This is a genomic window from Glutamicibacter sp. NPDC127525, assembly GCF_042672105.1.
Taxonomy (GTDB): domain Bacteria; phylum Actinomycetota; class Actinomycetes; order Actinomycetales; family Micrococcaceae; genus Glutamicibacter.
In genome coordinates this window covers 112,738-170,408 of sequence record NZ_JBHXVN010000008.1, presented here as the reverse complement: position 1 = coordinate 170,408, position 57,671 = coordinate 112,738, and the positions used below count along the sequence as shown (strand labels likewise).

Here is a 57,671-nt window from a genome sequence, read left to right as displayed (position 1 = left end):
ACCGACCTGACGATTCCGCGCGCCGAGGGCCTGGCCCCGGGCAACGGATCGCTGGTCAATGCGGTGAAACTGGCCACGAGCGTGGAACCACGCGTGGCGGGCAAACCCGAATCCTACCTGTTCGCTCGGGCCGCGGACCGACTGGATGCCCAGCGCCCGCTGGTCGTCGGCGACCGCCTGGATACCGACATCCTTGGCGGCTTCCGTGCCGGGTTCTCCACCGCGCTGGTGCTGACCGGTGTGGACACTCCGCGCACAGCACTGGGCGCACCGGTCGAGCAGCGCCCCAACTACCTCATCAATTCGATGGCTGATCTGTACCGGCCGTACCCGACCATCAAGGTACTGGGCTACGGTGTGCAGGTCGGCGACGCGGTTGCCAAGGTCGATAACGGCGCGATCGAAGTCTCGGGCAGCGACCAGGACCTGAATGCCTGGCGCGCCGCCTGCCATGCCTGGTGGCTGGCCCATCCGCGCCAGTCGGGGCACGAAGAACCGGAAATCCGGTTTACCGAACGCGGGCTCGATGCCCTGCGCAAGATCCGGGGCTAAGCATGCAGCCGCAGAATCCTCTTCCGAGCCCTGGCCCTCGCGGGCCGGATGATGCAGCAGTGGAGCAGGCGCTGTCTTCCCTGGCCGACCATGACATTACCGAGCATGCCGGAATCTATGAGCAACTGCTCGCCGGCCTGCAGCAAGAACTGAATCGTACGGAGCACGGCGCGTGAATCGCCTGGATCAAGAACTTGTCACCCGTGGGCTGGCGCGCTCGCGCACCGAAGCAGCCAAGCTGATCGATGCCCAGCGGGTGCTGCTGAACGGGCAGGCCGCCACCAAGGCCGCCAAGAAGGTTTCCGCCACCGATGAGCTGGCGCTGGTGCCCAGCGAAGGCGAAGAATACGTCTCCCGTGCCGGGCATAAGCTCGCCGGAGCCCTAGATGCTTTTACGACTATTGACCCCGCTGGCCTGCACTGCCTGGACGCCGGTGCCTCGACCGGCGGCTTCACCGACGTGCTGTTGCGCCGCGGTGCGAAATCTGTGGTCGCAGCCGATGTAGGCCATGGCCAGCTGGTCGACGAGCTGCGCGAAGACCCCCGCGTCACGGTCCACGAAGGACTGAACGTCCGCTATCTGGCCCCCGAAGATATTGGGGGACCAGTCGACCTCGTAGTAGCCGACTTGTCCTTTATTTCGCTGCGCCTGGTGATCGACGCCTTGGCCGGGGCCGCCAAGGACGGCGGCTTCCTGCTGCTGATGGTCAAGCCGCAGTTCGAGGTCGGGCGCGAACACCTGAACCGCACCGGCGTGGTCACCGATCCCGCCCTGCGCCGCAGCTCCGTTGAAGCGGTGGTCGCCAGCGCGCAAGCCGCGGGACTGCACCTGCGCGGGCTGGCACGCAGCCCGCTGCCGGGACAGGACGGCAATGTCGAATTCTTCCTTTGGCTTGCCGCAGGAGAGGATCCACAGCCTGCCGATGTTCCACGCATCGGGCAGGATGTTGACTATTCTTAGTAGTGACGTGTTTTAGCCGTGGTCGATAACCACGGTCATTTTGCACCTCGCGATGCTGAGAGGGGCCGACCGCCTTGCGCCGAATCCTGATTTTCACCCATACCGGACGCCAAGAAGCGATCACCGCGGCCATAGAAACCTGCGCCCTGCTCAACGCCGCCGGAGCTATCCCGGTGATGCGCGGCAAGGACCAGCTGGCGATGACCGAAGCGATCGGCGCGGCTGTGCCTTCGGTGCAGGTGCTCGGCGAGGATTGCCAGATCGAGGACGTCGACATGGGCGTGGTGCTCGGTGGCGATGGCTCCGTGTTGCGTGCCGCGGAATTGGTGCGGGAATCCCCGATGCCGCTGGTGGGGGTAAACCTCGGGCATGTGGGTTTCCTCGCCGAAGCTGAACGCAGCGAACTGGCCTCCACCGTGGAAGCACTGGTCAATGAGACCTACACCGTGGAAGAACGCATGACCATGGAGGTCAAGGTGTGGCTGGACAACGTCTGCCTCGCCGAGACCTGGGCCTTGAACGAGGCCGCGGTGGAAAAGGCCAACCGCGAACGCATGGTCGAGGTCGTGATCGAGGTCGACGGCAGGCCGATCTCCACCTTCGGTTGCGATGGTGTCGTGATGGCCACGCCTACCGGTTCCACCGCGTACTCCTTCTCCGCCGGCGGCCCGGTGGTCTGGCCGGACGTGGCGGCGCTGATCATGGTGCCGATCTCCGCGCACGCACTGTTCGCCAAGCCCTTGGTCATTTCCCCGGATTCGATCATGGCCGTCGAAATGCTGACCCGCACCGATGCCGGGGCCGTGCTCTGGTGCGATGGACGGCGCACCATCGAGCTGCCGCCGGGAGCCCGTGTGGAAGTAACGCGCAGCGACCGCCCGGTGTACATGGCGCGATTGAACACGACGCCGTTTTCCGAGCGCCTGGTCAACAAGTTCGAGCTGCCCATTACCGGTTGGCGCGGACCAGCGAAGGAAGAGGCGCGCCGTCCGGCCACTACGGCACTGCCGGTGATCGGACCAGGCCTGCAAAGCGTCGATCCGCATTACCGCGATGAACCGGGCATTCCCATGGTGGGACGCCCCGAGGACCAGGACTGAATAGCGGCCTCGAAGAAAAACTTTCCACACGCTCGAACATAGTTACGAAAAATAGGGTTAGAACACATATACTAAAAGCGCACGGTACGACTTGAACTCGACATTCGGGAGCAGGCATTGATTCAGGAAATCCAGATATCCAACCTTGGGGTGATCACCGAGGCCACGCTTCCGCTTGGTCCGGGACTCACGGTAGTCACGGGTGAAACCGGCGCTGGCAAGACCATGGTGATCACCGCCTTGTCCCTGCTGCTCGGGCGCCGGGCCGATGCCGGTGCGGTGCGCAACGGCGCCAAGCACGCCCTGGCTGAAGCCGTGGTGCACTTGCCGCCAGATCACCATGTGCTCGATGCCGCAGGCCAAGCAGGCGCATTCATCGAACCAGCAGGGGAGAACAGCGAACTGCTGCTTTCACGCTCTCTCTCGGCCCAAGGCCGTTCACGCACCACCATCGGCGGACGCAGCGCCCCTGTCGGCCTGCTGGCTGAGCTGGGGCACGATCTGGTGGCCGTCCATGGCCAGTCGGACCAGATTCGCCTGAAAGAGCCGGTAGCCCAACGCGATGCCCTGGACCGCTTTGCTGGCAGCTCGCTGTCGCGCACGCTAAGCAACTACCAGCGAGCCTACCGCCAGTGGCGATCGGCTTCCAAGGAGCTGGCGGGGCTCAAAACCGAATCGCGCAACCGTGTTCGCGAAGCAGAGAACTTGCGCCTGGCGCTGGACGAGATCGATTCCCTGGATCCGCAGCCGGGCGAGGACGAAGCCTTGCGCGAGCAATCCATGAAGCTGGGCAATGTCGAGTCCCTGCGCACCGCCGGCCGGCAGGCGCAAGCCGTCATCGACTCGGAGGATTTCGAGAACCCGGGCGTTACCACCCTGGCGGAGACCGCCCGCGGCGTGCTGGCCCAGGCCAGTGACGATGACACTGCGCTGGCCGCCTTCGCGGAGCGGGCAGCGGAACTGGGCATTCTCGCCTCGGAACTCTCCAGTGATCTTGCCGCCTACGTTGCCGACCTCGATGAAGAAGGCCCGGAGCGCTTGGCGCAGATTGAAGCCCGCCGTGCCGATTTGAGCAAGCTCATGCGCAAGTATGCACCGAGCATTGATCAGGTGCTCGCCTGGGCTGCCGAATCCCGTACCCGTCTGGAAGAACTCGGTGGGGATGACTCGCGCATCGAGGAGCTGGAAACAGAAGTCGTTGAATTGGAGCACAAGGTGGCCTCGCTGGCCTCGGACCTCTCCGACGCGCGCCGCAAGGCTGCCAAGAAACTCTCCGCGCAGGTTTCAGCCGAGCTCAAGGCCCTGGCGATGCCGGATGCCAAGCTCGTCATCGAGGTGAAGGAACTGGAAGAACCAGGTGCCTTCGGCCAGGACGCGATTTCCATGCTGCTGGCCCCGCATGCCGGAGCCTCGCCGCGACCGCTGGGCAAGGGTGCCAGCGGCGGCGAGCTCTCCCGCGTCATGCTGGCCATTGAAGTCGTCCTAGCGGCGGTCGACCCGGTGCCGACCTTCGTCTTTGACGAGGTGGACCAGGGCGTGGGTGGCAAAGCGGCGGTGGCCATTGGCGAGCGCCTGGCGATGCTGGCAAAGCATGTGCAGGTCATCGTCGTGACCCACCTGCCCCAGGTGGCCGCCTATGCGGATCGGCACATTCGTGTGATCAAGAATTCAGATGCCAAGTCGAAGGCGGGAGCTGGCTACACTGCCAGCGATGTCATCAGCTTGGATCAGGAAGCCCGCGTCAAGGAACTTGCGCGCATGCTCGCCGGCCAAGAGGAATCCGGCACGGCGCAGGCGCATGCTGAGGAGTTGCTTGAAGAAGCGCAGAACCTAGTGTCATCGCTCACCTCCAATAAAATGGCGAAAGCCTAAAAGTCTTGGTGAGCCCCTGAATTACGGCAATGCTAGGGCATTGGCCGGAGGTGCACTAGAGTCTTATGAGGATGCGAAATATTGGAATGGTGATAGGATGAAATCCCGTGGTGCAGCGTAATTCAACTCGTGATTCTCGGTCGTCTGAAACGACAAAGCATATCTTCGTCACCGGCGGTGTGGCCTCTTCCCTGGGTAAGGGATTGACGGCATCCAGCCTTGGACATCTACTTCGAGCTCGTGGTCTCTCAGTGACCATGCAGAAGCTCGACCCGTACCTGAACGTCGATCCAGGTACTATGAACCCCTTCCAGCACGGTGAAGTCTTCGTTACTGACGATGGCGCAGAAACCGATCTGGATATCGGACACTATGAGCGTTTCCTGGATGAGAACCTTCCGGGTACCGCCAACGTGACCACCGGACAGGTCTACTCGACCGTTCTGGAACGCGAACGTCGCGGTGAATACCTCGGCGATACCGTTCAGGTCATCCCTCACATCACCGATGAGATCAAGCGTCGTATGCGCTTGGCAGCAACCGAACCAGGGGCCGGCAAGTCGGCACCTGACGTGATCATCACGGAAATCGGTGGCACCGTCGGCGATATCGAATCCCAGCCATTCCTCGAAGCAGCACGCCAGGTCCGCCAGGACATCGGCCGCAAGAACGCATTCTTCGTACACGTTTCCCTGGTTCCATTCATCGGCCCAAGCCATGAACTGAAGACCAAGCCTACCCAGCACTCCGTTGCCGCTTTGCGTTCGATCGGTATCCAGCCAGATTCGCTGGTAATCCGCTCGGACCGTCCAATCCCGGCAGAAATGCGCGCCAAGCTCGGCCGTACCTGCGATGTGGACACCGAAGCAGTGATCAACTGCGCCGATGCTCCAAGCATCTACGACATCCCAAAGGTCATCCACTCCCAGGGCCTGGACGCTTACATCGTCCAGACCTTGGAGATGAAGTTCCGCGACGTCGACTGGGCTTCGTGGGATCGCTTGCTCGAAGTCGTGCACAACCCCGCAACCGAGCTGACCGTAGCTTTGGTGGGCAAGTACATCGATCTGCCCGACGCCTACCTGTCGGTCACCGAAGCTCTGCGTGCCGGCGGGTTCGCAAACAACGCCAAGGTCAACATCCGCTGGGTACCAGCAGATGACTGCGCTACCGAAGCAGGGGCCGCCAAGGCGCTTGAGGGTGCAGAGGCAATCTGCGTCCCCGGTGGCTTCGGCATCCGCGGTCTGGAAGGCAAGCTGGGCGCGCTGCGCTTCGCTCGCGAAAACAAGCTGCCAACCCTGGGCCTGTGCCTGGGACTGCAGTCGATGGTCATCGAATACGCCCGCAACATGGCTGGCCTCACCGATGCATCGTCCACCGAATTCGATCCTGAAACCTCGACCCCGGTCATCGCGACCATGGAAGAGCAGCTGGACATCGTTGAAGGCAAGGGCGACCTGGGCGGCACCATGCGTTTGGGCCTGTACGACGCAAAGCTGCTTGAGGGATCGGTTCTGGCTGAGACCTACGGCAAGACCGAGGTTGCGGAGCGCCATCGCCACCGCTACGAGGTCAACAACTCGTACCGCGCGCAGCTCGAAGAGGCTGGCCTGGTCTTCGCTGGCACCTCGCCAGATGGCAACCTGGTCGAGTTCGTTGAACTGCCAAGGGAAGTACACCCGTACTACGTTTCAACGCAGGCTCACCCTGAGCTCTCCAGCCGCCCGACTCGCCCGCACCCGCTGTTTGCAGGTCTGGTCGAGGCAGCTCTGGAGCTGCGCAAATAAGTAATACAGCTTGCCGGAGGTAAAACTCTGAAGGCACTGCGCGCCGGTCGTTACTGACCGGCGCGTAGCTGTTTAAGCTGGAGAATACCGACCAGCTTTTTCTACCGAAGGACGATCCTCGTGCCGCTGCATCCGATAGCCGATGAATTCTCACCACGTGAATTGCTGAACCGTGAAACCGTGTACGAGGGACGGATCTGGGACGTCATCCATGACACGGTGAAGCTCTCCGAATCCGGGGCGACCATTGAACGCGATTACATCAACCACCCCGGTGCTGTATGCGTTCTGGTCATGGATGCTGAAGAACGCATCTTGATGGTCAACCAGTACCGCCACCCGGTAGGCATGCGGCTGTGGGAAATCCCTGCCGGGCTGCTCGATGTGGCTGGAGAACCACCTTTGGAAGCTGCCAAGCGCGAATTATGGGAAGAAGCGGATCGTACCGCCGAGCACTGGTCGATCCTCACCGATGTCTTCTTGAGCCCGGGCTCCTCGGCCGAGGCAGTGCGAGTCTACCTCGCGCGCGATGCGAAACTGGTTGCCGCCGATCAGCGCCATGAGCGTACCGAGGAGGAAGCTGAAATGATCAGCACCTGGGTGCCGCTGGAGGAAGCCGTCGCAGCCGTGCTGGCAGGCAAGATCCATAATCCCACCGCGACAATCGCGATCCTTGCCGCTCATGCAGCCCGTACCAGCAAGTACTTGGACCTGCGCGATGCGAACGAGCCATTCGATGTGCACCCATACCTGCGCGAAGGATGAGCGACCACTTCGAGACCCCGCTCAAGCGCTACCTGCAGCATCTGGCGATCGAGCGCGGGCTGGCCGAGAATACACTGGCTTCCTACCGGAGGGATCTGCTTCGCTACGTTGAAGCGCTGCAGGCAGCCGGCGTAGCACAACCGCAGCAGATTACCGAGCTGGCCATCAGCGGCTACCTTCAGGAACTATCCCGCGGAGACGAGGAGCATAAGCCGTTGAGCGCCCGCTCCGTCGCTCGCCATTCGGTAGCCATCCGCCAACTGCACAAGTACTGGGAGCTCGAAGGGATTTGCGCGCCTAACCCGGCCCGCGAGATCCAGCCCCCCGCCATCGGGCAATCCCTGCCCAAAGCGATCTCCATCGATCAGGTCACCAGGATCCTCGAATCGGTGAGCATCGAAACCCCTGCCGGGCTGAGGGATCGCGCGATCCTGGAGTTCTTGTACTCCACCGGTGCGCGCATTTCCGAAGTCGTGGACCTGGACGTCGATGACCTGCACTTTGCCGAAGACGCCGTGGTGCGCTTGTTCGGCAAGGGATCCAAGGAACGCGTCGTTCCGGTCGGCGGTTATGCCCAGCGTGCGGTCAGCGATTATCTGGTGCGTGCCCGTCCCGGGCTAGCCACCAAGGGCAAGGGAACTCCAGCGTTGTTCCTGAACCAGCGCGGGGGACGGCTTTCCCGCCAATCGGTGTGGCTGTTGCTTTCGAAGGCAGCCGAGCGCGCCGGGATTACCACCGAGGTTTCTCCGCATACGCTGCGCCATTCCTTCGCCACTCATTTGCTGGAGGGCGGCGCGGATGTGCGGGTGGTCCAGGAGCTGCTGGGACATGCATCGGTCACCACCACGCAGATCTACACCAAGGTCACCGTGGATTCGCTGCGTGAGGCCTACCAGCTGGCCCACCCGAGGGTGAACTAGTGGTCGCCGGCCACCAAGTGCGTTCTGCCAAGCAGGTAGCCCTCGTGGCGCTGCTGCAGGAGCGCGAAGGACGGCTGCACGTGTTGCTCGGACGCAAGCGTCGCGGATTCGGCAAGGGCAATATCGTGTTGCCCGGCGGCAAGATCGAGCAGACAGAGATCGCGCGGCAAGCGGCCATCCGGGAATTCTCCGAGGAAACCGGACTGCTCCTCGCTCCGGAGGATCTGGAGCCTGCGGCGCAGGTCAATTTCCGGTTCCCCGCCCAGCCGGCAGCCGACATGGAATGCGCCACCTTCATTGCCCGGAAGGCATCGGGCCAGCTGCACATCACCGAGGAGCTCGAGCCGCTGTGGGCCGATCCGGCGGCCTTGCCCTTGGAGCAGATGTGGCAGGATTCCCCGTTGTGGCTGCCGCAACTCGTAGCCGGCGGGAAATTTACCGTCGAGATCGTGCTGGCGCAGGACAACACCTCGGTGCAGAGCATCAGCTTCGAGAACTGGGACTAGCCAGCGAGCTGCATCTAGTCCTGTTCGGTTTCGAAGATCAAGAGGTCGCCGGGCTGGCATTCCAATTCCCGGCAGAGGGCTTCAAGTGTGCTGAAACGTACGGCCTTGGCGCGCCCGTTCTTGAGCACCGCGAGGTTGGCCGGGGTAATGCCGATGCGTTCGGCCAACTCGCCGACGGCCATTTTGCGGCGGGCCAGCATCACGTCTATATCTACGCGGATTCCCATTAGATCACGCCGCCCAGTTCGGTACGGAGCGCATCGGCTTGGGCTTCGGTCATCGCCGCTTGTGCGAGCAACTGCCGCAGTACGAGCACGATGATGCTGATGCCGATCATCAGCACTCCGGCTCCACCAACAAGAAGCACGACTCCGGGTGCAATTTCCGTGCTGGCGGCGAAGATCGCTCCGAGGGCAAAAGTGGATAGGGCGCCGATCGTGAAGGCAATGATGATCGGCGTTACATAGCCCAGGGAAGCGGGATCGAAAACGGTGCCGCGTTTAACTCTCGTGGCTAGTTTCCACACGCTGTAGACGCAGGTTTCAATGATGAGCCCGGCGAGAAGCAAGTAGCCGAGGAAAGAGGCTTGAAAGAACTTGTCGGTGCCGTTGCTCGGCGACTCGTGGATCAAGATCATCGGGATCATGAACAGCTGCACAAAAAGCGTGCCGGCCAGGATCACGGCCAGAACTACCTTCAAACCGATAATGCTGAATTTTCCCATGGCAATAGACCTTATCGTTCTTCGGAATGTATCTATCGTTAAACGATAGGCCCATTGGCCTGGGACTGCAACCTTGGGCAACGATGGCAAGCCGATGCCGTTCCGCAGCTGGCACGGCAATGGCCACGGGCTGGCACGGCTGTGCCATACCCGCGGCCAATACCGGGAGTCGAAGTGTGTCTACAGCGAGCGCTGCTCCACGCCGTTATAAGCCGAAAGCGGGCGGATCAGCGCATTGGCTGCACGCTGCTCGAAGATGTGGCTGGTCCAGCCGGTGATGCGTGCCGCGATGAAGATCGGGGTGAACATCTCGGTGTCGAAGCCCATCAGATGATAGGTAGGGCCGGCCGGGTAGTCGAGGTTCGGCTTGATGGACTTGGCCTCGTCCATGGCTGCCTCCAGGCCGTCGTACAAGCCCAGCATCTCATGGCGGCCGTAGTGCTCGATCATGCGATCCAGCGCGGCCTTCATGGTTGGCACGCGGGAGTCGCCGTGCTTGTAGACGCGGTGGCCGAAGCCCATGACCTTCTTCTTGGCGGCCAGTGCCTCTTCCATCCACGACTTGGCGCGCTTGGCAGCATCCTCGCGGGATTCTTCCTTGTCGATGCCGATCTCGTTGAAGGTATGCATGACAGCTTCGTTGGCGCCGCCGTGCAGGGGGCCCTTCAGTGCGCCGATCGCCCCGGTGACAGCCGAGTGCAGGTCGGAGAGGGTCGAGGTGATCACGCGCGCGGTGAAGGTCGAAGCATTGAAGGAGTGCTCGGCATAGAGCACCATCGATACGCGGAACGCGTCGACAACCTCGGGGGCTGCTTCTTCGCCGAAGGCCATCCACAGGAAGTTCGAGGAGTAATCCAGATCTCCGCGCGGAGCTACCGCGTCCTGGCCGCGGCGGCGGCGCTGGTCGTAGGCAACCACCGCCGGGAAGGCCGCGAACAGCTCCTTGGCCTTGAGCAGCTCCGCCTCGGGGGAGGAGTTCTCGGCCTCGGGGTGGTTGGCGCCGATTACCGAGACGGCGGTACGGCCCACATCCATGGGATGGCAGTCAGCTGGAAGCAGGTCGATAGCGGCCTTCACCCGCGGGTCCAGCGCGCGGTTGGCCCGCTCGAAAGCACTGAACTCGGTCAGTTCGCTTTGCGTTGGCAGCTCGCCGGTCCAGAGCAGCAAGGCGACCTCTTCGAAGGACTTGTTCGCGGCCAGGTCCTGGACCGGGTAGCCGCGGTAGAGCAGCGAGTTGGTGTCTGGATTGACCTTGGAGACGGCGGTGTAGTCAACGACGACGCCTGCTAGGCCCTTCTTGATTTCCTCGGTGGCAGTCATTCTTGCTCCTCTTCATTGCCGGAGAATAATAATGCTTTGGGTCGCGCCGGCCGGCGGGTGCCGGCCGGCGCAGGGGGTAGTAGGTGCTTGCGAGCCTAGAGGTTCGCGCTGTTGGAATCAATGTCCAGGGTTGGGACCTGGAAGTTGAAGATTCCGGTGTCGAAGCGGTTGTAGGCCTCGTAGTCCACGAGCTCGTACAAACGTGACCTGGTCAACATGCTATCCACTTCACGGGCCTGGGTGCCATCCTCGCTGATGGCATCCAGTACGCGTTCAGCCGCGCCCATGGCGCTACGCAGCAAGGTGACCGGATAGATGATCAGCGCGACGCCTGCATCGGCCAGTTCCTGGCGGTTGAACAGCTCGGATTTGCCGAACTCGGTCATGTTCGCCAGTACCGGCACGTCGACCGCATTGCATACTGCCTCGAATTCGGCGACGTTCTTCATCGCCTCCGGGAAGATCGCGTCGGCACCAGCATCGACCATCGCCTTGGCGCGGTCGATCGCCGCATCCAGGCCATCGACCGCACGGATATCGGTGCGGGCCATGATCAGGAAGTTCTCATCGATGCGTGCATCAGCGGCAGCGGCGATGCGCTTGAGCATGGTGTCGGTATCCACCACATTCTTGCCATCCAGGTGCCCGCAGCGCTTCGGGTTGAACTGGTCCTCGATGTGGCAGCCGGCAAGGCCGGCGTATTCGAGTTCCTGGATGGTGCGCGCCACGTTCATCGGCTCGCCGAATCCGGTGTCGGCATCCACGATCGCCGGCAGGTCCGACATGCGCGCGATCTGCCCGGCGCGGGTTGCTACCTCGGTCAGCGAAGTCAGGCCGATATCCGGCAGGCCCAGGTCGTTGGCCAGCACGGCACCGGAGATGTAGATTCCGTCGAACTGCTTCTCGCTGATCAGCTTGGCCGAGAGCGGGTTGAAGGCTCCGGGGAACTGGCGGGCAGCGCCCGGGGTGAGCATCTCGCGCAGCGCAAGGCGCTTTTCTGCGGGGGTCCTGGTCGAGTACAGCATGCTAGAACAGGCCCTTCGGTGCGGCCGCGGCGTCGATGACGCCCGCTGCGGCGGCGATGTTCAGCTGGTCCAGTTCGCCGGCGGCCAGGTTTTCCAGGTTTTCAGCGGCCGCGATGAAGCGGTCGATCTCGGCGTCGTCCACCAGGCCGGCGGCCAGAGTGCGGAACTTGTTGATGTACTGCTCGCGGGCGAAGGGACGGGCGCCCAGCGGGTGCGCGTCGGCAACGGCGATTTCGTCGGTGATCACGGTGCCATCGTTCAGGGTGATTTCCACCGAGCCGCCGAAAGCCTTCTCGGCAATATCCAGCGAGTGGTAGCGGCGGGTCCATTCGGCATCTTCTTCGGTGGCCACCTTGTTCCACAGCTCCACGGTGTCGGCGCGGCCGGCACGCTCTGGCGAGTAGGAATCCACGTGGTGCCATGCGCCATCCTGCAGGGCCACGGTGAAGATGTAAGGGATCGAGTGATCCAGGGTCTCGCGCGATGCGGTCGGATCGTACTTCTGCGGGTCGTTCGCTCCGGAGCCGATAACGTAGTGCGTGTGGTGGCTGGTCTTGATCAGCACCGACTTGACGTTCTGCGGGTCGGTGGCCTCCGGGTGCTCGCCGTGCAGCTTGCGGGCCAAATCGATCCAGGCCTGCGCCTGGTACTCGGCCGAGTGCTCCTTGGTGTAGGTGTCCAGGATGGCGCGCTTGGCTTCGCCAGCCTCCGGCAGTGGCACCTCGTAAGCGGCATCCTTGCCGTCAAGCATCCAGGCGATCACGCCGTCTTCGCCTTCGTAGATTGGCACTGGGGAGGTCTGGCCGCGCATCGCGCGGTCGGCAGCCTCGACGGCCATCTTGCCGGCGAAGGCCGGGGCGTGGGCCTTCCAGGTGGAGATTTCACCCTTGCGCGACTGGCGGGTGGCGGTGGTGGTGTGCAGGCCCTGGCCAACGGCCTGGAAGATGGTCTCGACATCCAGTCCCAGCAGGGTGCCGATGCCGGCAGCGGCCGATGGGCCCAGGTGCGCTACGTGGTCGATCTTGTGCTTGTGCAGGCAGATGGCCTTGACCAGGTCCACCTGGATCTCGTAGCCGGTGGCGATGCCGCGGATCAGGTCCTTGCCGGAAGCTCCGGTGTGCTGGGCAACCGCCAGGATCGGCGGGATGTTGTCGCCCGGGTGGGAGTACTCGGCAGCCAGGAAGGTGTCGTGGTAGTCCAATTCGCGCACGGCCACGCCGTTAGCCCATGCGGCCCATTCCGGGGAGACCTTCTCGGAAATGCCGAAGACGCTGGCGCCCGCACCGCCGGTGGATGGGGCGTGGGCCAGTGCCTGGGCACGGGCGGCGACGATCGGGCCGCGGTTCAGCGAAGCGATCGCGACCGAAGCATTGTCGATGATGCGGTTAATGATCATGCCGGCCACTTCTGCGGTGACCTCTACCGGATCGGCAGCAACCGTGGCGATCTTATGTGCCAGCTGGTCTTCGCGAGCCAGGTTTTCCTCTGAGCGGTATACGCGTACGGGGTGGTTGATCATGGTAACTGCCTTTCTGATCCGGCCGCATGGGCCATGATGTGGGTGAAGGATTCGTGCAGGTGAACTGTGGTGGCCGCGGCCGCGACCTCTGGGTTTCCGCTGGCGATTGCCCTGGCGATGGCCGCGTGCTCGGAAGCGGAAGCCTTGAGCCTTTCGGGATTGTCCTTGGCCATGCGCCGCACCCGTTGCAGGTTCACCCGCAAGGTGCGCAGGGCGTTGGACAGGTAATTATTGCCAGCTGCTTCGTCGATGGACTCGTCCAGCAGCTGCACCAGCTGGTAGTAGGACTCCCGGGATCCGGGAAGCTCCACCTCCGTGAGAGCTGCTTCGAAGCGGCTGGCCAGCTGCGTGAAGGCCGATCGCTGCGCGGACTTGGCAGCTTCGCGTGCGCTGGCGCATTCCAATGCCAAGCGCAGTACGAACAGGTCTTCTACATGGTCTTCGCTGACCTCGGAGACGACAGCGCCGCGTCCGCGATGCTGAACCGCCAAGCCGTCGGCGACCAGCCGGCCCAAGGCCTCGCGCACCGGAGTGCGGGAAACGCCCAGGCGTTCTGACTGTTCCACTTCGGCCAGGACGGTCCCTGGAGCCAGGCGCCATTCGACAATGTCGGCGCGGAGGCTCTCGTAAACCTTGTCGCTTGCTCTCATGGCTCCAGTGTATACATGAAACCCGAAAATGTGTGAGTTGCGCCAAATTCTTTTGGTATTTTTTCGAAATCTGTATACAAAGTGGTTGCGGTGATGTGATCGTACTCATACAGTTAACGCCAAGAGGACGACCTCAACCACCACACAGGTGCCGGATGATGATGCCCCGGTGCCAGGAGGAGAGAACCATGGTGCAGGAATACCGCCAGGCCTATGGCCAAGCCACCAATGACCCCGCCGCATTCTGGCTGCAAGCTGCCCGGGATATCCATTGGGACAAGGCGCCGCGGATTGCGCTGGATGATTCGCGCAAGCCGCTGTATGGCTGGTTCCCGGATGGCATGCTGAACCTTTCGGCCAATGCGCTGGACCGCCACGTCGAAGCCGGACGCGGAGAGAGCGCCGCCTTGGTCTACGATTCGGCAATGCTGGGCACCGCCACCACCTACTCCTACTCCGAACTGCTGCGCGAAGTGGAAATCTTCGCCGGCGTGCTGGCCGGACGCGGCGTGAAGGCCGGTGACCGCGTGCTGGTCTACCTGCCGATGATCCCGCAGGCGGCCATCGCGATGCTTGCTTGCGCACGCCTGGGTGCAATCCACTCGGTGGTCTTCGGCGGCTTCGCGCCCAAGGAACTGGCGGCCCGCATCACCGACTGCGCCCCGGTCGCGATCATTACCGCCTCCGGCGGCATCGAGCCAAGCCGCCGCATCGAATACCTGCCGGCAGTGGCCGAAGCGCTGGGCCTGGCCGAGCCTGCGGTCAGGGACGTGATCGTTGCCCACCGCGATGGCTTCGAGCACGGCCTGGACGAATACCAGGCAAAGCCGGTCAACGGCCAGCAGATCAATTGGCTGGACTGGGAAGAGCAGGCGAAGACCGCCTCGCCGGCCGGGCCGGTCTCCGTGCCATCCACCCACCCGCTCTACGTGCTCTACACCTCGGGAACCACCGGTGCCCCCAAGGGCGTGGTGCGCGACACCGGCGGCTACGCCACGGCCCTGCAGTACTCCATGAACGCGGTTTACGACGTGCATCCGGGAGATACCATGTTCACCGCCTCCGACGTGGGCTGGGTGGTCGGACACTCCTACATCGTCTATGCGCCGCTGATCGCCGGGGCCACCACGGTGCTCTACGAGGGCAAGCCCATCGGGACTCCGGATGCCGGTGCGTTCGGCCGGATCATCGAGGACCACAAGGTCACCACGATGTTCACCGCGCCGACTGCGCTGCGCGCGGTGCGCAAGGCCGACCCGGAAGGCGCGATGATCGCCAGCCACGATCTGTCATCGCTGCGTGCGCTGTTCGTCGCCGGCGAGCGGCTGGATCCGGATACCTACCACTTCGCCTCGAAGCTGCTGGGCATCCCCGTGGTGGATAACTGGTGGCAGACCGAAACCGGCTGGCCGATCGCGTCCAACCCGCTGGGCCTGGAAGAGCTGCCTGCCAAGGCCGGTTCGCCGACCACCCCGGTACCGGGGTTCGACGTGCAGATCCGCGATGCGCTGGGCGAGCAGCTAGGCGCGAACCAGGAAGGCAACATCGTTGTCCGGCTGCCCCTGCCGCCCGGCGCCTTGACCACCCTGTGGGGCAACGACCAGCGCTTCATCGACACCTACCTCTCGCAGATCCAGGGGTGCTACCTCACCGGCGATTCCGGCTTCCTGGACGACGACGGCTACCTGTTCGTCATGGGGCGAACCGATGACGTGATCAACGTGTCCGGGCACCGCCTGTCCACCGGTGCCATGGAGCAGGTGCTGGCGAGCCATCCCGCCGTGGCCGAATGCGCGGTGATCGGCCTGGCCGACGCGCTCAAGGGCCAGCGGGCCAGCGGCTATGTGGTGCTCAAGTCCGGTGTGCAGATCCAGGAGGAAACGCTGAAGAAGGAAATCGTCGCGCTGGTGCGCCAGCATATCGGTGCGGTGGCCGACTTCCGCGAAGTCACCGTCGTGGCGGCGCTGCCCAAAACCCGTTCGGGCAAGATCCTGCGCAAGACCATGCGGCAGATTGCCGATGGCAAGGAATACTCGGTCCCGTCGACCATCGAGGACACCGCGGTGCTCGACGAGCTGGTGCCGCTGCTGCGTCCCGAAGCCTAGGGGAAACCAGAGCCTAGCTGCGCGAGGCTGCCCGGTATTCGTATTCCGGGCGGCCTCGTGTGCCATGCCGGGGCTGCTTGACCACGGCCTTGACCTCGGCAAGATGCTCCAGATAGCGCCGGGCGGTGACCCGGGAGATGCCCAGCTCTTCTCCGAGCTCGGTCGCTGACAGGCAGGTATCGGGCTTGCTGCGCAGATGGTCGGTGATCTGCGCCAGCGTTTCCGGAATCAGCCCCTTGGGCAGGGACGCGGAAGCGCTGGTGGTGCGCAGGGCCGAGAACGCATTATCCAGCGCGGCCTGGCTGGTATCCGGGCCGGTGGAGCTGATCTCGGAAATGAACCGCCGGTGGTTCTCCAATTTCTCGCTGAACGCCGCGAAGGTGAAGGGCTTGATCAGGTACTGGGTGATTCCGGTGGCTACCGCCGAACGCACCACAGCCAGGTCCCGCACCGCGGTAATGGCGATGATGTCGGTGGTCAGCCCGCGGCCGCGCATGCGCTTGGCGACGTCGATGCCGTGCAGGTCGGGCAGGGTCATATCCAGCAGGACCAGGTCAAAGGGATCCTGGGCATCGCGGGCCGCGGCCAGGAGCCCGAGCGCCTGCTGGCCGTTGGCGGCAATGGCGCCGGTGGCGAATCCCGGAACGCGGTTGACGTACTTGGCGTGGGAGGCGGCAGTTTGCGGCTCGTCGTCGACCACGAGCACCTTGAAGCTGTGCGAGGCGGTGCCCGGCGGGGGCGTGGCTGCAGGGGATTCGTGCACGGTACCCTCCTGGGCTAGTCGCTGATTCTCAAGGGCAAGGTGACGGTGAAGATTGCGCCGGCATCGTTATCAACACCCATTGTGCCACCTAGCCGCAGCACCGCCTGCTGCACCAGTGCCAGCCCCAGGCCGCGCGGCTGGCCGCCGGCCTTGGTGCTGGCCCCGAAGCGCAGCAGCTGATCGAGGAACTCGGGTTCGATGCCCGGACCGGAATCGGCCACCGCGATGATCAGCTCGTCATCGGCCGCGGCCACTTCCACCCACACCGTCGCGTCCTGGGTGCCCGCCGAAGCATCCAGCGCGTTATCCAGCAGGTTGCCGACGATGGTGACGATGTCGGTGGCGGCAAAGGCATTGCCCGGAATCATGCCCTGCGCGTTGATATCGAGCTTCACGCCGCGCTCATGGGCTTGGGCGGCCTTGGCCACCAGCAGGCTGGAAAGATAGACGTCGTCGATGGAATGCACGATCGCATCGGTGAGCTTCTGCGAATGCTGGCGGTCATCGACCGCGAAGGCCAGCGCCTTGTCGCTCTGGCCATTTTCGATCAGCGTGGCAATGGTGTGCAGGCGGTTGGCATGCTCATGGGTTTGCGCTCGCAGGGCGGTGGAGAAGGTCTTCAGCGATTGCACTTCGCCGGCCAGTTCCTGCACTTCGGTCAAATCGCGCAGCGTCATGACCTGGCCGGTCACCGGCTGGGAACCGAACCAGCGGGCCGGCAGCCCGCCGCGGCGGGGCAACCGCGCGTTGGTCAGGCGGGCCGGGCCCTGGGAAATGGACAGCACGGTGTGGGTGCCCAAATGGATTTCGTCCTTGCAGCTGCGTCCGGTCGCCATCAGGGTGCGCAGGGTTTCGGGGATCTGCACCTGGTCGAGGTCCAATCCGCCGGAAGGCACCTCCTCGGGGAAGCCGAGCAATCTGGAAGCTTCCTGGTTGTAGAGCACGATGCGGTGCCGCCGGTCCAGCAGGACCAGGCCCTCGCGAACCGAGTGCAGGGCCGAGAAGTAGAAGGCGTAGAGCCGGCGCAGCCCGTGCGGGCCGAAGCCGAGCGTGGCCTGGTTGACGTAGCGGGAGAAGGACCATGAGCTGAAACCCGCCAGCAGCAGGGCCAGCGCCGAAACGGTCATGATCTGCGGAAGTTCGCTGCGGTAGATCGACTCCAGGCTCTCCAGCGTGATGCCCGAAGAGACCATCCCCACCAGCTCGCCGTCGTGGTAGACCGGGGCGATGGTGCGCACCGAAAGGCCCAAGGTGCCCGCGGCCACCTCGTTGTGGGTCTGGCCGGCCAGCGCCTGGTTGATGCTGCCCGAATATCCCTTGCCCAGCTGCTCGGGGTCGGGGTGGGTGACGCGCAGGGCATCGGGGGTCATGATCGTAATGAAATCCACGCCTTGCCCGCGGGCCAGGATCTTGTCGGTGTAGGGCTGCAGCTGCTCGGTGGGGTGATCGCCGGCCAGGGCCTGGGACACGAAAGGATCGTTGGCCAGGGTGATGGAAATCGTGGCCACCGTGGCCTGCTTGTCATCCTGGATCACCTGCGCCTGGTGCTGGTAGGTGGCGACCGCCAGGCCCACGACGACGAAGATGACCACCAGCATCTGGGCGGCGAAGATGACTACCGCCAGGGACCAGCCGTCGCGGCTGAGCGGTGCGGGGGAGGCGGCCTCGCGGGTGGGGCGGGCCAGCGACAGGTCGGTGAAATGATCGGTCACTGCGCTCATCTCCTTGTGCTGCCTGGTCCTTGTACTGTTCACCGCGTGACCAATATGAACGCAATGGAGATGCGGATCACTTCGAGCCGCACCATGGATACAGAACGATTCTACGTAATGCCGGCTGTGCAAGGGTGCACGGTTCGGTTCCATGCGCTCACAAGGGTAGGACTACCATGGCTGTCACAGACCAGATGCCGCCGGCAGGCAATTCGCCGCAGGCCGGAACGAAGAAGAAAGACAAGACCCACTGGCTGTACATCATGGTGATTGCCGCCGTGGTGCTCGGCGCAGCGGTCGGCCTGCTGGCCCCGGAGGTGGGCAAGGCCCTCAAGCCCCTGGGCACCGGATTCGTCGCACTGATCAAGATGCTGATCGGTCCAGTCATCTTCTGCACCATCGTCCTGGGCGTTGGTTCCATTGCCAAGGCGGCAACCGTCGGCAAGGTCGGCGGCCTGGCGCTGCTGTACTTCATCACCATGTCCACCTTTGCGCTGGCCATCGGCCTGGTCGTCGGCAACATCATCCACCCGGGTTCGGGGCTGAAGCTCGAGCCGTACGAGTCGGGATCCGGCGGCGGGGAGAACTCCACCGTGGCCTTCCTGCTGGAAATGATTCCGGGCGACATCCCCGTGCTGCCGACCCTGGTGCTGGCCCTGCTAGTCGGCTTCGCGCTGCAGTCCATGGGCAAGTCCGGCGAGCCTGTGCTCAACGCAGTCAAGCACATCCAGGCGGTGGTCTTCCGCCTGATGATGATGATCATGTGGGCTGCCCCGATCGGTGCCTTCGGTGCCATTGCCGCAGTGGTCGGCGCTACCGGCTGGGCCGCCATAGGCTCGATGGCGATCCTCATGGGTGCCTTCTACGTCACCTGCGCGCTCTTCATCGTCGTCGTCCTCGGTTCCCTGTTGCGCCTGGTCACCGGCCTGAACATCTTCCTGCTGCTGAAGTACCTGGCTCGCGAATACCTGCTGATCTTCTCAACCTCATCCTCCGAGTCGGCACTGCCGCGCCTGATCGCCAAGATGGAGCACGCAGGGGTGTCCAAGCCCGTCGTGGGCATCACCGTGCCTACCGGCTACTCCTTCAACCTCGATGGCACCGCCATCTACCTGACCATGGCGGCACTCTTCGTCTCAACGGCCATGGGCATGCCCATGAGCCTGAGCGAGCAGATCGGCCTGCTGGTCTTCATGATCATCGCTTCCAAGGGCGCAGCCGGCGTGACCGGCGCGGGCCTGGCCACCCTGGCAGCCGGCCTGCAGTCGCACCGCCCGGAACTGCTGGACGGCATGGGCGTGATCGTGGGCATCGACAAGTTCATGTCCGAGGCCCGCGCGCTGACCAACTTCACCGGCAACGCCGTGGCAACCTTGCTGATCGGCAAGTGGACCAGGGAGATCGACATGGACCAGGCCAAGGCCGTACTAGCGGGCAGCCTTCCATTCGACGAGAGCAGCGTCGAAGGCCACTAGGACCTTGCTGGAAATCCGTTATCCGACACGTTCGGGTAACGGATTTTCTGCGTCTGGGCGCCTTTGGCAAGATAGGGCCCAGCCGGGCGCAGCAGCCAGCAGGCGGAAAGGCATCATGGGTTCAGCGGTACGAGTGTGCTTTGTCGGCGATTCCTTCGTCGCAGGAGTCGGCGATGAAACCCATCGCGGATGGGCGGGGCGGCTGGTCGCCCGGGGAATCGAACGGGGCCATGGGCTCACCGGCTACAACCTCGGTGTTCGCGGCGATACCAGCGCCATGATCCGGCAGCGATTCGAAGCTGAATGCGCCGCACGCTTTCCGCCAGGGGATTACGCGCCAGGCGTGGTGCTCTGCTTCGGGGTCAACGACGTGATCCGCTGGGACGCGAAGCCGCGGGTGGCCGCCGGAGAACGGATCCAGAACCTCGAGGCCATCCTGGATGCGGCAAAGGAACGCAATTGGCCGGTTCTCATGATCGGTCCGCCGCCGATCGCCGATGATGCATTGAACGCGGAACTGCGCGAGCTGGATGCGCAAATGCGGGCACGGTGCGCATCGAGGAATGTGCCTTATCTAAGCGTGTTCGGGGATCTCGCGGGACATGAGCTGTGGCGCCGCCAAGTGGCCGCCGATGATGGAGCGCACCCGCGCGCAGCAGGCTACGACCTGTTGGCGGGGATGGCCAGCCAGGCTTGGGACCCGTGGCTTGCGGAACTGGGCAGCTAGGCTGGAGCAATGAACGGGACACCGCACCGGCAGCAGTATCGTGCACTGGCAGACGCCGAGGAAGAACTGGTCGAACTCGCCCGGCGGACCATTGAGGCAGCAACCGACGCGCCCGATGGCGGCGACGGGGTGCACACCATGGGTGCCGCGGTGCTGGCTGCCGACGGCGCCATGCACGCGGGCGTGAATTTCTACCACTTCACCGGAGGCCCGTGTGCAGAGCTGGTGGCCTTCGGTGCGGCCCGTGCGGCCGGGGCAAGGGATCCGCAGGTGGTGGTGGCGGTGGGCAACCAGGGGCGCGGCATCAAAAGCCCGTGCGGGCGCTGCCGCCAGGTGATGGCTGATAGCTATCCGTGGCTGCGGGTCATCGTCGATACCCCGCACGGGGCGCGCAGCATCGGCATTCGCGAGCTGCTGCCGTTGTCTTTCGACTGGTTGGCCGAGCAAGCCTGAGAGCCTGATGCCCGGCTCAGCGCGAGAGGCCGGGCAAGGGCGAAGCGAGCACCACCCGGTTGCCGTCGGGATCCTGCAGCTGCACGATCCGTGCTCCGCCGCCGGGCTGCGGGCCGTGATGCCCGATGCCCGCATCCAGCAGGCGCGCGGCCTGCGCGTCGAGGTCGGCCACTTCCAGGACCAGCGTGCTGTATCCGGCACGGTCGGGCTCCGCGAAGACCTGGACTCCGAATCCCGGGGCCAGATGCCATTCGAGCAGCCCGTCCATGGGCCGCTGGTCCGGCGCCCGGTTGAAGAGCCGCGCGTACCAGTGCTCGGCTCGGGCCAAATTCGATACCGTGCAAATGCTGAGCATTCCCGTGAACATCTGCCTCGCCCCTTATGCCGCCGGATGCCGGCGCGTGTGGAACCATTCGACCACCGGAATGCGCCAGGATCAAGAACTTATCCCAATAGCCAGCGGATGATCGGGCTGGGCACCAGGGCGCTGCCCAGCCGGGGACTCCACGGCAGGATCACCCTCCAGTGCCTGGCCGGTGGATTGGGCCAGATCGCAGGGGTGGTCGAGCAGGTCGCGTACCGTCCAAGCGGTGCATGGCGCGGGAATCCTGGCTCATGATGATTCCGGTTTTCGGCCCAGAAGCACACAGGTCAGTGGCCGGCCGCGGTGAGCAGGCACTGCAGGCGCGGGCCGAACTGGACCTCATGATCCAGAGCCATCAGCTCGTCGATCGACGCGTGCAGCTGTTGCGCAGCGAGAATCGACTGGATGTACTGCCAATAAGCATGCAGCTCCTCGGCCCGTGTCCACCCCGGTGCCGGTTCATCCGGGCCCACCACAACCAACGCGGTTTCGCGGATTCCGGCCGGCGTCACCTGCGCCCATTCTTCGCTGCTGGACCATCCGCGGTCGTCGAGCACCACGATGAATAGCCCGTCGTCCAGTTGGGCCTGGAGGAGCACACGGACCCTTGCCTGCTTGCTGCCTGGCTCGGCTTCCACCCAGCTGGCGAGCTTTTCAATGGTGCGCATCGCGCCCTTCCCGTAAATGCCAGATTGCGTTCAGCTCGCATACAACATTAGAGCTAAGGTTCAAGGTAAAGGCTCGCCGTGGAAGAACCCAAAAAACCAAGATCTTTTGCTTCGACCGATAACCTTGAAAAGAGCTTACAGCTCGAAGAATCAGGTTTATCGAACGGGAAGTGTGGTTTACCCATCGTGAGCGAGGAACAGGGAAACAAGCACCGCGGAGCGGGGATGCTCAAGGAGCCTCGCCCAGTGGGTCCTACTGGCAAGCCATTGACAGATTTCCCCGTGCCAGCACCGTTGCCATCGCACGGCCCGGCACGCGTGATCGCCATGGTGAACCAGAAGGGCGGCGTTGGCAAGACCACCTCCACCATCAATCTCGCCGCCGCGCTCGCCGAGTACGGCCGCAAGGTGCTGCTGGTGGACTTCGACCCGCAGGGCGCGCTGTCTGCCGGCTTCGGAACCAACCCGCATGAAATGGACATCACCGTCTACAACGTGCTGATGGACCGCAAGGTGAAGATCACCGACGCCATCGTGAAGACCGACGTCGAGAACATCGATCTGCTGCCAGCCAACATCGATTTGTCCGCAGCCGAGGTGCAGCTGGTCAACGAGGTCGCCCGCGAGCAGGTGTTGGAACGTGCGCTGCGCAATGTCATCGACGACTACGATGTGGTGCTCATCGACTGCCAGCCATCGCTGGGCCTGCTGACCATCAACGCGCTCACCGCCGCCCATGGCGTGATCATCCCGCTGACCGCAGAGTTCTTTGCGCTGCGTGCGGTGGCATTGCTGATGGAAACCATCGACAAGGTCAAGGACCGGCTGAACCAGGTGCTGGAGTTGGACGGCGTGGTGGCCACCATGTACGACGCCCGCACCCTGCACAGCCGCGAGGTCATCACCCGGCTGGATGAGGCCTTCGGCGACAAGCTCTTCGAGACCGTCATCAAGCGCACCATCAAGTTCGCCGACGCGAACGTGGCCGCCGAACCGATTACTTCCTACGCCGCCAACCACCCGGGCGCTGAGGCCTACCGCAACCTCGCCCGCGAACTGATTTGGCGTGGTGGTGCCCCGTAATGAGCGCCACGCTCAGCGAAGAAGCCGCCACCGATTCCACCACGCCAGCAGGAGCTGAGCAGGAATCGGCTGGCGGTTTTCGCCTTGCCCTGCAGAATTTCAACGGGCCCTTCGATGTGCTGCTGCACCTGATTACCAAACGCGAGCTGGATATTACCGAGGTCGCGTTGGCAGAGGTCACCGACGAATTCATCGCCTACCTGCGCGAGCTGCAAGCCACCAGTGCCGCCGAGGGGAGCGACGGGATGAAGGTGCTCGATGAAACCACCGAATTCCTCGTGGTCGCCTCCACGCTGCTGGATTTGAAGGCGGCCCGCTTGCTGCCGCGCGGCGAAATGGCCGATGAGGAGGACTTCGAGCTGCTCGAAGCCCGCGACCTGCTTTTCGCGCGGCTGCTGCAGTACAAGGCCTTCAAGCAGGCCGCCGAGTTCTTGGGCGAACGCTACGGAATCGAGGGAGCGCGCCATCCCCGCGAAGTCTCGCTGGAACCGCAGTTCGCTGCCCTGCTGCCGGAACTGGTGTTCAGCATCGGGCCCGACGCCTTGGCCGCGATGGCGGCCAAGGCGCTGGCGCCGAAGCCGGAACCGGAAACAGAGGTCGGCATCGGGCACCTGCACGGGGCGAACGTCACCATTGCCGAGGAAGCCGATGCGATCACCGCCCTGCTCGAAGCCCGCGGCACGCTGGCATTCACCGAGCTGGTGGCAGACGCGGATGCGCAGCTGGTGGTGGTCGTGCGTTTTCTGGCATTGTTGGAGATGTTCAGGCAGAAAGCCATTAGCTTTGCGCAGGAAGATCCGCTCGGCCCGCTGCTGATCTCGCTGGTCCAGGAGTCCAGTTTCGATGCGCAGGCCGTGCAAGACGACTACGAGGGGAGTGGTGGTGAGGTGGATCATGAGTGAGATTGCACCCATTGACCAGCTGCCAGGAGGCCTGGAATCGGGCCTTGAAGCGGTGCTGATGGTCGCCGATATCCCCGTATCTTCGGCGCGTTTGGCCGAAATCTTCGAAGTCCCCACCGCCAGGGTTGCCGCCGCTTTGGAGACCCTTGCTACCGAGTATGATAGTAAGGATCGCCCGCGCGGATTTGAACTGCGTCGCGTCGCCTCCGGGTGGCGCTTCTATTCGCGGGCCGATTACGCCGATTTCGTCTCCAGTTATGTGCTCGACGGGCAGACAGCACGCCTGTCACAGGCCGCCCTAGAAACCCTGGCTGTCATCGCTTACCGACAGCCGGTCTCGCGTGGACGTATTTCGGCGATTCGAGGTGTCAACGTCGATTCAGTGGTGCGCACGCTGCTCACCCGCGGATTGATCACGGAGTATCCGGAAGTTGGGGATGGCGGAGCGACGCTGTACCAAACCACCGAATACTTCCTGGAACGACTGGGACTGGGCTCGCTTGATGAGTTGCCTGCGCTGTCCCCGTATCTTCCCGGGGTGGCCGACCTCGAATCGCTCGATTCGGCAACCTACGACGACTAGGTAGCTGCCAGCCGGCAGCTACAACGGACCAACCACGCGTGAAGCCCCAAGACTGGCGGGCTTGCGCAGCGAACACGTAACAGCAAGGGACACAGGCAAGCATGAGCAGGGGACCATCCTCAGGCCGCAACGATCGCGGCAACAATTCAAACTTCGGCGGCAAGCCAGCAGGCGGCCGCGGCACTACCGGCGGCAAGGCCTACGGCAAGCCAGGCGGTGCAGGCCGCACCGGTGGCAAGTCCTTCGGCGAGAAGCCATTCGGCGAGAAGCCGTATGGCAAGTCCGCCCCGGGCAAGCCAGGGGAAAAGTCGAATTCGGCCAAGCGCAACACCGCAGCACCGCGCAAGAACTCCGAGCGTGCTTTCGGCAAGGAACGCTTCGGCAACTCCGTGCCGACCAACTATGCGCGCCCGACCCAGCGCGCCCGCGCCCAGGCTCGTGCCGAAAGCCAGGCAGCTCGCGAGATCAACGGCGAGCAGCAGGACGGCATCCGCCTGCAGAAGGCCATGGCCAACGCCGGGGTGGCCTCGCGCCGCGTCTGCGAGGAGATGATCCTCGAAGGCCGCGTCGAGGTCAACGGCAACCTGGTCGTCGAGCTGGGTTCGCGCGTGGATCCAGCCAAGGACCGCATCCACGTCGATGGCATGCGCATCCAGATGAACCAGGCAAACCGCTACTTCGTCTTCAACAAGCCGAAGCACGTGATGTGCACCATGGATGACCCGGAGGGCCGCCGCACCATCGCCGACTACTTCAAGAACGAGCACCACTCGCTGCGCTTGTTCCACGTTGGCCGCCTGGACTACAAGACCGAAGGCGTCTTGATCCTGACCAACGACGGCGAGCTGGCCAACCGCCTGCAGCACCCGAAGTACGAAGTCCCCAAGACCTACCTGGTGCAGATCCCCGGCCCGCTGCCGCGTGCGGTAAGCAACCAGCTGCGCGAGGGAATCAAGCTCGAAGATGGCTGGATCAAGGTCGATGACCTGAAGATCATCGCCACCACCCCGAAGCACGTGATGGTCGAGGTGACCCTGCACTCGGGCCGCAACCGCATCGTGCGCCGCATGTTCGACGCCGTAGGCCACCCGGTCCAGCGCCTGGTGCGCGTTGCCGTGGGTCCGGTGCTGCTGGGCGACCAGAAGCAGGGCACCATCCGCTCCCTGGGCAACCAGGAAGTCGGGCACCTCATGGCCATGGTGGGGATGTAGCCCATGGCGTCTTCTCACCTTGCAGGCCCGGTGCTGGTCATCGGCACCGGCTTGCTGGGCACCTCGGTGGGATTGGGCCTGCGCGCCAAGGGCGTGCACGTCTACCTGTCGGATATTTCGCCGACCGCTGCCGGAGTAGCCCAGGACATTGGCGCCGGGGTGCTGCTGGAACACCAGCAGATCGCCCCGGAACTGGTCGTGATCGGTGCTCCACCGGATGTCACCTCCGCCCTGGTGGGCGACGCGCTGCTGGCCTATCCGAACGCGGCCGTGGTGGACATCGCCAGTGTCAAGGGCTCGATCCTGGCCGGCGTGCTGGCGGACGAGCGGCTGGGCGAGGCCGAGACTTCCCGCTATGTGGGGACGCACCCGATGGCGGGCCGGGAGAAGTCCGGACCGGCCGCGGCCCGTGGCGAATTGTTCACCTCCATGCCGTGGGTCATCTGCGCCCATGAAGGCGCGCAGGCTTCGCGGGTCAAGGCCGCCGAATCCCTGGCCATCGACCTGGGTGCGACCATGTACCGGATGAGCGTGGCCGAGCACGATGAGTCCGTCGCGCTGATCAGCCACTTCCCGCAAGCGGCCAGCTCGATGATCGCCTCGCGCCTGCTGAACGCCGAAAGCCACCAGCTGGCCTTGGCGGGCAACGGGCTGCGCGACACCACGCGCATCGCGGCCAGCGACGAGAAGCTCTGGATCCAGATCTTCTCGCACAATGCCGCCGCACTGGTGCCGATCCTGACCGGGATGAAGGAAGATCTGGACCGGCTGATCAGCACGCTGCAGAACCCGCAGGGCCCCGGCGCGCTGCTGGACCTCTCGCAGCTGATGACCGAAGGCAACGCCGGCAAGGCCCGGATTCCGGGCAAGCACGGCGCACCGCCGCAGGCGTTCGCGTTGGTCACCGTCGTGATCGATGACCGGCCGGGGCAGATCGCCCAGTTGCTGACCGAAATCGGCGACGCGCAGATCAACATCGAGGATTTGCGCATGGAGCACTCCGCGGGCCATCAGGTCGGCATGGTGGATGTTTCGGTCGTGCCCGGCCGGCGCGATGAATTGATAGATGTATTGACCAAGAACGGATGGAAGGTAGCCCAGTGAGCACCTTGAACAACGACAAGCTGGTTATTGCCATCGACGGCCCTAGCGGCTCCGGCAAGTCCTCGGTCTCCAAGGCCGTCGCCCGCAAGCTGGGCGCAGCCTACCTGGACACCGGCGCCATGTACCGTGCGATCACCTACTCGGTGCTCGCCGATGGCACCGATCTGTCCAACGCCGAGGCCATTGCCCAGGCCGTGCGCGATGCCAAGCTGTCCATCTCGGTCGATCCTGATGCTGAACTGGTTGAAATCGGCGGTGTAGACGTGACCGCGGCAATCCGCGAACCACGCATCTCCGAGCAGGTTTCCACCGTTGCCACCAACCTGGACGCGCGTGCCGAACTGGTCCGCCGCCAGCAGGAAATCATTGCGGCCAACACCCGCATCGTGGCCGAAGGCCGCGACATCACCACCGTGGTCGCCCCGGATGCCGATGCGCGCATCCTGCTGACCGCATCGGAAGAAGCCCGCCTGCGCCGCCGCGGCCTGCAGCTGGGCGGATCGCAGAACGAGTCGCAGCTGGCTACCCAGGTGCTGGCGCGCGATGCGAAGGACTCCACCGTGGTGAACTTCACCCAGGCTGCCGACGGAGTCATGACCGTAGACTCCTCGGACCTGGATTTCGAGCAGACCATCGACGCAGTGCTTGACGCAGTCGGCACTGCAACGAAAAACTAGCCTAAAGCTGGTGCCCATCCTCGGCGAGAGCCGATGAAGATTACGATCGCTGTGAAGGGAAAATCATGAGCGAGAACAACTCCACCCACGACGAGGAATACATCCCCGTTGGAGACGACGATATCGCCGAGCGCCTGGCCGAACTGAGCGAGGAAGAGGCCGCGGTTCGCGCCCAGGCCCTGCTCAGCGGACTGGAAGACTACGAACTGGACGAAGAGGACTCCGCCCTGCTTGCAGGCCTGGATAGCTTCGATGACGACGATGAAGACGTTGTCATTCCGCCGGTCCTGGCTGTTATCGGACGACCTAACGTCGGCAAGTCCACCTTGGTCAACCGCATCCTGGGCCGCCGCGAAGCGGTAGTCGAGGATACCCCGGGCGTCACCCGCGACCGCGTGTCCTATTCCGCCGAGTGGGTGGGACGCCCATTCACCATCGTCGATACCGGTGGCTGGGAGCACGATGCCAAGGGCATCCACGCCTCGGTTGCCGACCAGGCCGAAATTGCCGCCGACGTCGCTGACGCCATCCTCTTCGTGGTCGACTCCCACGTGGGCGCGACCGCAACCGACGAGGCTGTGGTGAAGATGCTGCGCAAGAAGGGCAAGCCGGTCTTCCTAGTGGCCAACAAGGTCGACGACTTCAACCAGGAAGCCGAAGCCGCCGCGCTGTGGGGACTGGGATTCGGCCAGCCATGGCCAGTCTCGGCCCTGCACGGCCGCGGCACCGCCGACCTGCTGGACGCTGTCATGGAGAAAATGCCGGCCCATTCGGCTTTCGGCGGCATGATCCCATCGGGCGGTCCGCGCCGCATTGCGCTGATCGGCCGTCCGAATGTGGGCAAGTCCTCGCTGCTGAACAAGGTGGCCGGCTCCGAGCGCGTAGTTGTCGACGATCTGGCCGGCACCACCCGCGATCCCGTGGACGAACTTGTCGAGCTGGGCGGCGAAGTCTGGCGCTTCGTGGATACCGCCGGTATCCGCCGCCGCCAGCACATGGCCGTCGGCTCGGACTACTACGCGTCGTTGCGTACCCAGACGGCGCTGGAGAAGGCCGAAGTCGCCGTCATCCTGCTGGCTGCCAATGAAACCATCTCCGAGCAGGACGTGCGCATCATCCAGCTGGCCATCGAAGCCGGCCGCGCGATGGTCATCGTCTACAACAAGTGGGATGAGGTGGATGAGGATCGCCGCTACTACCTGGACCAGGAGATCGAGCGCGACCTTGCCCATATCGAGTGGGCACCGCGCGTGAACATCTCGGCGAAGACCGGCTGGCACAAGGACAAGCTCGTTCCCGCACTGAATACCGCGCTGGAATCCTGGGACAAGCGCATTCCAACGGGCAAGCTGAACGCCTTCCTGGGCGAACTTGTCGCAGCCCACCCGCACCCGGTGCGCGGCGGCAAGCAGCCACGCATCCTGTTCGGCACCCAGGCTTCGGCCCGTCCGCCGCGCTTCGTGCTGTTCACCACCGGCTTCCTGGATCCAGGCTACCGCCGCTTCATCACCCGGCGGCTGCGCGAAACCTTCGGTTTCGAAGGAAGCCCCATCGAGGTTTCGATGCGAATCCGCGAGCGCCGCGGACGCAATCGCTAAATTTCGAATTTAGCCCTTCACTTGGTGTAGGCTAATAAAGGAGCTTTTCGCAGACGGCACCCTTGGTTCTCACGACTTGGGGATAACGGCTGCGAGGGCATCGGGCTATGGCGCAGCTTGGTAGCGCGCCTCACTGGGGGTGAGGAGGTCGCAAGTTCAAATCTTGTTAGCCCGACGATCCAATCGGAAAACCCCGTCGAGAGTTTCTCTCGGCGGGGTTTTGCCGTGCCTCCCCAGAATTCCACACCCACGGCGAAGATCCGGAAGATGGTCCAATGCAACGCAGATTCCAGCAGGTCGATGTCTTCGGCGCCACCCCGTACAAGGGCAACCCGCTAGGCGTGGTGCTCGACGGGCAGGGCCTGGATACCGAGTCGATGCAGGACTACTCGCTCTGGTCCAATCTCTCCGAGGTCACCTACGTACTGCCGGCCAGCGATGAGCGGGCCGACTACCGTTTCCGCATCTTTGCGCGCGAACGCGAATTCCCATTTGCCGGCCACCCTGCCTTGGGCACAGCGCGTGCCTGGCTGCAGGCCGGGGGAGTGCCGCAGGATCCGAAGCAGCTGGTCGTCGAGTGCGAAGCTGGTTTGGTGCCGATCAGGATCGAAGGTGAAACGCTTTCCTTTGCTTCGCCGCCGGCTGTTCGAACCGGTGCAATTGCGCCGCACGAACTGACGGAAATGATCCAGATCCTGGGCATTGAGCCCGAGCAGATTGTGGATTCGCAGTGGACGGACAACGGGCCGGGGTGGGCCGCAGTGCTGCTGGAAAACTCGCAGCAGGTTTTGGACGTCGCACCGCGGATCCCCAATAGGCCGGGACGCTGGAAAATCGGGGTCTTCGGCGCACTGCCGCAGTCGTCGGCACCGGAAAAATTCGAAGTCCGAGCTCTGGCCATCGAAAACGGCTCGCTGCGTGAGGACCCGGTCACCGGAAGCCTGAATGGAGCGGCCACGCAATGGCTGATGGCCGCCGGGCACGCCACCGCGCCACTGGTCAACCGGCAGGGTGCGAAAGTCGGACGCGATGGGCATGTGCATCTGGGCTTGGCCGACGGCCAGCTTTGGGTTGGCGGGGCCGCGAACGTCCTGATTGAGGGCATCATCGAGCTGTAGTGCGCAAAACCTTGCCTGTTGTGATGGCTTGGGCTTAGCCTTGAATGGTGGGAACGTTAATTCATGGAGTCCATTTCCTCTAGGCGGTAACCAGTGTCGAGCTTCGCTCCGCTGACGCCATCTTCATTGCACCTTTGTGGTGCCCGCCAACCACCAGCACCGCACCGGCCCTGATTACTCGGCGAACCGGTGCTAGGCAGGAAACTCCCGTGACCCAGTCCCAAAATATCCACCCGTCTTCCCAGCATGAGCCCGAAACCGAACCGGACTACGTATGCTCCCTGCAAAATATCGCCGTCAGTTTCGGCGAACGGGATGTGCTGACCGGCATCGACCTTGCAATTTCCGGTACCGACCGCATCGCAGTGCTTGGCGATAACGGTTCGGGAAAATCCACGCTGATGCGCGTGATTGCAGGGAATCTCGAACCCGACCACGGGCAGCGGAAGATGAACGCGCCCGGTGCCGTTGCCTACGCTGCGCAGAACCCGAGCTTCGCTGCGAACATGAGCGTGCAACAGGTGATCGATTCCTATCATCGGCGCTTCCGTGAACTGGAAGGCTTGATGCGCGTCATTTCGGCCAAGCTCGAAGATGCTCCAGAACCTGTCGCCGAACGTTTGATGAAGCAGCTGCAGCAGGTTACCGATCTGTACGAGGCGGCCGACGGCTATTCGCTGGCTCCGCGCCTGGATAGCGCCTTGGAGCAGCTGGGCCTAGGAGATCTGGATCGCCAGCGCCTTGTGTTCCAACTATCCGGTGGGCAGCGATCCCGGCTGTCGCTGGCCTGTGTCCTGTGTTCGGGTGCGCAATTGCTCCTGCTCGATGAACCAACGAACGACCTGGACGAGACGGCCATGAACTGGCTGGAGCGCACCCTGGATAAGCATCGCGGTGCGCTGGTGCTGATCAGCCATGACCGGATGTTCCTCAAGCGTTTTGCCCGATCCATCGTTGAGGTTGCCGACGGGTCGGTCGCGCATTACGGCAATGGCTATGACGGTTATCTGCATGCCAAGGAGCAGGAGCGCATCGCGATCCGCGTCGCCTACGAAAATTGGGTGCAGGAGCTTGAGCGTTCGCAGAACTTGGTTGATAAGTATGCTTCACGCGTCAGCGCCATTCCGCGCAAGCAGGAGAAATCCAGTTTTGGACATGGAAATTTCCGGGCCCGCGATTCCAGCCATGGGTCGACCTCCAAGATCCGCCAGGCAAAATCCCGAATCGAAGACCTCGAAACCCACCGGGCACCCGAGCCGGCTGCTGAGCTGTCGTTCTTGATGCCCGGCAGCACCCAGGACCAGGCTGGTGGCGAAACCTTGCTGCAGGTGATGAACGCCCGGCGCGGCTCGGATCCGAAACTGTCCACGCCACGCTTCGACATCAAGCTCGGCGAGCGCTGGCTAGTCACCGGCCCCAATGGTGCTGGCAAATCCACATTGCTCAAAATGCTCGCCGGAGAACTGGAATGCGCCGAGGGGAAGATCGAGCGCGCTGCCAACTTGCACTGCGGTTGGCTCCGCCAGGAAGTCGGCATTTTTCCTGGCAGCACCCTGGTTGAAGCCTTCGCCGCGGCCACCGGCCAGTATGTCCAGGACGCCGGTGCGTCCCTGGCCCAGCTGGGCCTGTTTTCGCCGCAGGATTTCCTGCGGCACCCCATGGCGCTTTCGGTAGGCCAGCGCCGCCGCCTGGAACTGGCTATTGCGGTCAGCACCAAAGCGCAGATGCTGTTCCTGGACGAGCCGACGAACCATCTCTCACCGGCCTTGGTGGAGCAGCTGGAGTCAGCGCTGGCGGAATATCCGGGCGCCGTGGTCACGGTCAGCCACGACCGGCGCTGGCAGCAGAAAATGCGCGAGCATTCGGTGGTGCATCGGCTCGGGGTGGAAGCAGGACGCGTCGAGCTGATCAGGTAGCGCTGGAGTTCTGGCTTCTCAAGTTCAGTCCGCCATCAAACAGGTGCTGCGGGTCAGTTCTCTCGGACAGGGCACGCAGCCGGGTTCCGGTCTGCCCAGGCCAGGCGAGCTCGGCAGCCGAACGGCGAACGTCCGAAGAGTAGGCGCCGTACGCGCCGGTGCCCAGAACCTGCAGGGCAGCGAACGACTGGTCCTGCTCGGCGATGCCCAACGGGTGGATCCAGGTAGCTGCCAGCACTTCTTGATGCCGCGACCCCCAGGCGGTGGCGTGGGCCGGAACCCGGGCTACGGCACCGCCCAAGGCCCGCAATTCGCCGACCAGGCTGGCCCGATGGGCCAATGACTGCGCCATGGCATCGCCCAACTGCTCATCCGCCTGATCGACCAGGACATCACGCATTTTGATGCGCTGCTGACCGGCATGCGGCGAATTCGGGGCTGGCACGATCAGCGGATAAGGCACTAGCTCGGTGCGCGAATCGTGAAGTTGGGCCAGGCCCAGGGCCTCGCGCAAGACCGGTGCTGCCTGGTCCTGGCCATCATTCGCGAGGGAGCGGATCGGGAACCATCGGCGATCCTGCGATTTGCCGCGGATTGCGCTGCCACGGCCAGCATCATCCGCCCCTATCTGTCGGCCACCAAATGGAAGCCGTGGCTGGTCGGAGATATCTCGTCCTCGCGCGACTTGGAGATTGGCGGGAAGTTCAACGCGGTGCACGGAGCCTATGGGTGTTCGCAACTTAATGAAGAGCAGATGCTGGAGTATGCCGGACCCGAGTGGGAGCATCGGTAGCAGCTGGCATCAGTGATGGGCCCCGGCGCGAGGTTATTGCGCCGGGGCTTCTGCCCATCTGCGGCTTAGGGTGGCCGGCGCAGCGTGCGTGAACTTGTGCCTGAGCTCACAGATTGTATATGATTAGTGTGCGATAAAAGATCATGCAGTTCTAATATCGAACATCATATTTATTGACTGAGGTCATCACAGGGAATTGGGGGATGAAACGGTGCAGTTTCACCACAACGGATACATTTCAGCCGATCCACGGGTGCAGCCAGCGGCTGGCGTGGGCATAAACCGTCCCATGGAGATGCCCGATGTCATGGATGTGCTGATCGTCGGTGCCGGTCCCGCAGGCATCATCACCGCCGCCCAGCTTTCCCAGTTCCCTGATGTGCACACCCGCATCATCGACCGACGGCCCGGCCGCCTGGAAATCGGCCAGGCCGACGGGATCCAGTCACGCACGGTGGAGACGTTCCAGGCTTTCGGTTTTGCCGAGCGCATCACCGCCGAGGCCTACATCATCAAGGAAACCACCTTCTGGAACCCTGATCCGCAGAACCCGGATCAGATCATCCGCACCGACCGCACCGCCGATGATCCAACCGGCGTCAGCGAATTCCCGCACCTCGTGGTCAACCAGGCGCGCGTTATCGACTATTTCGCTGATTTCGCGGCGAACTCCCCAGCTCGCACCGTCCCGGACTACGGGTGGGACTTCAAGGAACTGGTCGTTGAAGACGGCGAAGAGTACCCGGTGAAGGTCACCCTGATCGGCTGCGGCGAGAGCAATGACGGCATTGAGCGTGTAGTGCGTGCCAAGTACGTGGTCGGTTCCGATGGGGCCAGAAGCAATGTCCGCCGCTCGATCGGCGCGAAGCTCTCCGGTGACAAGGCCAATCACGCTTGGGGCGTCATGGACACCCTGGGCCTGACCAACTTCCCGGATGTGCGCACCAAGTGCGCCATCCATTCCAAGGCTGGTTCGATCCTGCTGATTCCGCGCGAAGGCGGGCAGCTCTTCCGCCTCTACGTCGACCTGGGTGAAGTTCCGGAAGGGGATAACGGCAAGGTCCGCGAGACTCCGCTGGAAGAAATCATCGAGCGCGCCAAGGCGATTTTGAATCCCTATACCCTCGAGGTCAAGGACGTCGCGTGGCACAGCGTCTACGAAGTAGGCCACCGGCTGGCTGACCGCTTCGATGATGTGCCGGTTGAAGAGATCGGTACCCGTGAGCCGCGCGTGTTCATTACCGGCGACGCCTGCCACACCCACTCGGCCAAGGCCGGCCAAGGCATGAACGTCTCCATGCAGGACGGGTTCAACCTGGCCTGGAAGATCGGCTATGTGCTCTCGGGCCAAGCTCCGGAAAGCCTGCTGCGCACCTACTCGGACGAGCGCAAGGTGATCGCCAAGGACCTGATCGACTTCGACAAGAAGTGGTCCTCCATCATGGCTGCTACTGCGAAGGAGCTTGAAGGCCAAGAAGGCGTTGCCGAGTTCTATGTACGCACGGCCGAATTCCCTGCCGGCTTCATGACCGAGTACGCGGCATCTGCGCTGGTCGCCGGCAAGGAGCACCAGGAGCTGGCCGCCGGATTCCCCGTGGGCAAGCGCTTCCGCTCTTCGGAAGTCATGCGCTTGGCCGATGCCAACCCAACGCACCTGGGCCACCACCATCGTGCCGACGGCCGCTACCGCATCTACGTCTTTGCTGATCAGCAGCCGGTGGGAGAGTCCCAGAAAATTGCCGCCTTGTCGAGTTGGCTGCTGGAGAATGAGCGCTCGCCACTGGTTCGCTTCACGCCGAAGGGTGCCGACGCCGACGCGCTGTTCGATGTCAAGGTGGTCTACCAGCAGGACTACACCACGATGAACGTGAATGACGCGCCGAAGGTGTTCCGTCCGGACACCGGCGTGTTCGGCCTGATGGATTACGAGAAGGTCTACACCGCATTGGACGGCTCGGACATCTTCGAGGAGCGCCAGATCTCCCGCGATGGCGCGATCGTGATCGTCCGTCCGGATATGTATGTTGCCAGCATCCTGCCATTGGATGCGGCCAACGAGCTGGCCCGTTTCTTCGAGCCGATCCTGCTGGAGCAGAACTAGTAGCGCCCTCGCTCCACATATCACCGATGGCACCGCGAGTATCTCGCGGTGCCATCGGTTTCCCTGCGCAGGGCGTCGCGTGGAAGTGCGGAATATTTTTCGGCGCAACGTGGTTGAACCACCAAGGGACAGGACTTCGATGAAAGGTGTCACGGTGAGCCAGGAATTCAGCTTTGACCTTCAGCAGGTGGTCGATTCGGATATGGTGTGTGCCGACGGCGTGTGCTTCGTGCCGCCTACGGACCAGAGAGCTGATCGAGCAGATAGTCACGCAACACCACAGCATGATTAGCCTGCTCATTTTTTGCTCCGTAGACCAAAGTGACCACGGGATGCTGGTCCAGTACTTCCAGAAAGCCATCGACAGCGGGGTTCTGATCTAGCTCGGCGCGATAGTGCTGCGCAAATTCGCCAAAGCGGTCGGCATCGTGATCCCAGCCTTTGCGAAGCCCGGTGCTCGGTGCCAAGGCCTTGGCCCAGTGATCCAGCTGAAGGGCAGCCTTGCTCTTCCCGCGCGGCCAGAGCCTGTCAACCAGGATCCTGTAGCCGTCCTCGACGCTGGGCGCGGTATACGCGCGTTTGAGAAGTATCTTCGTCATGATTCACCTGAAAGTTCCTGAATTCTCATTGCATCGCCTCCATCTGTGGGAAAGGATCGAAGTGCAGGGGCTGCCAAGGCATCATCGTCTCTCTTGGCATCTTGCCACACTGGCAATCCCTTGCAGCGGAAAATATGTACTTTTCTGTTATCAGTTGGGCAGTGAGTAGGCTAATCTGTAAATAGTTTGGTATTACTGACTGTGCCAACACAGAACTCAAGGTCGTCACGCACGAACTGTTAACAGAATTTTCTGGAGGACCCCATAATGTCGGAACATCGGCCGGTTGACCCGCACAACGAGTCTGCCTCTGAGACGACCAATATCGCTCTTCCTGCGGTGCACAAGGGTGCTGAACCTTCGGTCATCTACACCCTGAGTGAGGATGAGAAAAACGCAGTTAACGCCCTGCCAGCTGGTTCTGCGCTGCTGATTGCCCATTCCGGACCAAACAAGGGCGCACGCTTCTTGCTGGACACCGACGAGAGCATCGCAGGCCGCCATCCAAACGCGGATATCTTCCTGGACGATGTGACCGTTTCGCGTCGGCATGCCAAGTTCTCCCGAACGGACGCGAGGTTCACGCTCAGCGACATCGGATCGCTGAATGGTACCTACATCAACGGCGACCGTATCGACGAGATCCCGTTGAGCACTGGTGTTCAGGTTCAGATCGGCAAATTCCGCCTGAATTTCTACCAAAGCGTTCCGAACCTTTAAACTAGTAGAGTTCGAGGTTTTGTCCGCCGGCGTCTGGCACGCCGACATATCCATACATCCGAGGTGTAGACCCTTTGCCGATCTTTGACGCAGCCCGCAGCCCACGTCTCGAGGCTCAACGCCACGAGACCTTCCGGCAGGCCGCGCTGAATATCGGCGAGGTGCTCTCGGAACTCAAGGATGAGTTCCCACGTGTCACTGCGTCCAAGATCCGCTTCCTGGAAGACAAGGGACTGATCATCCCGCAACGTACCTCCGCTGGATATCGAAAGTACTCCGCGTCGGATGTGAGCCGCTTGCGTTTCATCCTTTCGGTTCAGCGCGACCAGTACCTGCCGTTGAAGGTCATCAAGGACCATCTCGACTCGGTGGATCGCGGTGAAGCGCCAGCAGCATTGCCTGGGGGAGCCCCGGTGGCGCCACAGGCGGTCAACGATGACATGGCTGAGGCCGTGGAGCGCAAAACCCGTTCGGTGTCCTTGGCTGAACTGCAGGGGCTGACCGGTGCCAGCGAGGAGCTCGTTGGCGAATTGATAAAGTTCGGCTTGATCGAACCGGTTGCTGGCCTGTTCGACGCCAACAGCATCAAGGTCACCAAATCGGCCGTTCAGCTGGCGGGCCATGGCGTTGAACCTCGCCACCTGCGGCAGTTCCGTACCGCAGCTGATCGCGAGTTCTCGCTGATTGAATCGATTGTCGGCAACGAACTGAAGAAGCCTGAAGTCTCCGCTCGTGCCCGCGCTGCGGAAGAGGCCCAGGAAATCTCGCGCCAGTGCCTGGAAATTCACGAGGCCCTGGTGCAACGTGCTATTTCCCAACTGGATCGCTAGGCTGAATTCGAACAGGCAACAACAACTCTAAGGGGCTAGCATGCTGGAACTGGAGTTTGCCGGAATCCGTATTCAATTGCCGGCGAATCAGCCGCTGTTGCTGCTCAAATACCCTGAGCGTAATCTCTACCTTCCGCTGTGGATAGGTGCGCCCGAAGCCTCGGCCATCGCAATGTCTGAACAAGGGCTCACTCCGCCTCGGCCGATGACCCATGATCTGCTGCTCAGCGTCATTGAAAGCATGGACGTGAAGCTTGAGCGGATCGAAATAGTCTCGGTAAACAATGCCGTGTTCGTCGCGGAGCTTGTCCTTTCCAACGGCAAACGCGTAGATTCCCGTTCCTCGGATGCCGTCGCCCTTGCCGTGCGCGCCCAGTGCCCGATCATGTGCGCCGAGCACGTCCTGGAAGAAGCTGGCGTGGCCATCGAGAATGAAACTGGCGGCGAAGAGGCACCCGAAGAGCAGTTGCGCGAATTCCGTGAATTCTTGGACAATATTGATCCAGAAGATTTTTCTTCGTAGATATCGCGCGTTTGGTTTCAGTGGAATATTGGCCTTGAATTGGGTAATTCCCCAAGCCTGCGCGACACGCCTTAAAGTTAAGCTTGAAGGTCTTTGACCATTAGTCGTTATCGCCGTACCGTCTTTGCATAGGGACATTTAAAAAGAGCTGTTTTTTGATGGTCATCACTCGCATCTGCGCGGTTCTCATTCGGTCCCTGGATACTCGTTTAGGAACGTGCTGACACGCAAGGAGCAATTGGATGGAGTCTCGCCAGACTGGGCCTCACTATGGGGTCGACGGTGGCAACAAGCAATCCAGCACCCAGGGACTGCTCTTCACCGATGACCTGCCTGAGCTGGATGAACATGCCGGCTACCGCGGTCCAATTGTGTGCAAGGCAGCCGGCATTACCTACCGCCAACTCGACTACTGGGCACGTACTGGCCTGGTAGAGCCGGCAGTGCGCGGAGCCAAGGGATCCGGCAGCCACCGCCTTTATTCATTCCGGGATATCCTCGTGCTCAAGGTTGTCAAGCGGCTGCTGGACACCGGAGTATCCCTGCAGCAGATCCGTTCGGCCGTTTTGCACCTGCGTGAACGCGGCGTTGAGGACCTTGCCCAGATCACGTTGATGAGCGATGGAGCTTCGGTCTACGAATGCACCAGCGCCGACGAGGTCATTGACCTTGTCCAGAAGGGCCAGGGCGTATTCGGCATCGCCGTAGGCCGTGTTTGGCGCGAGGTGGAAGGTTCCCTTGCCCAGCTGCCTTCAGAGAGCTCTGTGCAGCAGACCCTGCCAGAAGATGAATTGGCTGCCCGTCGGGCTGCCAAGGCGGCGCGCAACGTCGGCTAGGGCCGGCAGATAATTCAAGAGCTTAAGCAATTGACCGGATCTTCCTTGAAGGAAGATCCGGTCAATTGCTTAAGCTGCTATCCGTATCCGGGCCTAGGTGTTGTTCGGGCCTGCTGCGGACATGACTTCCTTGAGCAACGCGTCGAACTGCGCCAGCATCGGAGCAGTAGCCTTGGAAGGCCACTGGTGCACCGAGTACGCGGCACCTTGGATCTGCTGCCATTCCGGGTGTTCGGGAATCTCGGGCTTGACCATGGAGTCGCCGAACATCTGGCGCATTTCGCCCAATCGGAAGGTATGCTCCGCGGAGTCCTTGCGGACGCGGTTGGCGACAACACGTACCGGTCCCAGGGAAGGAGCGAATTCACGGCGGAAGAGTTCCAATGCGCGCTGGGTGCGCTCGGTGCCGGCCACGGAGAACAAGCTGGGTTCTGCCACTAGCACGAGCTGATCCGACGCGCTCCATGCCATGCGGGTCAAGCCGTTCAGCGATGGCGGGCAGTCGATGAGAACCAATTGGTAACCGCTGGTGCGGCTCAGAAGCTGGGAGAGGCGGCGTAGGTCGCGGGTCCGCAGATCTGGTCGATCGTAGATGCCGGTGAATGCGTCGCCAACGGCAACATCGAGCACTGGAATGCGGGTACGGGATTTCTTCTCTGCTGCCTTGGACTGCCAAGCGCTGGCGACAACCTGATCTTGCAGACGGGCGCGACGAGCGTTCTTGAGCATTTGCCCAATTGGCTGCTTCCCATTAGCCCGGACTCCAAGGCCAGTGCTGGCATCCGCATGGGGATCCAGGTCAATGACGAGAGTCGGAATGCCGGCGGCAAGTGCTGCTGAAGCCAATCCGAGTGTCACGGAGGTTTTTCCTACGCCACCCTTGAGGCTGCTGATGCTCACTACGTGCACGGACCAGACCACGCCTTTCACTGTTCGTTAGTTTAAACGTCCCACCGAATTTTTAGTCTCTCATCATCATAGTGTGCCGAGCCGTGTTTCTCCGACTTTGCAACGTCAGTTTTTGCCATTAGGCACCAGTTAGTGATTAAAACTTCAAAGATCCAATTATTTCATGTGGTCTGACCACAAGGCGAAATGTTTGGACGTTCTGGAGAATCCCCGTGTAGTGTGTTTCACAGAAGTGGCAAATGCTAGCTGCTTTTCGAGACCCGACACGCTGGGATGGCGGGCCTGCACCTGAGGGGAACAGTCCTGATTGTGCCGTTGAACCAGCGTGTACAGATTCGATGTAGGGACACTATGTTTGAAAAGATCTTGGTCGCCAACCGCGGTGAGATTGCGATTCGCGCTTTCCGCGCCGGCTACGAGCTGGGCGCAAAGACCGTTGCTGTCTACCCACATGAGGATCGCAATTCGATCCACCGTCAGAAGGCCGCAGAGGCCTACCAGATCGGCGAAGAGGGCCATCCGGTCCGCGCCTACCTGGATATCGACGAGATTATCCGCGTTGCCAAAGAAGCCGGCGCGGATGCAATCTACCCGGGCTACGGCTTCCTCTCGGAAAATCCTGACCTCGCACGAGCTGCCGAAGCAGCAGGCATCAAGTTCATCGGTCCAAAGGCGGACGTGCTTGAACTGGCCGGCAATAAGGTAGCGGCGCTGAAGGCTGCTCGCGAGGCAGGCATTCCGGTACTGGAATCCTCCGAGCCAAGCGATGATGTTGATTACCTGATTGCCGAGGCCGATCGCATCGGCTTCCCGATCTTCGTCAAGGCTGTAGCCGGCGGCGGCGGTCGCGGCATGCGCCGTGTCGACAAGCGCGAAGACCTGCCGGAGCTGATGGGCGCGGCAATGCGCGAAGCCGGCACCGCCTTCGGGGACCCCACCGTTTTCCTGGAACAAGCAGTGCTGCGTCCGCGCCACATCGAGGTGCAGATCCTCGCCGACGAGCAGGGCAACATTGTCCACCTGCATGAGCGCGACTGCTCGCTGCAGCGCCGCCACCAGAAGGTTGTCGAAATCGCTCCAGCACCGAATCTGGATGAATCGATTCGCCAGGCGCTGTTCCGGGACGCCGTGAAGTTCGCGCAGACTCTGGGCTACCAGAACGCAGGCACCGTCGAATTCCTCGTTGATACCGTGGGCGACCGCGCCGGGCAGCACGTATTCATTGAAATGAACCCGCGCATCCAGGTTGAGCACACGGTGACCGAAGAGGTTACCGACATCGACCTGGTGCAGGCGCAGATGCGCATCGCTGCTGGCGAGTCGCTGAAGGATCTGGAGATCAGCCAGGACACCATCCAGGTGCGTGGCTGGGCCTTGCAGTCCCGCATTACCACCGAAGATCCAGCCAATGGCTTCCGTCCGGATGTTGGAACCATTACCGTCTACCGCTCCGCCGGCGGCTCGGGTGTCCGTCTGGATGGCGGCACGATCTACACCGGCGCCGAGGTGTCCCCGCACTTCGACTCGATGCTGGTCAAGCTCACTTGCCGTGGCCGTGACTACCAGACGGCTGTGGCTCGCGCCCGCCGTGCGCTGGCCGAGTTCCGCGTGCGCGGTGTGGCCACCAACATCCCGTTCATCCAGAATGTGCTCAGTGATCCGCAGTTCCTGGCCGGTGATGTCGCTACCGACTTCATCGACTCCCGCCCGGATCTGCTCACCGGCAATGAATCCCAGGACCGCGGTACCAAGGCGCTGAACTTCCTGGCCCATGTCACGGTGAACCAGCCAAATGGCAGCCGTGTCGAGGGAATCGACCCGCGCAAGAAGCTTCCTGCTTTCCCGGGTGACAAGACCGACGAGCCAGAGCGTTCGCCATTCGATGGCCCCTCCAAGTCCGCCGTGCCGGCCGATGGCTGGCGCCAGAAGCTGCTGGATCTCGGTCCGGAAGGATTCGCCAAGGCCCTGCGCGAGTCGAAAGCGGTGGGCATCACCGATACCACCTTCCGCGATGCGCACCAGTCGCTGCTGGCCACCCGCGTCCGCACCCGCGACCTGCTCGCGGCAGCACCGGCCTACGCGCACAACGTCCCGCAGCTGTTCTCCATGGAAGTCTGGGGCGGTGCCACCTACGATGTGTCCCTGCGATTCCTGGGCGAAGATCCCTGGAAGCGCCTGGAGCTGCTGCGTGCGGAGCTGCCGAACATCCCGTTGCAGATGCTGCTGCGCGGCCGCAATACCGTGGGCTACACTCCATACCCAACCGAGGTCACCGACGCTTTCGTGAAGGAAGCCGCGTCCGCAGGCATCGACATCTTCCGCATCTTCGATGCGCTGAACGATGTTTCGCAGATGGCTCCGGCCATCAAGGCGGTACGCGACACCGGCACCGCAGTCGCCGAAGTGGCCCTGTGCTACACCGGCAACCTGCTGGATGCCAACGAGAAGCTGTACACCCTGGACTACTACCTGGAGCTGGCACAGCAGATCGTCGACGCTGGCGCGCATATCCTCGCAATCAAGGACATGGCCGGCCTGCTGCGCCCAGCGGCAGCAACCAAGCTGGTCACGGCCCTGCGCGAACGCTTCGATCTTCCGGTGCACCTGCACACCCACGACACCTCCGGCGGGCAGCTGGCGACGTTGATGGCTGCCATCGACGCCGGTGTGGACGCCGTCGACGTGGCCAGCGCGGCCATGGCGGGCACCACCTCGCAGCCATCGGCCTCTGCACTGGTCGCAGCGCTGGAGTTCACCGAGCGTGATCCCGGCCTGTCACTGGATGCCGTGGCGTCGCTGGAACCGTACTGGGAAGCAGTGCGCGCCATGTACAAGCCATTCGAATCCGGACTGCCAGCGCCAACCGGCCGTGTCTACCAGCACGAGATTCCGGGCGGCCAGCTTTCGAACCTGCGCCAGCAGGCCATTGCATTGGGCCTGGGCGAGCGTTTCGAAGCCATCGAGTCGATGTACGCCTCGGTCAATGACATGCTCGGCAATGTGGTCAAGGTGACTCCATCGTCCAAGGTCGTCGGCGACCTGGCCTTGCAGCTGGTGGGTTCCGGAGTCCCAGCCGCGGACTTCGAAGCGAACCCGCAGAACTACGACATCCCGGATTCGGTCATCCAGTTCCTCTCGGGAGAGCTGGGCAACCCTCCAGGCGGCTGGCCGGAACCGTTCCGCACCAAGGCGTTGCAGGGACGCAATGTCAAGGCCCATGTCGAGGACCTCTCGGCAGAGGACCTGGCAGCGCTGCAGGCGGATTCGGACACGATTCGCGGTACCCTGAACCGGTTGCTCTTCGCTGGCCCAACCCGTGACTTCGAGAAGTCGGTGGAGAACTACGGCGATTTGTCCGTCCTGCACACCCGCGACTACCTCTACGGCCTGGTTCCCGGCTTTGAGCATGTCATTTCGCTGGGTACCGGTGTTCGATTGCTGGTCAGGCTGGTATCGGTATCGGAAGCCGATGAGAAGGGCCTGCGCACCGTCGTGGTCAACCTCAACGGCCAGTCCCGCCAGCTCAAGGTCCGCGACGAATCGGTAGAATCCACCGTGAAGTCCGCGCCGAAGGCCGATCCGAACAACAACGGCCACGTCGCTGCACCCTTCGCGGGAGCGGTGACTGTGAACGTCAAGGTCGGCGACCTGATCGAGGCCGGCCAGTCCGTGGCCACCATCGAAGCAATGAAGATGGAAGCTGGCATCACCGCCAACGCGGGCGGCGTGGTCAGCCAGGTAACCCTGAATGGCACCAGCCAGGTACAGGGTGGCGATCTGCTGCTGGTGATCGAACCCAAGTAGCATCCGCAGTACCCAGAGCACGGGGGCTCGTGACCAAGGTTGCGGGCCCCTGCGCTCTGCCAACTAATCGTGCGAACCACAAAGCAGAAGGAGCTGTGATGCGCCCAAGCAAGATGACGCCCGGGGCTGTGCCCGCCCGGCTGAGGCAGCAGGTTGCCGAGCTGGGATCCAAGGGCCAGCCGATCACGGTACTGGTCTTCACCCTCGACACGCATCTTCCGTTCTGCGAAATCGCAGAGCACCTGGCCGAACAATTCGGCGAATTGGATTGCAAGGCCCAGGTGGCCACGGCCGGACCGCAGCGCGTGCAATCGGTGATGGACGGGAAATTCACCGGCACCAACGTGTTGGTGGTTGTGGGCGATACCAGTGCCGACTCGGAAGACCGGCTCATGGAATTGGTCGAATGGCTGCTGGCCAATGGCCGCAAGGACCTGGCTGGGAACCTGATCTACGCGGTGCTTGGCCACGAGCACCAGAATCACGCCACCCAGGCATTCAGCCGCGTGGTATTGCCGCGCAGCTACTATGCCCGAACACAGCAAAGCGGCCTCAAGTTGCCTTGGGCCGCCTCAGCTCGCGAATCGTGGGAGCTGGCTAATGCAGTGCTGGACTATGCTGTCGGCTTGGGCGCCGAGTAGATGCCTTCGATCACGGCTTCGTAGTCCTTGAGCACTACTGCACGCTTGATCTTCATCGAGGGAGTCAAATGACCGGTTTCCTCGGTGAAGTCAGCAGGCACAACGCGGAAGGACTTGATCGCCTCGGCCTTGGATACCGAGGTGTTGGCCTTGTCGATGACCGCCTGCACGGTTTCGAGCACCTTTGGATGGGTCGATAGCTCGTCCAGCGACAGGTTCTGGTCCATCTGGTGACGGGCCAGCCAACCTGGCAGGGCTTCTGGATCCAAGGTCACCAGGGCCGCAATGAACGAGCGGCCCTCGCCGATGACCACGCACTGGGAAACCAGCGCGTCGGCGCGGATCTGGTCCTCAAGCAGCGCAGGAACCACGTTCTTGCCGCTGGCGGTGACGATGATTTCCTTCTTGCGCCCGGTGATTCTCAGGAATCCGTCGGCGTCGAGTTCGCCGATATCCCCGGTGCGGAACCAGCCATCGGTGAAGGTCTCATCCTGCAGCTCTGGACGGTTGCGGTAGCCGCGCATCACGCAAATGCCCTTGGTGAGGATCTCTCCGTCCGCGGCGATGCGCACGGCGTTGCCCGGCAGCGGCTTGCCTACGGTGCCGATCTTGATCCGGTCCAGGGTGTTCACCGTGATCGGTGCGGTGGTTTCAGTCAGGCCGTAGCCTTCCAGAATGGTGACCCCGATGCCGTTGAAGAAGTGGCCGAGGCGCTCGCCCAGCGGACCTCCGCCGGAGACCGCATGGCGGATGTTGCCACCCATCGCGGTGCGCAGTTTCTGGTAGAGCAGGGCGTCGAAGAGCTTGTGCTTCAGGTTCAGCACGAGCGGTACCTTGCCCTCCTGCTTGGCGCGGGAGTATGCCACTGCAACGTCAACGCCGGCGTGGAAGATCTTGCCCTTGCCGCTATCTTCAGCCTTGAGCATGGCCGAGTTGTAGACCTTCTCGAAGACGCGTGGCACAGCGAGGATGAAGTTCGGCTTGAAGGACTGGAGGTCCTCGAGCAGGTGCTTGACATCGGGGGTGTGTCCGGTGCGGCAACCAGCGGCAATGTTGACTACCGAGATGAAGCGGGCGAAAACGTGAGCCAGCGGGAGGAACATGATGGTCGATGCGCCCGGGTAAACGGCGCCGGGCAGGGTAGCCACAGCGTTCTCCGCCAGCTCCACGAAGTTGCCGTGGGTCAGCTCGCAGCCCTTGGGGCGGCCGGTGGTGCCCGAGGTGTAGATGATCGTGGCGATGTCATCCAATGCTGTGCCCGAACGGCGGGCTTCGAGCAACTGGTCATCGACGTTCCGGCCATCTTCGGAGAGCTGTTCCAGCCCGCCATCGAACTGCCAGACGTGATCCAGTCCGTCGAGCTGTTCCTGATGGGCGGCGCGGCGGACCACGGCTTCCTGGGCGGCGGCCTCAACGACGACGGCCTTGGCACCGGAATCGGAAACGATCCAGGCAACCTGGCTAGGGGAGGAAGTTTCATAGACGGGGACGGTGACGCAGCCGGCGAACCAGATGGCGAAGTCAACCAGCGTCCACTCGTAGCGGGTCTTGGCCATCAGCGCGATGCGGTCGCCAGGTTCGATGCCATTGGCGATGAACCCCTTCGCAATAGCCCGGGCGTCGGCAGCGAACTGCGATGCCGTGACATCATTCCACGTTCCGTCGGTTCCCGGCTTTGAGAACAATGCCGGGTTGGCCGCTGAATTCGCGTGGCGTAATAGCAGATCTGTAATATTCGACTGCTGTGGCGAATGAATGCGAATTGGCGAGCTGTATTCGCGCATCTGGTCTTCAACTCCTGAAACTCTGTGTGACCCCATTAGCAATAGCGGGTAACCCGCATCACATATTTATTACTATAGAGTAACCTACCGTGTGGTGTACTCAAAGCCGTTTTCTATACTTGAGCCCCATCATCTCCCGGATCGCGTTCAGTGGGAAGACGTTTGAGCAAGTAGGCGATTCCGAGCAGGGCGGCGAGTGCCAGTCCGAAATAGATGAACACCGGAGCTGCGCGGAAAAACACCACGCACAGCAGCAACCCAAGCGGACCGCCAGCGGCGCCAACCCAGGCGAGGTTCAGCATCGGATCACCTGAACCCAGCGCGGCGGGTTCTTCTGGAACGAACTCTTCCGGGGTCTGCTCAGCAACATAGTCGCGCGGTCCGCGAACCGCGGCAGGCCCGGTGTTGAAGAGCTTCTCCAGTCTCGCCGCGCGCTCGTCGGCGCTGGGTTCGCGGGGTACCGAGGCATCAAGCTGACGGAAATTCTCGACTAGCTCATCCCACTGCGGATCATTCTGGTTTGAAGGATGGGCATCTTCCGGATTCATGCGCGCTCCTCCTTGCGCTTCTGTTCCGTGGCGGCCAGCTGCGCGAAGAAGCGAGCGGATTCGTGGAAAATCTGCTCCGCATCGTAGTCCAGGGTGGCTACGTGCTTGGAGTGCAAGAGCATGTGGTGCTCGGCCAGGGTGCCTGAGTTCAGGCCCTCGACCAGCTCGCGCACCGACTGCTCTGAGACTACGTTGTCGACGGTGGAACGGAAGAGCTGCACCGGGGCGTTCACCAGCTCCAAGCGCCGGCGGGTCTGGGCAAAGAGCGAACGGAGTTCGGCTACGGCTGCTACCGGGGTGCGCGGGTAGGCCCCTTCATCGACACCGCGCTTGGCGATGTCATTGCTGATAGGGGCAACGCTGCGCACTACATGCTTGAGCCAAGGAGTATAGGAGGACAAGGGGGAGTCCACGACCAGGCCCGGATTGACCAGCGAAACACCGGCTACATTGCGGCGGGTCGCCAGATGCAGGGCCAGGGCGCCGCCCATGGAAAGGCCGGCGGCGAATACCTGCTCGTGCGTGCGCGCGAGCCTGTCAAAAGCCGCTTCGGTAGCGTGGATCCACTGGCCATAACCTCGACCGACCATGTCCTGCCATTGCGTTCCGTGCCCGGGCAAAAGGGGAATGTCCGTGTCGAATCCGGCCTGCTCCAAGGAATCCGCCCATGGCTGCATGGAAACAGCGGAGCCGGTAAAACCGTGGATCAAAAGTACTGCACATGGACGTTTGCGCTCGTCCAGCGGAGTATTGCCTGCATCAAGTTTCATCGTGAACCCTCCGGATTTCTGCCTTCACCTTCGAGCGTAGTGCACAATTGAAGGGTGCGGAGTGCGCTTCGACCAGTAAGGTCGCGGTTTCTCTTCCCGCGTAGCTGGTCAACTAGAAGAAGGAATTTTCCCGCTGTGCTGTACGACTTCCTCAAGCGTTTCGCTGTCCGGCCGCTAATACGAATTTTCTTCCGCGTCAAGATCCAGGGCATCGGCAATGTGCCTGAAACCGGTGCGGCGATCTTGGCTTCCAACCACCTGTCGGTGAGCGACTCGGTGTTCCTCCCAGCGGCGCTGGATCGTACCGTGATTTTCCTGGCCAAGGACGAGTACTTCAACGGCAAGGGCATCAAGGGCCGGATCACCGCGTGGTTCTTCCGCAATATCAACCAGCTGCCCATGGACCGTTCAGGCGGGCAGAAATCGGCTGCTTCGCTGGCCAGTGCCAAGAACGCACTGGCGCAGGGCCAGGTGCTGGGCATCTATCCGGAAGGCACCCGTTCACCGGATGGACGGTTGTACCGGGCCAAGCTCGGCGTCGCCAAACTCGCCCTGGAAACAGGTGCACCGGTGATACCAATTGCAATGATTGGCACCGACAAGGTCCAGCCCATCGGCCAAAGCCTGCCGCATCCGGGCCGGATCGGGATCAAGATCGGCAAGCCGCTGACCTTCGAGCACCTGAACGGCAGGTCCGCGAATCCTGAAACGCTTCGCGCTTGCGCCGACGAGATCCGCAAGGCAATCAATGTCCTGTCAGGTCAGAGCTACGTCGACATCTATGCTCCACGCAAACCAAAGAAGTAGCAGGCCGCTATGCGCAGTGTTACGGCGACTTGTTACATTCATCGCGGTCCTTTGAGCTGATGCCACGTAGAATGGGCAAGGTGAGCGAAGAAAACCGAACCCCATTGCCAGGCTCCTCCGTAGCCGGCCCCGCCACCGATCCGCAACTAGATTTGTGGCGTGAATTGCCAATTGCCCAGCAGCCGACTTGGCGTGAGCACAAGGACTATCAGTCCTCCATCAACGAATTGGGTTCGCGTCCGCCACTGGTATTTGCCGGCGAAGTCGACGTACTGCGCGAACGCTTGGCCGCAGCAGCCCAGGGCAAGGCCTTCTTGCTGCAGGGCGGCGACTGCGCCGAAACCTTTGCCGATGCAACCGCCGACAAGATCTCCTCGCGAGTTCGCACCATCTTGCAGATGGCTGTGGTGCTGACCTATGGCGCATCGATGCCGGTAATCAAGATGGGACGCATGGCTGGCCAGTTCGCCAAGCCGCGCTCCTCGAATGACGAAACCCGAGATGGTGTTACTTTGCCGGCATTCCGCGGCGACATCGTCAACGGCTTCGACTTCACACCCGATTCCCGTGCCCACGATCCGAAGCGCATGGTGCAGGCCTACAACACCTCATCGGCCACGCTGAACCTGATCCGCGCGTTCACCCAGGGCGGCTTCGCAGACCTGCGCAGCGTGCACTCGTGGAACAGCGGATTCATGGCCAACCCGGCGCACTCCGCCTACGAGCAGCTGGCCGGCGAGATCGACTCGGCCATCCGCTTCATGGATGCCTGCGGTGCAGACTTCGAGGCGCTCAAGCGCACCGAGTTCTTCGCCTCCCATGAAGCACTGCTGCTGGACTACGAGCGTGCGTTGACGCGTACCGATTCGCGGACCGGCCTGCCGTACGACACCTCCGGCCACTTCCTGTGGATCGGTGAACGAACCCGTCAGCTGGACCACGCACATGTGGACTTCCTCTCGCGCGTGCGCAACCCAATCGGCGTGAAGCTGGGCCCGAACTCGGATCCGGAAGATGTCCTCGCGCTGATCGAAAAGCTCGATCCGAACCGCGAACCAGGACGCCTGACCTTCATCACCCGCATGGGTGCGAAGAACATCCGCGAGAAGCTGCCAAACCTGATCGAAAAGGTCACGGCCTCCGGCGCCCAGGTGCTGTGGGTTACGGACCCAATGCACGGCAACACGGTCACCAGCCAGAACGGCTACAAGACCCGCAACTTCGAAGATGTCATGGACGAAGTCCGCGGCTTCTTCGAAGTGCACGACGCGCTGGGCACCTTCCCAGGCGGCCTGCATGTGGAGATGACCGGCGACGATGTGGCTGAGTGCCTCGGCGGAGCGGATCCGATCCGCGAGGAAGACTTCGACTCGCTGTACGAGTCGCTGTGCGACCCGCGCCTGAACCACCGCCAGTCCCTGGAGATGGCCTTCCTGGTCTCGTCGGCACTGCAGAGCCGCAGCCGAAACCGCTAGCAGCTAGAGAATAATCCGGTTCCCGACAGCGGGAACCGGATTATTTTTATGCCTGGGGGAACGGCGCAGGCCTCAGAAGGCGTAGATGCTGATCTCGCTGCCGCGCACGGCTTGCTGGTGCAATGGAGACTGCATGCGAACGGTCTGGCTGAAACCGCCAAAGACATTGTGCGTCTTCACGGAAAAGCCGGCGGCTTCCAGTGCAGAGAGTGCTTCCTCGACGCCCATGCCGAGCACGGATGGGATCTGGACGTATTCTGGTCCTTCCGAGAGATTCACTGTCACGGTGCTGCCGTACGCAACGGTGCCCTGGGCCGGGTCCTGGACGGCGACTAGGCCTTTTTCGGTCGTCGTGGAATGGACGGATTCACCGGTTTCCAGCTTCAAGCCCATGGACTCAAGCTTTTCCTTGGCCGCATCCTTGCCAAGACCAATGACCGCAGGAACAGGAACCGGAGCATGTCCCTTGGAAACAGTGAGGGTGATGATGTTCTTCCGCGGCAATTTCTTGCCGGCGGCAGGGGAGGAACTGATAATCTCGCCCTTCGTCACCGATTCCGAGTAGGCCTCGGCTTCCTGGACATCTTCGAAACCGATTTCATCGAGCAACTTGGTGGCCTGATCCAGGGTTTTCCCGGTGAAATCCGGAACTGCAAAAAGCTGAGGGCCTTGCGAAACGATCAGATCGATTCCCTGGAACTTCATGATGTTCTCGCCGGTCCCCGGCTGCGAGTCGACCACCCTGCCGATGGCAATCTCATCGTTGTAGGTCGTGCCTACCCGAACTGGAACACCTTGGCCATCCATTTGCGCGACTGCCTGCGATTGAAGCATGCCGGTCAATGACGGGATGCGGATGACGGTTCCGGGGCCGCGGCCGAAGAACCATCCGGCACCTGCGACCAGAGCCACGATGAGGATCCACATCACGGTGATGACGAACTTCTGCGTACCCGAGCGAGGCTGACGCAACCGGTGGGTGGGTACCTGTGCTTCCTTGCGCCACTTTCTTGCAGCCTGCTTCTGCGCACGCTTTTGGCCACGTACCGACAGCGGTGCTTCGGAATCGGCGTCATTCTCGTGGGCCGGTTCCAGATCGCGGCCGCGGGTGTACACCGACGTTGCGGCTATGCCAGAATCAGCGGCAAGATCAGTGGGACGAGGCTGGGCCAGTGTGGCTTGCGCATCGCGAAGATCCAAGACTTCGGTGGCGTCAACCGCGGCAATGACGGTTGTCTGGTCAGGATCGGCGGGGGCATCATCGATAACGTAGCTGTCCTCGTGCTGAGCAGTATTCCGCTTCAGCCATAGCTGTTCACGCTCATCTTCGCGCTCGCGTTGCATCGCATCAAGACGCTGCTGCAGCGTAGTGGGCATCTGCGCCATAGTTTGCGGGGTGAGATCTTCAATCCCGCCGAGGTCCTCGGCGCCCAGGTCCAGTTGCGCATCGTTGAGCGTTGAGCGGATCTGGATGATCTCCTCCAGCAGCAGCGAAGCATCTTGCGGGCGCTTCTCTGGATCCTTCTCGGTGCACCATCGAACCAACTCATCGAGATCTTCGGCCAATCCCGGAACCAAGTCCGAGGGCATGGGCATGGGGGAGTCCAGATGATGCTTCATTAATGCAGCGGCATTGGTCTCGGTATACGGTGCTTGTCCAGTCAGCATCTGGTAGATCATGATGCCCAGTGCGTAGATGTCGCTGCGCGAATCGGCTGGTGCCCCTGAAACTAGTTCGGGGGAGACATGGGACAGCGTGGCGACGAGCGTGGCTGACTGGGTATGGGCGCTGGCAGCACGGGCCAAGCCGAAGTCGGTAACTTTCACTTCGCCGGTATCGGAGAGCAGCACATTTGCCGGTTTCATATCCCGGTGGATGATTCCCTCGCTGTGCGCGGCGCTGAGACCGTGGCAAATTTGTTCAAGGACGCTTAGCGCCTGACGCGGAGTAAAGCGGCCGCGTTCTTCAATGACCTGTTCGAGGTTCCGTCCTCGAACATACTCCATCACGAGGTACACCAGATTATCGCTCACGTTGTGATCGCGGATGGAGACCACATTCGGATGAGTGATATTCGCAGCGATGACAGCTTCGGATTCGAATCGCTCACGCACTGTATGCTCGCTGGAGAAGTTGTCGTTCAGGATCTTCACGACAACCGCTCGATGCAGGCGCTTGTCCATGCTGCGGTAGATGCGTGACATGCCACCCAGGGCAAGCAGATGGTCCAGTCGGTATCGACCATCCAGCGTCTTGCCCAGGTTGGGGTCGGTCAGGGCCGGGCTCATTTTGCGGTCGCACCTGCCTGAACGGTGCACGCGAAGCGGGCCAGAGTCACTAACGGATCCTTTCGAACATGAATACTACTTTTAATGTACCTAGCTGAGCTGACAATTTGTCGCTTAAACTCGAAATCCGCCAGTGGTGTTTACCTCTGGCGGATTTCGTATAGCGTCTCGGGTTGCGAGAATTACCTCGAGCGCAGCTTAATTAGGAAGCGCGGCGAGCTCGTGCTGCACGACGCTTCAAGGCACGACGCTCATCTTCGCTCATGCCACCCCAGACGCCTGCATCCTGGCCGGACTCAATAGCCCACTGCAGGCAGGTTTCGGTTACTTCACATCGACGGCAGACGCTCTTGGCCTCTTCGATCTGCAACAGGGCCGGACCGGTGTTTCCCACTGGGAAAAACAGTTCCGGGTCCTTTTCCAGACACGCCGCGCGGCTACGCCAATCCATGCTTATTGATGCTCCTTGAAATCTGAGAGGGTGTGAAACACCAACGACAATCAACACACAGGCAAAAAATAACTAGGAGTGAAATGAAATCCTGGTTGCCTAGCGGTTAACATCTGGCGTCTCGAAAGGTCGGAGAAGTCCATTCGGGCACTTCGTTTAACCGACCACATAAGGTTTTCATGTAACGCGGAAGTAAACAAGAGTCACGGTAGCGAAATGTTGCTGAATGCCTGAGTGCTTTCTCACATGGCATTTGGCACTAGGATCCGCTAGTTATCAGAGGTGTGGCGCGAGCAACAGCAAAAGTCAATTGTTGCGGTTTGAGTTCCTGCAGAAGGTCAACGAAAATTGTTGATGTGAGCAACGAAAATGCAATCTCGTCCCGCCCAACCAGTGTTTTCGTGGTTGCCGCGCTTGTCCTAATTGAGGCCCTGGCTGTTCTGGCGTACGCCATCAGCTACATGTTGAACCTCGACACCAACGGAACAGTCAATATGGGCGGGCAGTTATTCATGCTGGCCCTGTGCTTGCTTCTTGCCGTTTGGCAAGGCTCGGTAGCTGTCAACTTCTTCAAGGGAAAAGCGTTCACTCGTGCTCCGATTGTCGTTTGGCAACTATTCCAGCTCATCCTCTCTGTTTCATTCCTGAGCTCCAATATCCCGATGGTGACGGCCGCGGCGGTACTTTCCATCGTGGTCGCCGGAACCACTGTGGTGATGCTCTTCGCGCCGAAGACCACCGCATTCCTCGGAGACCGGCCAAACCGCTGAATTGCCAGCAGATAATTCGTACGGAATATGAATCATCCGCGGTTTGCCTCGTTTGGAGATGACCGCGCACCAATAGTCTTTGGCTCCTTGATGAGGCACCTGATGGATTGGCTGCCAATTCATCGGTTGAAGATCTTGCGGATGATGGGCTTCGACAGCGACTACCTGGCGATCATCGAACCCGTTGGCGCTCAATCCCAGGTCGAAGGCCATCCTGCTGGACGGCGGAACGAATAGCGCGACACCGATTCCCCTCGAATTCAGAGCGTTCAAGAGCGGTGGCAACCGAGAGTCATTGGTGGTTTCGAGGAAGAGGCAAAGCAAGTCCTGCCGAACACGGTACGAGCCGTCCTCGAGAGAACGTACGAACCGTTCAAAGTCCGGTAGGCCGCAAATATGCGGGGAGTTCCAACGCACAGCGAGTACGGCAGTCAGCTGCCGGCGCTGTTGCGTATCGGGGCACAGCACAACAACCATCGGACCTGCTGGTCGAGGGACCGCCTCACCATCGAAGGGCGAGTATCCCAGAAAGTTTGCCGGTTGAAGGGCAGAACCTGAAGGCATCTGCCAAGCCGAAGGCACTTCGGGCCAGGTGCTTCCCGGGATTTCAGCTAATTGAACTTCGGTGAGTTGGAAGACCTGCGGAGGATGCCCCGAACTCAGCTTGACCCCTCGACCCGGCAAAAGCGAACAGGCCGGGATCTTGGGCCACATCATCTTTAATGACTCGGTAGCGTTGAATGGGAAGAACCATTGCTCTGTACAAAGACCGGTGGACTTCAACGCGTTTTGGTCGCGGTCAACTGAACAAATCACCATAGGCGATTGCGGGCCGCCGAAACGCAATAGCGTACCGAGTGCTTCGTCCAGGCGTTGGAAATGTTGCGGGTGGATATTGGACTGCAACTGGGCCAGTGAATGAACGAGAATGATCAATGCTGGATCACTGGGCATGGATTCCAGGAAGTCGACAGCATCGAAAAAGCCATAGGGATCCTCACCCGTGACAACCTTGACGTTTTCAGTGGCATCCGGGATCGGCGACGGACCGAAGCAAAGTATTTTTCTGGGCGAACGGGCGAGGGAAGCGAACAGGGTTCGGGCACCGGCTTCTGGCAAGCCGCAGATCAATGTTGATCGTGAACGGGCAGGGTCAAGAATCAAAGGTTCAAGCCGGGCCAAATGCAGATTATCTGCAACGCCGCAGTAAATCGTTCCTCGTTCCTTCCCATCCCACGTATCTGGCGAGTGCGTTGGTTCTGCTGGCCGAGGCAACGCTGGAGCAAAACCAGATACCGGGAGCTCCGAAGTGGACCACTGTGAGGAAAGTTCTGCTGCATGGTTTTGCAAGCGATCTCCAGCGACTGACGCGATGCTCTTTTCGAATCGGCACAACGGACGAAGGCTGAGATCTTGACGATTCCGCTCGAATAGTTCGCCGTGCAGTGGCGGCTCGATGGCCAGCTGGAATTGCATGTTCCTAGTGGGCTTGGAAGCGCCCTTGATGATCGCCTGTCCGGGGTGGAGGAGTTTGGACGCCTCGGTGGAGCCCACCAGTTCCACGGACTCACCCGGGTCGTTTACCCTCAATGCGATTGTCGTGTTTAAGTTCGCCTTGGTTTGTCCCGTCAAAGCGCCAGCCGGACGCTGCGTGCTGAGAATCAGATGGATTCCTAGAGCTCGACCCACCGCAGCTAAACGATCAATTCTGGCGCTGGCTTGAGGAAGCGTCTCGACGAAAACACGGAATTCGTCAATGACTACCAGCAAGCGAGGCAGAATCGGGCCTGATTCGTCGAGATCTTGATATTCCGCAATGTCGCTGCAGCCTTGTGCTGCCAGAAGCTCCTCGCGCCGCCGCACCTCATGTTCTAGTTGTTCCAACGTGCGCTGAGCCGCTGCCTCATCGAGGTCGCTTGCGAAGAGCTGGACATGGGGCAAACCTGCATAGACGCCTAGTCCAGCTCCACCCTTGAAATCAATAAGTGCGAAGGCAAGCTGAGTCGGCGGGTAGTTCCGGGCAAAATCAGCAATCAGGCGCCTGAGCGCTTCTGACTTGCCTGACCCTGTAGTGCCGCAAATCAGTACATGCGGACCATCCTCATGAAGATCAAGGAACACGTCCTCTTGCTGTTCATCGAGGCCCAGATGTGCCCGTACGGCTAGTGACGGGGATGCAATGGATTCTGCGTTCTTGGTTATTGCCTGCTTTTGCAGCTGCACATACTGCTGCACCATCCTGTCGAACCGCGAAAGGCTCAGCGTGCTTAGGTTCTGCAGCACTAAGCGTTCGTCGGGCAAACGCGAGGACACGGGGCTTGGAACAATCCAATTCTCCACGGATTCGGCCAGCACCGGTGAAACGCCCAGCACCAGGGCGCCGGAAATAGGTTGAGGTTCCTGGGCAGTGACGTACAACGTCGCCAGGTTGGTTTCCTCTTTCCTGGTGAAGCTCGATTCTTCGGGAATCGACAGGTGGGCCACGGAAACGTTGCTCACCAAAAGCAGCGACGCCGGAAGACACCTGACACTGGGATCGAGCACGAGCCGTATCTGGCCGGAATGTATGGCCGGGAGATAGCGTGCAAGTACTGCGGCCAGAATAGCCCCAGCGCTTTGCCCTTGTGCAGAATTCAGCTGCCAGACGCTCGGGGTACTCGGGAAAAATACTGGACCGAACCAGGGCGCGTCCGACTTCGTCTTCCTGAGGCTACGAAATACTTTGCGGATCCCCGTGGGATCAGAACGAGAGGTGTCCTGCGGAGACCACAGTCCCTCGCCCCAAACCAGTGGTGGTATCCGGGCATGCGACAGTCCCAAAGAAGCGGAATCCAGTCCGGCTACGAACGATTCTCCGAGAGCCGGAGAATATTTACTTCTCGCGATAATGGCGGAAGCTCGTTGCACTTCCATTTCCCTTTTCCATTCGCGACGCTCCACGAACAGTTGACCGGCAGGCACCATACCCATAAGGGCCGAAACGCCACTCAAGATCAGAAAGAGCATCGAACCGGTAACCAAGGCAAGCAAGACGCCGGAGATGATCGGAACGAATGCTGCGAGGACCAGAGCAATTAAGCGGGACAGCTCGGGCTTGGAAGGTACTTGGATTTCCAATTGTTCGGGGGTTACCAATTGACCGGATTGGGCGGTTAATGGATCGCCGACAGCGAATTCAGTGTTGCCCAGAAAGAAGCGCGATCCGTGTTCCAATTCCACGGACTCGCAGCGGCTGCCATCTGGCATGGCAAGTTGCTGCTCAGAGCAGGCTACCAGGCGCAAGCTCCGGGTTGTCACGAATAACTTCGCGTGAACCCGGGACACCAGCGGATCTTCTAACCATAATGGGGCGGTTCTGCCGATGACATGTTCTCCCTTTGTGAGCGGAATCCAGGCACCAGCGTCGGGGCCGCGAACTACATATAACTTGAGGCACGAAGCTGTGGTGCTTGTGGCGCGAACAGGTTGGGGCAATTCATTGAGCAGAAGACGTTCAGACGCATGCAGGATCCCCAACTCTTCTATCCGCGTTATTCCCGAATACCATCGTTGTCCCGGGAAATGCTGCTGCAGCAGTGCGGCGAGCTGCTCGCCCGATATTCGTCCGGACATGACAAGTTCGAATTGCCGCGGATGCTGGAATTTTCGGGAAATCAGAAGTAATTCATAGCGGACCATGAGGTCTCCTGAATGTAATGGAATGTTGTCGTTCCCATCTAAACCAGCATTGAGGGCGGCGCTGGAAGATAAGAATCTTGGTGTGGAGAAAGTACCAAGAACTATCCACAACTTCGGGAACCTCTTGAAAGCGGTCTCTGCTGCAGATAGCATCCCTTGTCATACGAATAGGTATGCTGCACCGACGACGCGCTCGCCGATAGTCCCCGAGATCGGGATCCTCCAGTAGGGAAGCCAAAGGAGTCAGTCGTGGATGCGCTGTCCATTGTCGAAGACGAAGTACGCGAGCTGGTTCGCCGGCGTGGATTGGACCCGGCAAAGCAGCCAGCGATGATCCGATCACTTATTGAAGAGGTCATTCGCGACTACGACGAACGCGCATTGCTTGGCGCCGTGCCTTCACTTGGATCGCTAGAGGCCGCCCAACGTTCAGTATTCGATAATGTGGCCGGGTTCGGAGCGCTGCAACCCTTATTGGATGATCCTTCTGTTGAAGAGATCTGGGTAAATTCTCCACATCAAGTATTTTGCGCCAGAGGTGGCCAAAGCGAACTGACCCACATACGCATGGAATCGGCAGAAATCGCGGCTCTAGTAGAACGCATGCTCAAAACGTCGGGCAGGCGTCTGGACCTTTCCCAGCCATTCGTCGACTGCCAATTGCCTGATGGGTCTCGTCTTCACGTCGTGATTCCAGACATCACCCATGAGCATTGGGCCATCAACATTCGTAAGTTCATTGCTCGCGCGGGAAAACTTGAAGATCTAGTTGAGCTGGGAGCCTTGAGCGAACAAGCAGCGAGGTTCCTTTCTACGGCGATCAGTGCCGGTCTGAATGTCATCGTTACTGGCCCTACACAAGCCGGCAAAACGACAATGCTCAACTGTCTGGCATCAGCGATCGGCCCCAGGGAACGCATTATCACCATCGAGGAAATCTTTGAGCTGAATCTTTCACTAAGAGATGTCGTTGCCATGCAAACTCGCCTCGCCAATCTTGAAGGCACCGGTGAAATCACGATGCGCCGGCTGGTCAAGGAGGCCTTGCGCATGCGCCCGGAACGGATCATTATCGGCGAGGTCCGCGAAGCAGAGTCCTTGGATATGCTCATTGCCCTGAACTCGGGAATCGCGGGGCTATGTACCTTGCATGCGAATTCTGCCCGCGACGCTATCACAAAAA

The 57,671-nt window shown here is 61.6% G+C and carries 51 protein-coding genes and 1 tRNA gene (2 of these 52 only partly in view); 33 read left to right on the top strand and 19 right to left on the bottom strand.

The features are described from left to right. From ACFVHU_RS16780 to ACFVHU_RS16745, 8 genes are all read left to right on the top strand, one after another. Positions 1–552: the 3' portion of an HAD-IIA family hydrolase gene (locus tag ACFVHU_RS16780; RefSeq protein WP_388025418.1), read on the top strand. Its footprint begins 456 nt before the window's first position; only the last 552 of its 1,008 coding nucleotides appear in the window; its start codon lies off the left edge, out of view; it ends in the stop codon at positions 550–552. Between the two features lie 172 nt (positions 553–724). Further along, on the top strand, positions 725–1,513 hold the full coding sequence (locus ACFVHU_RS16775; RefSeq protein ID WP_105659025.1) for a TlyA family RNA methyltransferase: 789 nt from the start codon (positions 725–727) through the stop codon (positions 1,511–1,513). Positions 1,514–1,587: 74 nt separating this feature from the next. Beyond that, positions 1,588–2,613, top strand: a complete 1,026-nt coding sequence (locus ACFVHU_RS16770) for an NAD kinase (RefSeq protein WP_105659026.1) — start codon at positions 1,588–1,590, stop codon at positions 2,611–2,613. 117 nt (positions 2,614–2,730) lie between these two features. Beyond that, positions 2,731–4,485: a DNA repair protein RecN gene (recN, locus tag ACFVHU_RS16765; RefSeq protein ID WP_388025417.1), complete on the top strand. Its 1,755-nt coding sequence runs from the start codon at positions 2,731–2,733 to the stop codon at positions 4,483–4,485. 107 nt (positions 4,486–4,592) lie between these two features. Further along, on the top strand, positions 4,593–6,272 hold the full coding sequence (locus tag ACFVHU_RS16760) for a CTP synthase (protein ID WP_332487349.1): 1,680 nt from the start codon (positions 4,593–4,595) through the stop codon (positions 6,270–6,272). 120 nt (positions 6,273–6,392) lie between these two features. After that, positions 6,393–7,037 (top strand): NUDIX hydrolase, encoded by a 645-nt coding sequence (locus ACFVHU_RS16755; protein WP_105659029.1) that lies wholly within the window; start codon positions 6,393–6,395, stop codon positions 7,035–7,037. Then, positions 7,034–7,957, top strand: a complete 924-nt coding sequence (gene xerD / locus ACFVHU_RS16750) for a site-specific tyrosine recombinase XerD (protein ID WP_388025416.1) — start codon at positions 7,034–7,036, stop codon at positions 7,955–7,957. The genes ACFVHU_RS16755 and xerD overlap by 4 nt, the downstream gene beginning before the upstream one ends. Next, positions 7,957–8,463: an 8-oxo-dGTP diphosphatase gene (locus ACFVHU_RS16745; RefSeq protein WP_388025414.1), complete on the top strand. Its 507-nt coding sequence runs from the start codon at positions 7,957–7,959 to the stop codon at positions 8,461–8,463. The genes xerD and ACFVHU_RS16745 overlap by 1 nt, the downstream gene beginning before the upstream one ends. 14 nt (positions 8,464–8,477) lie before the next feature. On the opposite strand, the gene ACFVHU_RS16740 is transcribed toward ACFVHU_RS16745, so the two are convergent. From ACFVHU_RS16740 to ACFVHU_RS16715, 6 genes are all read right to left on the bottom strand, one after another. Continuing rightward, on the bottom strand, positions 8,478–8,690 hold the full coding sequence (locus tag ACFVHU_RS16740) for a helix-turn-helix transcriptional regulator (protein ID WP_105659032.1): 213 nt from the start codon (positions 8,688–8,690) through the stop codon (positions 8,478–8,480). After that, positions 8,690–9,187, bottom strand: a complete 498-nt coding sequence (locus ACFVHU_RS16735) for a DUF2975 domain-containing protein (RefSeq protein WP_105662543.1) — start codon at positions 9,185–9,187, stop codon at positions 8,690–8,692. The genes ACFVHU_RS16740 and ACFVHU_RS16735 overlap by 1 nt, the downstream gene beginning before the upstream one ends. A gap of 180 nt (positions 9,188–9,367) precedes the next feature. After that, entirely contained in the window at positions 9,368–10,507 is a 1,140-nt protein-coding gene (locus ACFVHU_RS16730; RefSeq protein ID WP_105659034.1) for a bifunctional 2-methylcitrate synthase/citrate synthase, read from the bottom strand. A 95-nt stretch (positions 10,508–10,602) separates the two neighbouring features. Beyond that, positions 10,603–11,532: a methylisocitrate lyase gene (gene prpB, locus ACFVHU_RS16725; protein WP_332487338.1), complete on the bottom strand. Its 930-nt coding sequence runs from the start codon at positions 11,530–11,532 to the stop codon at positions 10,603–10,605. A gap of 1 nt (position 11,533) precedes the next feature. Beyond that, positions 11,534–13,051: an MmgE/PrpD family protein gene (locus ACFVHU_RS16720; RefSeq protein ID WP_332487336.1), complete on the bottom strand. Its 1,518-nt coding sequence runs from the start codon at positions 13,049–13,051 to the stop codon at positions 11,534–11,536. Further along, entirely contained in the window at positions 13,048–13,701 is a 654-nt protein-coding gene (locus ACFVHU_RS16715) for a GntR family transcriptional regulator (RefSeq protein WP_332487334.1), read from the bottom strand. Before ACFVHU_RS16715 ends, ACFVHU_RS16720 begins: the two co-directional genes overlap by 4 nt. Before the next feature lie 188 nt (positions 13,702–13,889). Between ACFVHU_RS16715 and ACFVHU_RS16710 the strand changes: the two genes are divergently transcribed. Next, positions 13,890–15,806, top strand: coding sequence for an AMP-binding protein (locus tag ACFVHU_RS16710; RefSeq protein WP_388025412.1), 1,917 nt, complete (start codon positions 13,890–13,892; stop codon positions 15,804–15,806). Positions 15,807–15,819: 13 nt separating this feature from the next. Here ACFVHU_RS16710 and ACFVHU_RS16705 read toward each other — a convergent pair whose 3' ends face one another. Both ACFVHU_RS16705 and ACFVHU_RS16700 read right to left on the bottom strand, forming a co-directional pair. After that, positions 15,820–16,569: a response regulator gene (locus ACFVHU_RS16705; protein WP_388025411.1), complete on the bottom strand. Its 750-nt coding sequence runs from the start codon at positions 16,567–16,569 to the stop codon at positions 15,820–15,822. Between the two features lie 14 nt (positions 16,570–16,583). Continuing rightward, positions 16,584–18,290, bottom strand: a complete 1,707-nt coding sequence (locus ACFVHU_RS16700; RefSeq protein ID WP_388025409.1) for an ATP-binding protein — start codon at positions 18,288–18,290, stop codon at positions 16,584–16,586. 167 nt (positions 18,291–18,457) lie between these two features. Here ACFVHU_RS16700 and ACFVHU_RS16695 point away from each other — a divergent pair, with 167 nt between their 5' ends. The 3 genes from ACFVHU_RS16695 (at position 18,458) to ACFVHU_RS16685 (ending at position 20,936) form a co-directional block, all read left to right on the top strand. Then, on the top strand, positions 18,458–19,756 hold the full coding sequence (locus ACFVHU_RS16695) for a cation:dicarboxylate symporter family transporter (protein ID WP_105659041.1): 1,299 nt from the start codon (positions 18,458–18,460) through the stop codon (positions 19,754–19,756). A 115-nt stretch (positions 19,757–19,871) separates the two neighbouring features. Further along, positions 19,872–20,483: a GDSL-type esterase/lipase family protein gene (locus ACFVHU_RS16690; protein WP_332498100.1), complete on the top strand. Its 612-nt coding sequence runs from the start codon at positions 19,872–19,874 to the stop codon at positions 20,481–20,483. Positions 20,484–20,492: 9 nt separating this feature from the next. Next, positions 20,493–20,936 (top strand): cytidine deaminase, encoded by a 444-nt coding sequence (locus tag ACFVHU_RS16685; protein WP_332595002.1) that lies wholly within the window; start codon positions 20,493–20,495, stop codon positions 20,934–20,936. A 16-nt stretch (positions 20,937–20,952) separates the two neighbouring features. Here ACFVHU_RS16685 and ACFVHU_RS16680 read toward each other — a convergent pair whose 3' ends face one another. Beyond that, positions 20,953–21,303, bottom strand: coding sequence for a VOC family protein (locus ACFVHU_RS16680; RefSeq protein ID WP_388025406.1), 351 nt, complete (start codon positions 21,301–21,303; stop codon positions 20,953–20,955). A gap of 284 nt (positions 21,304–21,587) precedes the next feature. Continuing rightward, on the bottom strand, positions 21,588–21,968 hold the full coding sequence (locus tag ACFVHU_RS16675) for a hypothetical protein (RefSeq protein WP_388025404.1): 381 nt from the start codon (positions 21,966–21,968) through the stop codon (positions 21,588–21,590). A gap of 186 nt (positions 21,969–22,154) precedes the next feature. Here ACFVHU_RS16675 and ACFVHU_RS16670 point away from each other — a divergent pair, with 186 nt between their 5' ends. From ACFVHU_RS16670 to abc-f, 10 genes are all read left to right on the top strand, one after another. Next, the gene (locus ACFVHU_RS16670) at positions 22,155–23,051 is read left to right on the top strand and encodes a ParA family protein (protein WP_013348536.1); all 897 of its coding nucleotides are present in this window, start codon (positions 22,155–22,157) and stop codon (positions 23,049–23,051) included. Next, positions 23,051–23,953: a ScpA family protein gene (locus tag ACFVHU_RS16665; protein ID WP_332498103.1), complete on the top strand. Its 903-nt coding sequence runs from the start codon at positions 23,051–23,053 to the stop codon at positions 23,951–23,953. The genes ACFVHU_RS16670 and ACFVHU_RS16665 overlap by 1 nt, the downstream gene beginning before the upstream one ends. After that, entirely contained in the window at positions 23,946–24,536 is a 591-nt protein-coding gene (gene scpB, locus ACFVHU_RS16660) for an SMC-Scp complex subunit ScpB (protein WP_105659047.1), read from the top strand. The genes ACFVHU_RS16665 and scpB overlap by 8 nt, the downstream gene beginning before the upstream one ends. A gap of 101 nt (positions 24,537–24,637) precedes the next feature. After that, positions 24,638–25,747 (top strand): pseudouridine synthase, encoded by a 1,110-nt coding sequence (locus ACFVHU_RS16655; protein ID WP_388025401.1) that lies wholly within the window; start codon positions 24,638–24,640, stop codon positions 25,745–25,747. A 3-nt stretch (positions 25,748–25,750) separates the two neighbouring features. Beyond that, the gene (locus tag ACFVHU_RS16650) at positions 25,751–26,851 is read left to right on the top strand and encodes a prephenate dehydrogenase (RefSeq protein ID WP_133834497.1); all 1,101 of its coding nucleotides are present in this window, start codon (positions 25,751–25,753) and stop codon (positions 26,849–26,851) included. Then, entirely contained in the window at positions 26,833–27,528 is a 696-nt protein-coding gene (gene cmk, locus ACFVHU_RS16645) for a (d)CMP kinase (protein ID WP_105659050.1), read from the top strand. The genes ACFVHU_RS16650 and cmk overlap by 19 nt, the downstream gene beginning before the upstream one ends. A gap of 65 nt (positions 27,529–27,593) precedes the next feature. Then, positions 27,594–29,126, top strand: a complete 1,533-nt coding sequence (der, locus tag ACFVHU_RS16640; protein WP_105659051.1) for a ribosome biogenesis GTPase Der — start codon at positions 27,594–27,596, stop codon at positions 29,124–29,126. 101 nt (positions 29,127–29,227) lie between these two features. Beyond that, positions 29,228–29,301 (top strand) — tRNA-Pro (locus tag ACFVHU_RS16635). 100 nt (positions 29,302–29,401) lie between these two features. Continuing rightward, the gene (locus ACFVHU_RS16630; protein ID WP_388025399.1) at positions 29,402–30,244 is read left to right on the top strand and encodes a PhzF family phenazine biosynthesis protein; all 843 of its coding nucleotides are present in this window, start codon (positions 29,402–29,404) and stop codon (positions 30,242–30,244) included. 209 nt (positions 30,245–30,453) lie between these two features. Further along, positions 30,454–32,160: a ribosomal protection-like ABC-F family protein gene (gene abc-f, locus ACFVHU_RS16625; RefSeq protein WP_388025397.1), complete on the top strand. Its 1,707-nt coding sequence runs from the start codon at positions 30,454–30,456 to the stop codon at positions 32,158–32,160. Here the strand turns inward: abc-f and ACFVHU_RS16620 are convergent. Continuing rightward, positions 32,153–32,623 carry a hypothetical protein gene (locus ACFVHU_RS16620; protein WP_388025396.1) on the bottom strand — a complete coding sequence of 157 codons (471 nt, stop codon included), beginning with the start codon at positions 32,621–32,623 and terminating at the stop codon, positions 32,153–32,155. The two genes, abc-f and ACFVHU_RS16620, sit on opposite strands and share 8 nt — an antisense overlap. Positions 32,624–32,641: 18 nt before the next feature. Here ACFVHU_RS16620 and ACFVHU_RS16615 point away from each other — a divergent pair, with 18 nt between their 5' ends. Together ACFVHU_RS16615 and ACFVHU_RS16610 are read left to right on the top strand one after the other, a co-directional pair. Beyond that, positions 32,642–32,953: a hypothetical protein gene (locus tag ACFVHU_RS16615; RefSeq protein ID WP_388025394.1), complete on the top strand. Its 312-nt coding sequence runs from the start codon at positions 32,642–32,644 to the stop codon at positions 32,951–32,953. A 211-nt stretch (positions 32,954–33,164) separates the two neighbouring features. Beyond that, complete coding sequence (locus ACFVHU_RS16610; protein ID WP_105662555.1) at positions 33,165–35,054, top strand: FAD-binding monooxygenase; 1,890 nt, start codon at positions 33,165–33,167, stop codon at positions 35,052–35,054. Between the two features lie 236 nt (positions 35,055–35,290). Here ACFVHU_RS16610 and ACFVHU_RS16605 read toward each other — a convergent pair whose 3' ends face one another. Further along, the gene (locus tag ACFVHU_RS16605; protein ID WP_133834491.1) at positions 35,291–35,653 is read right to left on the bottom strand and encodes a DUF488 domain-containing protein; all 363 of its coding nucleotides are present in this window, start codon (positions 35,651–35,653) and stop codon (positions 35,291–35,293) included. A 267-nt stretch (positions 35,654–35,920) separates the two neighbouring features. Between ACFVHU_RS16605 and ACFVHU_RS16600 the strand changes: the two genes are divergently transcribed. The 4 genes from ACFVHU_RS16600 to ACFVHU_RS16585 all read left to right on the top strand — a co-directional run bounded on the left by ACFVHU_RS16600 (position 35,921) and on the right by ACFVHU_RS16585 (position 38,562). Next, the gene (locus tag ACFVHU_RS16600) at positions 35,921–36,373 is read left to right on the top strand and encodes an FHA domain-containing protein (protein ID WP_105659058.1); all 453 of its coding nucleotides are present in this window, start codon (positions 35,921–35,923) and stop codon (positions 36,371–36,373) included. Positions 36,374–36,447: 74 nt separating this feature from the next. After that, the gene (locus tag ACFVHU_RS16595) at positions 36,448–37,203 is read left to right on the top strand and encodes a MerR family transcriptional regulator (RefSeq protein WP_286134412.1); all 756 of its coding nucleotides are present in this window, start codon (positions 36,448–36,450) and stop codon (positions 37,201–37,203) included. Positions 37,204–37,243: 40 nt separating this feature from the next. Then, on the top strand, positions 37,244–37,726 hold the full coding sequence (locus tag ACFVHU_RS16590; RefSeq protein WP_105662558.1) for a bifunctional nuclease family protein: 483 nt from the start codon (positions 37,244–37,246) through the stop codon (positions 37,724–37,726). A gap of 242 nt (positions 37,727–37,968) precedes the next feature. Continuing rightward, entirely contained in the window at positions 37,969–38,562 is a 594-nt protein-coding gene (locus tag ACFVHU_RS16585) for a MerR family transcriptional regulator (protein ID WP_105659060.1), read from the top strand. Between the two features lie 93 nt (positions 38,563–38,655). On the opposite strand, the gene ACFVHU_RS16580 is transcribed toward ACFVHU_RS16585, so the two are convergent. Then, the gene (locus tag ACFVHU_RS16580; RefSeq protein ID WP_105659072.1) at positions 38,656–39,471 is read right to left on the bottom strand and encodes a ParA family protein; all 816 of its coding nucleotides are present in this window, start codon (positions 39,469–39,471) and stop codon (positions 38,656–38,658) included. Between the two features lie 351 nt (positions 39,472–39,822). Here ACFVHU_RS16580 and ACFVHU_RS16575 point away from each other — a divergent pair, with 351 nt between their 5' ends. Then, on the top strand, positions 39,823–43,275 hold the full coding sequence (locus ACFVHU_RS16575) for a pyruvate carboxylase (protein ID WP_133834490.1): 3,453 nt from the start codon (positions 39,823–39,825) through the stop codon (positions 43,273–43,275). A 98-nt stretch (positions 43,276–43,373) separates the two neighbouring features. Further along, positions 43,374–43,916, top strand: a complete 543-nt coding sequence (locus ACFVHU_RS16570; RefSeq protein WP_105662560.1) for a hypothetical protein — start codon at positions 43,374–43,376, stop codon at positions 43,914–43,916. On the opposite strand, the gene ACFVHU_RS16565 is transcribed toward ACFVHU_RS16570, so the two are convergent. From ACFVHU_RS16565 to ACFVHU_RS16555, 3 genes are all read right to left on the bottom strand, one after another. Beyond that, on the bottom strand, positions 43,889–45,700 hold the full coding sequence (locus tag ACFVHU_RS16565) for an AMP-dependent synthetase/ligase (RefSeq protein ID WP_388025390.1): 1,812 nt from the start codon (positions 45,698–45,700) through the stop codon (positions 43,889–43,891). The two genes, ACFVHU_RS16570 and ACFVHU_RS16565, sit on opposite strands and share 28 nt — an antisense overlap. A gap of 113 nt (positions 45,701–45,813) precedes the next feature. Beyond that, the gene (locus ACFVHU_RS16560; RefSeq protein ID WP_133834488.1) at positions 45,814–46,248 is read right to left on the bottom strand and encodes a hypothetical protein; all 435 of its coding nucleotides are present in this window, start codon (positions 46,246–46,248) and stop codon (positions 45,814–45,816) included. Further along, complete coding sequence (locus tag ACFVHU_RS16555) at positions 46,245–47,018, bottom strand: carboxylesterase (protein ID WP_133834487.1); 774 nt, start codon at positions 47,016–47,018, stop codon at positions 46,245–46,247. Before ACFVHU_RS16555 ends, ACFVHU_RS16560 begins: the two co-directional genes overlap by 4 nt. 135 nt (positions 47,019–47,153) lie before the next feature. On the opposite strand from ACFVHU_RS16555, the gene ACFVHU_RS16550 reads away from it, so the two are divergent. Together ACFVHU_RS16550 and ACFVHU_RS16545 are read left to right on the top strand one after the other, a co-directional pair. Then, complete coding sequence (locus ACFVHU_RS16550) at positions 47,154–47,825, top strand: 1-acyl-sn-glycerol-3-phosphate acyltransferase (RefSeq protein WP_105659066.1); 672 nt, start codon at positions 47,154–47,156, stop codon at positions 47,823–47,825. Positions 47,826–47,896: 71 nt separating this feature from the next. Then, positions 47,897–49,300 (top strand): class II 3-deoxy-7-phosphoheptulonate synthase, encoded by a 1,404-nt coding sequence (locus ACFVHU_RS16545; protein ID WP_105659067.1) that lies wholly within the window; start codon positions 47,897–47,899, stop codon positions 49,298–49,300. 72 nt (positions 49,301–49,372) lie between these two features. Here the strand turns inward: ACFVHU_RS16545 and ACFVHU_RS16540 are convergent, their stop codons facing one another. The 3 genes from ACFVHU_RS16540 to ACFVHU_RS16530 all read right to left on the bottom strand — a co-directional run bounded on the left by ACFVHU_RS16540 (position 49,373) and on the right by ACFVHU_RS16530 (position 56,488). Continuing rightward, the gene (locus ACFVHU_RS16540) at positions 49,373–51,589 is read right to left on the bottom strand and encodes a Stk1 family PASTA domain-containing Ser/Thr kinase (protein ID WP_105659068.1); all 2,217 of its coding nucleotides are present in this window, start codon (positions 51,587–51,589) and stop codon (positions 49,373–49,375) included. 202 nt (positions 51,590–51,791) lie between these two features. After that, positions 51,792–52,040 (bottom strand): WhiB family transcriptional regulator, encoded by a 249-nt coding sequence (locus ACFVHU_RS16535; RefSeq protein WP_013348560.1) that lies wholly within the window; start codon positions 52,038–52,040, stop codon positions 51,792–51,794. 638 nt (positions 52,041–52,678) lie between these two features. Further along, entirely contained in the window at positions 52,679–56,488 is a 3,810-nt protein-coding gene (locus tag ACFVHU_RS16530; protein WP_181149084.1) for an FtsK/SpoIIIE domain-containing protein, read from the bottom strand. A gap of 249 nt (positions 56,489–56,737) precedes the next feature. Here ACFVHU_RS16530 and ACFVHU_RS16525 point away from each other — a divergent pair, with 249 nt between their 5' ends. Next, positions 56,738–57,671 carry the 5' portion of a CpaF family protein gene (locus tag ACFVHU_RS16525; protein ID WP_105662564.1) on the top strand. The gene runs 287 nt beyond the window's last position, so 934 of the gene's 1,221 nt are visible here — the first part of the coding sequence; its start codon is at positions 56,738–56,740; its stop codon lies off the right edge, out of view.

Bases quoted from the DNA above. Each gene is read 5' to 3' on its own strand.
- prpB (WP_332487338.1), bottom strand. From the start codon at position 11,532: ATGCTGTACTCGACCAGGACCCCCGCAGAAAAGCGCCTTGCGCTGCGC.
- ACFVHU_RS16715 (WP_332487334.1), bottom strand. From the start codon at position 13,701: ATGAGAGCAAGCGACAAGGTTTACGAGAGCCTCCGCGCCGACATTGTC.
- ACFVHU_RS16570 (WP_105662560.1), top strand. From the start codon at position 43,374: ATGCGCCCAAGCAAGATGACGCCCGGGGCTGTGCCCGCCCGGCTGAGG.
- ACFVHU_RS16560 (WP_133834488.1), bottom strand. From the start codon at position 46,248: ATGAATCCGGAAGATGCCCATCCTTCAAACCAGAATGATCCGCAGTGG.
- ACFVHU_RS16540 (WP_105659068.1), bottom strand. From the start codon at position 51,589: ATGAGCCCGGCCCTGACCGACCCCAACCTGGGCAAGACGCTGGATGGT.
- ACFVHU_RS16535 (WP_013348560.1), bottom strand. From the start codon at position 52,040: ATGGATTGGCGTAGCCGCGCGGCGTGTCTGGAAAAGGACCCGGAACTG.
- ACFVHU_RS16565 (WP_388025390.1), bottom strand. From the start codon at position 45,700: ATGCGCGAATACAGCTCGCCAATTCGCATTCATTCGCCACAGCAGTCG.
- ACFVHU_RS16630 (WP_388025399.1), top strand. From the start codon at position 29,402: ATGCAACGCAGATTCCAGCAGGTCGATGTCTTCGGCGCCACCCCGTAC.
- ACFVHU_RS16675 (WP_388025404.1), bottom strand. From the start codon at position 21,968: ATGCGCACCATTGAAAAGCTCGCCAGCTGGGTGGAAGCCGAGCCAGGC.
- ACFVHU_RS16530 (WP_181149084.1), bottom strand. From the start codon at position 56,488: ATGGTCCGCTATGAATTACTTCTGATTTCCCGAAAATTCCAGCATCCG.
- ACFVHU_RS16545 (WP_105659067.1), top strand. From the start codon at position 47,897: ATGGGCAAGGTGAGCGAAGAAAACCGAACCCCATTGCCAGGCTCCTCC.
- ACFVHU_RS16575 (WP_133834490.1), top strand. From the start codon at position 39,823: ATGTTTGAAAAGATCTTGGTCGCCAACCGCGGTGAGATTGCGATTCGC.
- ACFVHU_RS16730 (WP_105659034.1), bottom strand. From the start codon at position 10,507: ATGACTGCCACCGAGGAAATCAAGAAGGGCCTAGCAGGCGTCGTCGTT.
- ACFVHU_RS16605 (WP_133834491.1), bottom strand. From the start codon at position 35,653: ATGACGAAGATACTTCTCAAACGCGCGTATACCGCGCCCAGCGTCGAG.
- ACFVHU_RS16735 (WP_105662543.1), bottom strand. From the start codon at position 9,187: ATGGGAAAATTCAGCATTATCGGTTTGAAGGTAGTTCTGGCCGTGATC.
- scpB (WP_105659047.1), top strand. From the start codon at position 23,946: ATGAGTGAGATTGCACCCATTGACCAGCTGCCAGGAGGCCTGGAATCG.
- der (WP_105659051.1), top strand. From the start codon at position 27,594: ATGAGCGAGAACAACTCCACCCACGACGAGGAATACATCCCCGTTGGA.
- xerD (WP_388025416.1), top strand. From the start codon at position 7,034: ATGAGCGACCACTTCGAGACCCCGCTCAAGCGCTACCTGCAGCATCTG.
- ACFVHU_RS16740 (WP_105659032.1), bottom strand. From the start codon at position 8,690: ATGGGAATCCGCGTAGATATAGACGTGATGCTGGCCCGCCGCAAAATG.
- ACFVHU_RS16585 (WP_105659060.1), top strand. From the start codon at position 37,969: ATGGAGTCTCGCCAGACTGGGCCTCACTATGGGGTCGACGGTGGCAAC.
- ACFVHU_RS16555 (WP_133834487.1), bottom strand. From the start codon at position 47,018: ATGAAACTTGATGCAGGCAATACTCCGCTGGACGAGCGCAAACGTCCA.
- ACFVHU_RS16665 (WP_332498103.1), top strand. From the start codon at position 23,051: ATGAGCGCCACGCTCAGCGAAGAAGCCGCCACCGATTCCACCACGCCA.
- ACFVHU_RS16655 (WP_388025401.1), top strand. From the start codon at position 24,638: ATGAGCAGGGGACCATCCTCAGGCCGCAACGATCGCGGCAACAATTCA.
- ACFVHU_RS16700 (WP_388025409.1), bottom strand. From the start codon at position 18,290: ATGAGCGCAGTGACCGATCATTTCACCGACCTGTCGCTGGCCCGCCCC.
- ACFVHU_RS16685 (WP_332595002.1), top strand. From the start codon at position 20,493: ATGAACGGGACACCGCACCGGCAGCAGTATCGTGCACTGGCAGACGCC.
- ACFVHU_RS16590 (WP_105662558.1), top strand. From the start codon at position 37,244: ATGCTGGAACTGGAGTTTGCCGGAATCCGTATTCAATTGCCGGCGAAT.
- ACFVHU_RS16695 (WP_105659041.1), top strand. From the start codon at position 18,458: ATGGCTGTCACAGACCAGATGCCGCCGGCAGGCAATTCGCCGCAGGCC.
- ACFVHU_RS16600 (WP_105659058.1), top strand. From the start codon at position 35,921: ATGTCGGAACATCGGCCGGTTGACCCGCACAACGAGTCTGCCTCTGAG.
- ACFVHU_RS16690 (WP_332498100.1), top strand. From the start codon at position 19,872: ATGGGTTCAGCGGTACGAGTGTGCTTTGTCGGCGATTCCTTCGTCGCA.
- cmk (WP_105659050.1), top strand. From the start codon at position 26,833: ATGGAAGGTAGCCCAGTGAGCACCTTGAACAACGACAAGCTGGTTATT.
- ACFVHU_RS16650 (WP_133834497.1), top strand. From the start codon at position 25,751: ATGGCGTCTTCTCACCTTGCAGGCCCGGTGCTGGTCATCGGCACCGGC.
- ACFVHU_RS16720 (WP_332487336.1), bottom strand. From the start codon at position 13,051: ATGATCAACCACCCCGTACGCGTATACCGCTCAGAGGAAAACCTGGCT.
- ACFVHU_RS16710 (WP_388025412.1), top strand. From the start codon at position 13,890: ATGGTGCAGGAATACCGCCAGGCCTATGGCCAAGCCACCAATGACCCC.
- ACFVHU_RS16680 (WP_388025406.1), bottom strand. From the start codon at position 21,303: ATGTTCACGGGAATGCTCAGCATTTGCACGGTATCGAATTTGGCCCGA.